Origin of the sequence: Paenibacillus sp. GYB004, assembly GCF_036577605.1 — a bacterium.
Taxonomy (GTDB): Bacteria; Bacillota; Bacilli; order Paenibacillales; family NBRC-103111; genus Paenibacillus_AB; species Paenibacillus_AB oceani.
On record NZ_JARBDB010000012.1, the window covers coordinates 115344 to 173014 of the forward strand.

The 57671-nt window shown below is 54.8% G+C and carries 43 protein-coding genes, 1 tRNA gene and 1 pseudogene (1 of these 45 only partly in view); 12 read left to right on the plus strand and 33 right to left on the minus strand.

Features of this window, described 5'->3' with window-relative positions; genetic code table 11:
* Window positions 1-116 precede the first annotated feature (116 nt).
* Window positions 117-284 (minus strand): hypothetical protein, encoded by a 168-nt coding sequence (locus PV433_RS08295; RefSeq protein ID WP_332071710.1) that lies wholly within the window; start codon window positions 282-284, stop codon window positions 117-119.
* Window positions 285-389: 105 nt separating this feature from the next.
* On the opposite strand from PV433_RS08295, the gene PV433_RS08300 reads away from it, so the two are divergent.
* The 3 genes from PV433_RS08300 to PV433_RS08310 are packed head-to-tail and all read left to right on the plus strand — an operon-like array spanning window position 390 to window position 4336.
* The gene (locus tag PV433_RS08300) at window positions 390-2714 is read left to right on the plus strand and encodes an ATP-binding protein (RefSeq protein ID WP_332071711.1); all 2325 of its coding nucleotides are present in this window, start codon (window positions 390-392) and stop codon (window positions 2712-2714) included.
* Window positions 2711-3373, plus strand: a complete 663-nt coding sequence (locus PV433_RS08305) for a response regulator transcription factor (protein WP_332071712.1) — start codon at window positions 2711-2713, stop codon at window positions 3371-3373. The genes PV433_RS08300 and PV433_RS08305 overlap by 4 nt, the downstream gene beginning before the upstream one ends.
* A gap of 3 nt (window positions 3374-3376) precedes the next feature.
* Window positions 3377-4336: a polyprenyl synthetase family protein gene (locus PV433_RS08310; protein ID WP_332071713.1), complete on the plus strand. Its 960-nt coding sequence runs from the start codon at window positions 3377-3379 to the stop codon at window positions 4334-4336.
* A 181-nt stretch (window positions 4337-4517) separates the two neighbouring features.
* On the opposite strand, the gene PV433_RS08315 is transcribed toward PV433_RS08310, so the two are convergent.
* The 12 genes from PV433_RS08315 to PV433_RS08370 form a co-directional block, all read right to left on the minus strand.
* Entirely contained in the window at window positions 4518-10187 is a 5670-nt protein-coding gene (locus tag PV433_RS08315; RefSeq protein ID WP_332071714.1) for a PKD domain-containing protein, read from the minus strand.
* An 881-nt stretch (window positions 10188-11068) separates the two neighbouring features.
* The gene (locus tag PV433_RS08320; RefSeq protein WP_332071715.1) at window positions 11069-12382 is read right to left on the minus strand and encodes an S-layer homology domain-containing protein; all 1314 of its coding nucleotides are present in this window, start codon (window positions 12380-12382) and stop codon (window positions 11069-11071) included.
* Between the two features lie 217 nt (window positions 12383-12599).
* Window positions 12600-13181, minus strand: coding sequence for a DUF975 family protein (locus PV433_RS08325; protein WP_190928953.1), 582 nt, complete (start codon window positions 13179-13181; stop codon window positions 12600-12602).
* Window positions 13182-13380: 199 nt separating this feature from the next.
* Window positions 13381-14088 (minus strand): PIG-L deacetylase family protein, encoded by a 708-nt coding sequence (locus PV433_RS08330; RefSeq protein WP_190928952.1) that lies wholly within the window; start codon window positions 14086-14088, stop codon window positions 13381-13383.
* A 57-nt stretch (window positions 14089-14145) separates the two neighbouring features.
* A complete protein-coding gene (locus PV433_RS08335) occupies window positions 14146-15099 on the minus strand; it encodes a GNAT family N-acetyltransferase (protein ID WP_332071716.1) in 954 nt (317 codons plus the stop codon).
* Window positions 15100-15119: 20 nt separating this feature from the next.
* Window positions 15120-16301: an exo-beta-N-acetylmuramidase NamZ family protein gene (locus tag PV433_RS08340; RefSeq protein ID WP_332071717.1), complete on the minus strand. Its 1182-nt coding sequence runs from the start codon at window positions 16299-16301 to the stop codon at window positions 15120-15122.
* 366 nt (window positions 16302-16667) lie between these two features.
* Window positions 16668-19661 carry a DUF4855 domain-containing protein gene (locus tag PV433_RS08345; RefSeq protein ID WP_332071718.1) on the minus strand — a complete coding sequence of 998 codons (2994 nt, stop codon included), beginning with the start codon at window positions 19659-19661 and terminating at the stop codon, window positions 16668-16670.
* A 581-nt stretch (window positions 19662-20242) separates the two neighbouring features.
* Complete coding sequence (locus tag PV433_RS08350; RefSeq protein ID WP_332071719.1) at window positions 20243-22540, minus strand: glycoside hydrolase family 95 protein; 2298 nt, start codon at window positions 22538-22540, stop codon at window positions 20243-20245.
* A 211-nt stretch (window positions 22541-22751) separates the two neighbouring features.
* Window positions 22752-23837: a sialidase family protein gene (locus PV433_RS08355; RefSeq protein WP_332071720.1), complete on the minus strand. Its 1086-nt coding sequence runs from the start codon at window positions 23835-23837 to the stop codon at window positions 22752-22754.
* Between the two features lie 13 nt (window positions 23838-23850).
* Window positions 23851-24750, minus strand: coding sequence for an N-acetylneuraminate lyase (locus tag PV433_RS08360; RefSeq protein WP_332071721.1), 900 nt, complete (start codon window positions 24748-24750; stop codon window positions 23851-23853).
* 52 nt (window positions 24751-24802) lie between these two features.
* Entirely contained in the window at window positions 24803-25555 is a 753-nt protein-coding gene (locus PV433_RS08365; protein WP_332071722.1) for an RraA family protein, read from the minus strand.
* A gap of 37 nt (window positions 25556-25592) precedes the next feature.
* Window positions 25593-26894 (minus strand): ABC transporter substrate-binding protein, encoded by a 1302-nt coding sequence (locus PV433_RS08370; protein WP_332071723.1) that lies wholly within the window; start codon window positions 26892-26894, stop codon window positions 25593-25595.
* A gap of 200 nt (window positions 26895-27094) precedes the next feature.
* Between PV433_RS08370 and PV433_RS08375 the strand changes: the two genes are divergently transcribed.
* Complete coding sequence (locus PV433_RS08375) at window positions 27095-27982, plus strand: AraC family transcriptional regulator (RefSeq protein ID WP_332071724.1); 888 nt, start codon at window positions 27095-27097, stop codon at window positions 27980-27982.
* 68 nt (window positions 27983-28050) lie between these two features.
* Here PV433_RS08375 and PV433_RS08380 read toward each other — a convergent pair whose 3' ends face one another.
* The 6 genes from PV433_RS08380 to PV433_RS08405 all read right to left on the minus strand — a co-directional run bounded on the left by PV433_RS08380 (window position 28051) and on the right by PV433_RS08405 (window position 35585).
* Entirely contained in the window at window positions 28051-29382 is a 1332-nt protein-coding gene (locus PV433_RS08380) for a glycoside hydrolase family 88 protein (RefSeq protein ID WP_332071725.1), read from the minus strand.
* Between the two features lie 17 nt (window positions 29383-29399).
* Window positions 29400-29534: a hypothetical protein gene (locus tag PV433_RS08385; RefSeq protein ID WP_332071726.1), complete on the minus strand. Its 135-nt coding sequence runs from the start codon at window positions 29532-29534 to the stop codon at window positions 29400-29402.
* Window positions 29535-29593: 59 nt separating this feature from the next.
* Window positions 29594-30931, minus strand: coding sequence for an ABC transporter substrate-binding protein (locus PV433_RS08390; protein ID WP_332071727.1), 1338 nt, complete (start codon window positions 30929-30931; stop codon window positions 29594-29596).
* 62 nt (window positions 30932-30993) lie between these two features.
* On the minus strand, window positions 30994-33285 hold the full coding sequence (locus tag PV433_RS08395) for a DUF4838 domain-containing protein (RefSeq protein WP_332071728.1): 2292 nt from the start codon (window positions 33283-33285) through the stop codon (window positions 30994-30996).
* Between the two features lie 202 nt (window positions 33286-33487).
* Window positions 33488-34360, minus strand: a complete 873-nt coding sequence (locus tag PV433_RS08400; protein ID WP_332071729.1) for a sugar phosphate isomerase/epimerase family protein — start codon at window positions 34358-34360, stop codon at window positions 33488-33490.
* A 25-nt stretch (window positions 34361-34385) separates the two neighbouring features.
* A complete protein-coding gene (locus tag PV433_RS08405; RefSeq protein ID WP_332071730.1) occupies window positions 34386-35585 on the minus strand; it encodes a Gfo/Idh/MocA family protein in 1200 nt (399 codons plus the stop codon).
* 381 nt (window positions 35586-35966) lie between these two features.
* Between PV433_RS08405 and PV433_RS08410 the strand changes: the two genes are divergently transcribed.
* Window positions 35967-36668, plus strand: a complete 702-nt coding sequence (locus PV433_RS08410; RefSeq protein WP_190928936.1) for an AraC family transcriptional regulator — start codon at window positions 35967-35969, stop codon at window positions 36666-36668.
* A gap of 143 nt (window positions 36669-36811) precedes the next feature.
* Here the strand turns inward: PV433_RS08410 and PV433_RS08415 are convergent, their stop codons facing one another.
* Both PV433_RS08415 and PV433_RS08420 read right to left on the minus strand, forming a co-directional pair.
* The gene (locus PV433_RS08415; RefSeq protein WP_190928935.1) at window positions 36812-37066 is read right to left on the minus strand and encodes a hypothetical protein; all 255 of its coding nucleotides are present in this window, start codon (window positions 37064-37066) and stop codon (window positions 36812-36814) included.
* Between the two features lie 27 nt (window positions 37067-37093).
* The gene (locus tag PV433_RS08420; RefSeq protein WP_332071731.1) at window positions 37094-38284 is read right to left on the minus strand and encodes an NAD(P)/FAD-dependent oxidoreductase; all 1191 of its coding nucleotides are present in this window, start codon (window positions 38282-38284) and stop codon (window positions 37094-37096) included.
* Window positions 38285-38726: 442 nt separating this feature from the next.
* Here PV433_RS08420 and PV433_RS08425 point away from each other — a divergent pair, with 442 nt between their 5' ends.
* Both PV433_RS08425 and PV433_RS08430 read left to right on the plus strand, forming a co-directional pair.
* Window positions 38727-39662, plus strand: a complete 936-nt coding sequence (locus PV433_RS08425; protein ID WP_442951492.1) for an NAD(P)/FAD-dependent oxidoreductase — start codon at window positions 38727-38729, stop codon at window positions 39660-39662.
* A 186-nt stretch (window positions 39663-39848) separates the two neighbouring features.
* Window positions 39849-40100 carry a hypothetical protein gene (locus PV433_RS08430; RefSeq protein WP_332071733.1) on the plus strand — a complete coding sequence of 84 codons (252 nt, stop codon included), beginning with the start codon at window positions 39849-39851 and terminating at the stop codon, window positions 40098-40100.
* Between the two features lie 27 nt (window positions 40101-40127).
* Here the strand turns inward: PV433_RS08430 and PV433_RS08435 are convergent, their stop codons facing one another.
* From PV433_RS08435 to PV433_RS08475, 9 genes are all read right to left on the minus strand, one after another.
* The gene (locus PV433_RS08435; protein ID WP_332071734.1) at window positions 40128-41732 is read right to left on the minus strand and encodes a response regulator transcription factor; all 1605 of its coding nucleotides are present in this window, start codon (window positions 41730-41732) and stop codon (window positions 40128-40130) included.
* Between the two features lie 6 nt (window positions 41733-41738).
* The gene (locus tag PV433_RS08440) at window positions 41739-43538 is read right to left on the minus strand and encodes a cache domain-containing sensor histidine kinase (RefSeq protein ID WP_332071735.1); all 1800 of its coding nucleotides are present in this window, start codon (window positions 43536-43538) and stop codon (window positions 41739-41741) included.
* On the minus strand, window positions 43535-44932 hold the full coding sequence (locus PV433_RS08445; RefSeq protein ID WP_332071736.1) for an extracellular solute-binding protein: 1398 nt from the start codon (window positions 44930-44932) through the stop codon (window positions 43535-43537). Before PV433_RS08445 ends, PV433_RS08440 begins: the two co-directional genes overlap by 4 nt.
* A 134-nt stretch (window positions 44933-45066) precedes the next feature.
* Window positions 45067-45894, minus strand: coding sequence for a carbohydrate ABC transporter permease (locus tag PV433_RS08450; protein WP_332071737.1), 828 nt, complete (start codon window positions 45892-45894; stop codon window positions 45067-45069).
* Window positions 45891-46778: a carbohydrate ABC transporter permease gene (locus PV433_RS08455; RefSeq protein ID WP_332071738.1), complete on the minus strand. Its 888-nt coding sequence runs from the start codon at window positions 46776-46778 to the stop codon at window positions 45891-45893. Before PV433_RS08455 ends, PV433_RS08450 begins: the two co-directional genes overlap by 4 nt.
* Before the next feature lie 124 nt (window positions 46779-46902).
* Entirely contained in the window at window positions 46903-48249 is a 1347-nt protein-coding gene (locus PV433_RS08460; protein ID WP_332071739.1) for an extracellular solute-binding protein, read from the minus strand.
* Window positions 48250-49186: 937 nt separating this feature from the next.
* Window positions 49187-50080: a phosphotransferase gene (locus PV433_RS08465; RefSeq protein WP_332071740.1), complete on the minus strand. Its 894-nt coding sequence runs from the start codon at window positions 50078-50080 to the stop codon at window positions 49187-49189.
* Entirely contained in the window at window positions 50068-50322 is a 255-nt protein-coding gene (locus PV433_RS08470) for a hypothetical protein (RefSeq protein ID WP_332071741.1), read from the minus strand. Before PV433_RS08470 ends, PV433_RS08465 begins: the two co-directional genes overlap by 13 nt.
* A 243-nt stretch (window positions 50323-50565) precedes the next feature.
* Window positions 50566-51765 (minus strand): Gfo/Idh/MocA family protein, encoded by a 1200-nt coding sequence (locus PV433_RS08475; RefSeq protein ID WP_332071742.1) that lies wholly within the window; start codon window positions 51763-51765, stop codon window positions 50566-50568.
* Between the two features lie 252 nt (window positions 51766-52017).
* On the opposite strand from PV433_RS08475, the gene PV433_RS08480 reads away from it, so the two are divergent.
* On the plus strand, window positions 52018-52911 hold the full coding sequence (locus tag PV433_RS08480) for an AraC family transcriptional regulator (RefSeq protein ID WP_332071743.1): 894 nt from the start codon (window positions 52018-52020) through the stop codon (window positions 52909-52911).
* 48 nt (window positions 52912-52959) lie between these two features.
* On the opposite strand, the gene PV433_RS08485 is transcribed toward PV433_RS08480, so the two are convergent.
* The 3 genes from PV433_RS08485 to PV433_RS08495 all read right to left on the minus strand — a co-directional run bounded on the left by PV433_RS08485 (window position 52960) and on the right by PV433_RS08495 (window position 54195).
* Window positions 52960-53112, minus strand: a complete 153-nt coding sequence (locus PV433_RS08485; RefSeq protein ID WP_190932464.1) for a sporulation histidine kinase inhibitor Sda — start codon at window positions 53110-53112, stop codon at window positions 52960-52962.
* A 488-nt stretch (window positions 53113-53600) separates the two neighbouring features.
* Window positions 53601-53795 (minus strand): hypothetical protein, encoded by a 195-nt coding sequence (locus PV433_RS08490; protein ID WP_190932466.1) that lies wholly within the window; start codon window positions 53793-53795, stop codon window positions 53601-53603.
* A 297-nt stretch (window positions 53796-54092) separates the two neighbouring features.
* A tRNA-Pro gene (locus PV433_RS08495) sits at window positions 54093-54195 on the minus strand.
* Here PV433_RS08495 and PV433_RS08500 point away from each other — a divergent pair.
* The 4 genes and pseudogenes from PV433_RS08500 to PV433_RS08515 form a co-directional block, all read left to right on the plus strand.
* A pseudogene (locus tag PV433_RS08500) lies at window positions 54161-54877 on the plus strand (alpha/beta hydrolase); the annotation flags it as partial. The gene PV433_RS08495 and the pseudogene PV433_RS08500 sit on opposite strands and share 35 nt — an antisense overlap.
* Window positions 54878-55033: 156 nt before the next feature.
* The gene (locus tag PV433_RS08505) at window positions 55034-57187 is read left to right on the plus strand and encodes a YhgE/Pip domain-containing protein (RefSeq protein WP_332071744.1); all 2154 of its coding nucleotides are present in this window, start codon (window positions 55034-55036) and stop codon (window positions 57185-57187) included.
* Between the two features lie 69 nt (window positions 57188-57256).
* Window positions 57257-57445 carry a hypothetical protein gene (locus PV433_RS08510; protein WP_332071767.1) on the plus strand — a complete coding sequence of 63 codons (189 nt, stop codon included), beginning with the start codon at window positions 57257-57259 and terminating at the stop codon, window positions 57443-57445.
* 55 nt (window positions 57446-57500) lie between these two features.
* Window positions 57501-57671, plus strand: partial view of a hypothetical protein gene (locus PV433_RS08515; protein WP_332071745.1) — the 5' portion only. Its footprint extends 138 nt past the window's final position; only the first 171 of its 309 coding nucleotides appear in the window; the start codon lies at window positions 57501-57503; its stop codon lies beyond the right edge, outside the window.

Sequence of the window (57671 nt, forward strand, 5' to 3'; positions counted from 1 at the left end):
TTTCATAGAGAAGCGAAATCGATAGAGCGCGGCACTGACAAAATATGTGCAAAAAAAGAGAGACTGTATATGAAAATATACAACCTCTCTTATTTTTGTTAAAATAATAGCACCTCTTAGGACCACCACAATTGTTGGACTTTGGCCTTGAGTCCTTCTTTACCCAGCACAGTACGGACAGCTGCATTCTCGGACGGCGACAACATTTTGTTTTCGGTAACGCTTTCTTTTTTCGAGTTTCTAACAGTCAGTTGCAGTTGCGGGGACCAAGTTAAAGTTTGCATACTTAGGAATTCCTCCTTATTTTTATAATCCGTTACTAATCCAATAGTACCAGAAAATTATGGAAGTTCAAATACCAAATTGTAGGTGATTATATGATTTTTTTTTTGAGGGGTCGAAAACTGCCGATTATCATCCTCGCTCTCATCGGCATTCAAATCTGGTTTGCCTACCTGACCTTCCGCTACCCGTATATAGGGATTAATTTGGCTAAAAATCCTGGCAGTGAATGGGTGGTAGAAAGTCTCGATCCGGAAAGCGTATCCCAGCATCTGGACATCCGAATCGGAGATACGATCGTTTCGGTAGACGGAGTTCCTCCCTCCGAACATCCTCCTATCAAAAAGTGGGGCTCGATTGAACAGGTCGATGAAATTATAATCGAACGGAACCATCAACAGCTCACCGTTACTACGGAAGGCGTCTCGAACTCGCTTTCCTATTCGCTGCTGCCCTTCATAGCCGAAATCGTCTGCTTTACCATTGCGCTGTTCATTAATTCCCGGATCAAATTTTCCAAATCCGCTACTCTTCTTGCTCTTGTTTTCGTCTGTATCGGGATCACTTTTATGAGTCTTGGGGCCTCTATACGCGGAGACGCGCTTGGCAAAAACTTAATCAATACGTTTCTCGTATTATTACCGATCGTTTTCTTGCATTTCTTAATCGAGTTTTTTAAAGAAAAAGGCAATCAGGATTTGCCGCGAGGATACTTGAAATATTTATACATATCGGTTGCCGTCAATTTTCTGTTCCGGTGCACCTTTTTTTTCGAAAGCTTCGCAGCGTTTTATATGACACGCATCACGTCCATGATCAATATTATTATGTTTATCCTTTCGATTTCGTTAAGTTTCGCCGTGCTAGCCGGGTTATATATCAAAAATTATAAGAGCAATTCCTATTTATCCACCATTATAAAAGTAGTCTGGGTTGCACTGATCATCTCTTTCATTCCGATCGTCACTTTATCCTTTCTCCCGCTTGTGTTGTATAACGTAGAGTGGGTCAGCTCGCTGTATATGGGATGGTTTGTGCTTTTTTTCCCGCTTTCGTTCGCCTATCTGTTGTTAACCAAGCAATTATACGACATCGATATCGTGCTTCGCCGGCTTTTGTTCACCGTTATTGTCGCGCTGCTGCCGAGCGGAGCTATCGTACTGGTCAACGCCTTGATTTTCCAAGACTATATTAACCTTAAATATTTTTTCTTCTCCTTTATCGTTGTCTTGGTTATATTAACTTTCGTTTTATATTCCGTCGAGAACATGTACACGCGCCTGGAGCGGGTGATGTTTCCGCGTAAACATTACTTGCAGGAAGCGCTCAAAAAAATATCGAAAGACCTGACGTCCATATCCAGCTTCCGCGATCTGAAGGATCTCTTTCTGAGCGATATCGTGAATACGCTGCAGGTGTACGGAGGCGCCATCGTGTTCCGGCATCGCGACAGTATCGAAATGATCCGCGAAGGAGACATCAATCAGGAGGAAGTCGAGAAAGTAGTAGCCAGCGAACCGTCATCGGAACACCCGAACCTGATGAAATTCGAAATCAACCGGCACGAGGAATATACGAGTTACCTGATCATGACCCAGAAAAAGTCGAATACCAAGCTCGGTCTGGAGGAAGTGCAATGGCTGGGTCTCATTATCTCGTATTTGGCCGTCAGTCTGGAGAACATCTACTTGATCCGCAAGCTGACCGTGAAGCTGAACCGGCTCGCCTCCCAGCTGCCGAACGAACAAGAGGCGTACGACTTCAACTGGTTCCGCAAACTGACCTTCGAGCTGCAGGAACAGGAGCGGGTGCGAATTGCCTCCGATCTGCACGATACGACAATGCAGGACTTGTTCTTCTTGAAGCGCAAGCTGACGGCGCTTGGGGAACGGCCGGGACTTCCGGCCGACGCCAAGGAGACGATTAACGGTCTCGTCGATTATATCGAAATCATCAATGTGAACCTGCGTCAAAGCTGCTTCGATCTTAACCCGTACCTGCTGCAGGAAATCGGGCTCGTCCGGACGATCGAAAAAATTATCGAACGGGAATCGTTCAGCAGCCCGTTCCAGATCCGCTTCGACGCCTCCGGCGCGCTTGCGGTCGAACGACGCGATCTGGAAACGAAACGCCATATTTTCCGAATCGTGCAGGAATTAATCAATAACGCGAAGAAGCATTCAGAAGCTTCCTTTATCTCGCTTCGGCTCACCACGATAAGCGGACAAGTCGTTCTGCATTACCAGGATGACGGCGTCGGCTTCGACCCGGAAGAGATGACGGCGCCGGATATCGGCACGTCCGGAGTCGGGATCGAACAGCTTCGCAGCCGCGTTCTTCATCTGAACGGCCAGCTGGAGCTGGACGCTCATCAAGGGGAAGGAGTCAGTATCCGTATTTCGTTTCCGATGAAAGGGGGAAAGACTGCATGAAACGAACCGTCAGGACGATAGTCGTAGACGATCATCCCGTTGTAGCCCGGGCGACGAAACTGATTTTGGAGCAGGTGGAAGGCATCACCGTCGTAGGAGTTGCGTCGAACGGACAACAATGTCTGGAGCTGGTCGAGGAGCATCAGCCGGAGCTGCTGTTTCTCGATTACCATATGCCGGACCAGTACGGCAGTCTGGTCGCCGAGAAAGTGAAGCGGCGCTACCCGCAAACGCACATCGTCATTTTTACCGGGATCGATGTTGCCGACTTGTACAACCACTTGCTCGAGATCGGGGTCAGCGGCATCATTTCGAAAGAGTCCGGGGAGACGACGATCCAGAACCTCGTCCGCTGCATTCTCGACAACCATACGATGATCCCGCTCCCGCTGTATCAGCAGATGCGGGTAACGAACCGGGTGCCCCGCCCCGCCGAGACGGAAACGGTCGTCTTGTCCGCCGACGAGCTGCAAATTATGTCGTTGCTGGTCAAAGGCGTTACCCATGAACAGATCGCCGATCAGATCCATGTCAGCAAACGGTCGGTAGACAATTATCTCAAAAAAATATACGACAAGTTCGGCGTCTCCACCCGCATTCAGGCGATCGAGAAATTTGTGCGGAGTCCGATGTACGCCGATCTTCCGGAGGAGCCCTAACCGATGCAGGCTGCCCTGTTGAACGAAATCGAGCAAACGATCGACCGGCTCGTACCGGTAGCGGATTTCAACGCCTTGCTGAAATCGTTCGCCTCCGACAAGGCGGGGGAAACGTCGCGCTGGGGACAATCGACACGGCTTGCCCACTTCATGTATGGCGGACGTTCGCCCCATATCGACCGACTGGCGGCTTTGACGGAACTGCTCGTGCTCGCGCTGGATATCGCCGACGATTTGCAGGACCGCGACAATATGGACAGAAGCTGGATGAAATGCCCGCCCGAGCTGGCGCTGAATGCAGTGATGGGTCTGCTGATGGGAGCGATCGCCGAGTTGGGCCGATTGCAGGCGGAGTATCCGGAGGAGCGGTTTCCCGAGCCCGGTGAGATTAGCCAAATCGTCATGCATGCGATAAACGGACAGTATCGCGACTTAACGAACGATATGCAAACCGAACAGGATTACATCTCCGTCGTGCAGCACAAATCGTGTATGCTGCTGAAGCTCGCCTATTACATGGGTTACGGGGCAACGCCCGCGGGCGACGACGTCGCCGAGCAGATGGAGCTGCTGGCCGGTTACGTCGGGGTTGTGTATCAGCTGTCCAATGATTTGCGGGATGTCTTGCGTTACGATCTGAAAAACGACCTGCTGCACCGAAAAAAGACGCTGCCGATCTTGTACTTGCTCGGGGACGATACGGAAGGCAGGTTCGCCCCGATCCAGGACTATTACTCGGGCGCGATGACCCGGGAGCAGTTTTTGCAGCATAAGGGAGCATGCATGGCGTATATTGCCGAATCGGGATGCGCCGAGTATACCGAGGTAATCCAGTCGCTGTTTATGCAAAAGGCCGCAGAAACGTTGGACGGGCTGCCCGCTCTGTCGCCGTGGAAGGAGCAGTTCCGGGAACTGACATTGGGTCCCGCCGGGCAATCACCTATGGACCGTACGGAGCTATGAGCGTAACAGGAGCAGGGATGGCTGGGGAAGTAGGCAGTCCCTCGTAAAGAAACGCCCCCCCGGTTCGAAGCCTCCCTGCTTCTGGTCCGGCGAACTATCATCTGTTAACTAAAAGACTGACAAACGGCCTGAACTCGCGAAGCATTCGCGGGATCAGGCCGTTTGGTGTTATCGTTTGGTATTATTGTCTCCGGTGGACCTGGACCGCTTCCTGGATATTGCCGATGATTCGGAGCGGGATGTCCTCCGTTTTGACGACGCCGTTCTGGTAACGAATTCGGAAATGGACGATCTGTTCAGCTTCGGGGAAGCCTTGCGTCACCGACATCCATCTCTCATCGAAAAGCCGTCCGGAGAATCGCGTGCTTGACCCGTCCTCCACAATAAGTACTTCGCTGACAAAAAGGCGGCCGCCGTCCTTCCCCACCGTATCGATCCAGGCAACCGCTTCGGCCACGGGCGCCGGGGAGCTTTCAGTCTGAACGACGAACACTTCGCCGGAATAAAAGTCTTTGGGAGCGGCTGTCGTATTGTGGCCTTTCACTTCATGAATGTCGCGCCACTGCGGCGTATGGCTGACATCGGACAAGATCGTCAGCGGCGCGGCAACCGGCGTTTTGGTTGTGCTGACAGTCTCATAACCGTCGCTAACGGTCAGTGTGACGGTGTAAACACCCGGTACCGAGAAGATGAACAAGGCGTCCGTCGAGATCAGTACGAACCTGTCTCCGACCGGCGTTTCAATATCCCAGCGGGAAGTCAGTACATCGCCATCGGGATCGGAAGACAGATTTTTCAAATAAACGGTATCCCCTTCCCATATCGGCTTCGGGCTCCAGTCAAAATCCGGGACCGGTGCCCGATTCACATACAGCCAAGTATCCGCGGACCATCCGGACCAGACGTAGCCGTCATGAACCCTGACACGTACGCGAAGCTTCTGTCCGGCCGGCAGATCGCTGCCAGCGGTCCATGTTCCCGCCGATAGAGTGGAACCTTGCCAGTGCTGTCCCGAAGTCAGGAGGCGTGTATCGTTAGCCTCGTTCCATACTTCCAGCTCGAAATAGTGGAACGTGGTGCCCGGATCAGGGTCCGTCTGGGACCACTGGAACACCGGCCGTATCGTGCTCACGACCGTCGGCTGAGCTTGCGATCCGGACGGATGCGTCATCGCAGCCTCAGGCGGCCGATTTGTTACAAGCCATCCAATGTTCGACCAGTCCGACCAATCGTTGCCGTCGCTCACCCTTACCTGAACCTGGTACTTCTGTCCCATCGCCAGGCTCGTATCCATCGTCCACTGTGCCGTATTGGAGGTTGTCCCTTGCGGCTTGATGCCGGTATCGCGGATCACGTTCCCCCACTCGTCCCGGACAATCAAGTGGAACGCGGCGAACGTCGTATCCGGATCGATGTCGTACTGGTTCCAGGTCAGAGTCGGCAGAAGCGTATTCACGTAAGATGGACTTGCTTGGCTGCCGCTTGGGAACGTAAGCAACACGGTCGGCGGGGTGTTCGGCACCGGCTGCGATACGTTGATCATTTGCTCGGCCCAGTCGCTCCATGCCCCGTATTCGTCCTTGACGGCTAGCCGTACGGTGTATGTTCCTTTCTTCTGCGGCCTTGTCAGCTTCCCGAACTGGGTAATGCCGTCCGGGTCGGTGTAGCTGTATCGTCGCTCGATCACGCCTCGGGTGGCCGCATAGTCGATCCCGGTCGCTTCTATCGAATAGTGCCACGGCGCCAGCCAGCGGTCCGGGTCATAGCTCGTATCGGTCCACGCTATCGTGTAATCCGGGTTTTGCGCGACGGTGAAGACGGCGATCGGTCGTCGGTGGATGATGACGTATTCCGTCTGTAGATCGGAATATTTGCGATAGCTGCCGAACGTCCCGTTCGGATACTCGTATCCGGCAGGTGACGGATCGTCGGGAACCTGATAGGAAACTTTGTACCGACCGACTTTATCCATGATCAGATGCGGCGATGTTACCATTTGACCGTGAAACGCGGATAGCCCGGAGTAGCCGTCGCCGACATCCAAAAACTTGTTCGGCTCCACATGATCAAACGTCCACCGGCTCCAGTCGGTTATGGCCGGATCGTTCTCCAGGTCGGAATAGCTGATCACATATTCCACCGGAGTCCCTACAATGGCCGTGTTCTTCGTGCTGCCTTCGTTGCCGATGTACTTCGTGTAATGGAAGCCTTTGATCAAAACATGCGTTACTTCCGAATACGGCCCCATCATCCCGGAGGAAAACGTCGAATCCGTAACATCCAGGAGAGGCACGCCGCCAACATACCCTTTTAGACGGTCCCCGCTGAGTTTCAGCTTCACATCGTAATAGTTACCTTTACTAATCGGATAAGAGACTTCCTGCAGCGTCGTTTTCACGCCGTCTACAATTTTAACGATTTTGGATTTCTCGTCCGTTACCTCCAGTCTGTACATGTTCCGGTGATCGACCATCCGGGCCGCTACTCCGAAGGAAACCGTATTTGCAAAGTTCTCGTGATTGAGTTTAAAGCCTGCTGCTACTTCGCCATTATCCAGCGTTTCATTCGGATTGCTCAACTGGCCGAAATTGTACAAATCTGCTATATGTGGATCGACATCTGTTTTAACCACCCAGGCCCAGAAGGTCGAACCGGAATCATACCGGAATTCGATTACGACCGTTCCGTCTTCCATAACCAGTGGGGCGCGATCTGTGAATCCATATATAATGCTTGGTTTCGTGTATTCCGTAAGCTTGTTTCCGTTCAGATCGTACACTTGAAGGCCGATATGGTTGGTAAATAAAATCTTGCCGTCCGCCGTTACGGTTGCTGGTAGCATGAGGCCGCCATATATGAAATAGGCATCTTCATTGTAATAGCGCGACTCTCCGGCCAACACCGAGACGGTAGAAAAGGTGTTCAGATCTAAAATGTTCATGTAATTGTAGTAGTTGACAACATCGTCATCTGAGCTTTTAATTGTGGTGCTCCAATAAATAATTTTGTCATGTACGGTTACAAATTGACTGGCCGAGCCGTAACCGGCCTGCGGGAACTCGTAGAGTAAAGCTCCTGTGTTATTATCAAATACTTTGGAGTATTCGCCTCCGTAGGTGCCTGGAACCGTTATGATTGCTTTATTGTTATCGGCAGTCACATACTCGACCGCTCCGTTCTGAATTTGCGCATCATGCCGATACAGCCGTCTTATTTTCGGTATGGTCCAGAGCAGATTGCCGTTCTGGTCTTTCTTTTGTAAATCGCAAGCGTAGGGAAACTGCCAATTCGTGTTATTGTCATTGTCTAAATAACAAGCATACACATACGGATTTCCCTTGTAGTCTGTGCCGTAACTACGGCTATTGGCATAAGACTTCACACGCTGAACGACTTGGTCCGTCACGATCGGCAGCCCTTCCATTCGTGATACAGGGCCAATCTCATACATCGGCTTGGCTGCCGGATAGGTCCAAATATTTGTTGGCGGGTCCGGTGGCAGCACTTTATCGTAATTCGGCGTGTTAAACGATACGAAATATTCTCTAAAGTACAGCGGTGTCGGTATTGCCGGTGTCCCTCCTCCTTGTGCCCGGAAGGCTGCGTTCTCGACGTCCGAAATGTTAAATACATAGGTGTGATAATAGTAGCCGTACGTATTACAGGTACATCGATTGTTGGAACGGAACATCACCCGGCCAGTTTCAAAATTGGGGGTCACGACGTAGCTGTTGGGCCATATACTTTCCGAACTATGATTTTGCATGGCCTGTGTTCTGGAGATGGTCGATGCCGTGCTGTTCAGGTTCAGCCAGCCGTTCGCATTGGAACCGGTAAATACATACGGCTTCAACATGGAGCCAAGGCCCCAACAGTTCCCGTAAAGGGAATCTCCGCAACCCCAGGTCAGTACTTTGCTTGTGACATTGCTATTGGTTGGAGCTAACCCTTGCGAAATCGGTGTGCCCGGCACTTCCAGCGCGTTCTCGCTGCTGTTGATATTGTATTCCTTCGGTTTTGCGGCTATCGAGATCGAAGAGGCGGTCCAATTCGGATCGTTTAGAAGCGTCTCCGGACTAAACGCTTTGGATTCAACCTGCGGCGGTTGGAAGTCCGATCCTTTGACATAGAACGGCGCTTCAGGCGCTTCATTGATCACTTCAAAGTAAAAGTCTTTCGTCGCCGACTTTTTGTACCCTACTGACTCTTGGGCAAATATCCGGATCGCATACTTCCCGACCTTCGTCGGTGTGAAGCTAAACTTTCGACCGGTATCCAGCTCGACCGGCTCGATCGCCTCGTCGCTAAAAGAACCGTCATTGTTGCTGTCGTACATCAAACTCACTTTGGAGATGAACATCGGATCGTCATCCGGGCTGTACGACTTCTCTCTAAAATGGAGAGCGACATTTCGAATGCCGATGCCGGGGTTATCCAAGTCCGGAAAAGGCGGCAAGTCGGGTCTGACATAAATCGTCTTCGACGCTTGATGCTCCGGCAAGTTTTTGAGCCCCGCGCTATTGAAGACGTCCAGGTATACCGTGTAATAGCCGGATTCCGGATACATCGTACGCTTGTCTCCACCCCAAATACAGCTTGTTATCTCACCAAATGGCGTATAACTGTTCGCGCAGCTGAACGGGACCGGAATCGGACGGCCTTCGACGGCGTTATCCCCTCCTGTAATGACCGGGATCGGTTCCGGAGGAACGACATTCAGTGTAGTCGTTTTGCATCCGGCGTCCGCGCCGCGAACGTCCTGAGCGCAAACGTTGATGGAGTGGGACCCGAGTACGTCCGCTTTCAGCATCCGGAAATGCTCGTCGTACGACCAAAACCCCCGATCTTCGTACAGCTGTTTCAGCCAAGCGCTGGTCGTGTTTTTGAAATCGAAGTAGTAGATAATGCCGTCGCCTTCCGGATCGTAAGGAGTAGGCGGATCGTCCATCGGATTATGGATGATGCCGAGATCGACATAACTGCCGACTACAACCTGGCTGATCGAAGGAAAAGCAAAGCTGTTGCCGCCTGCAAACCAGCCTGGGAAGAACACCGGTGGACTGTTCCCGGAAGGTACGACGATTTCGAACGTCTTGGTCACAACCTTGGTCGAGCCGCAAGATGACGTTATCTTCATCGTAACATTTACGATTCCACCCCCGATGCCAGCCGGGTATGGCGGTCCGCTGATCCCCCCCGAATAAATGTTAGACCCTGCATCTTCCGTATGGACCTTGCTCCCTTGAGTCGAGGTCCAAAGCAATTGAGCCAGCGTACACACGTTTCCGTCTTTCTTCCCTTTCACCGATACGTCCAGCGGCCGGTATACTTGGCTTTTTCCGTACTCGACCGGAGACGGGTATACAAACATAAAGTCGCCTGTAATCACTTCCGGACCATCATTGGGCTCCGGATCGGGACCGGGGTCACTGCAGGACACCTTCCCCTCGAAGGAGAACGTCTTGGAGTTGTTCCCGGTATTTATCTCCCCGGGCAGCGTATCGACTGTTACGGTGAACGTTTTCGATCCGGCTGCTGTGAACTTGTACAGAAATTCGTCCTTCTTGACTTCCCCGTTCGCGATGCCGCTAAACGGAATCGTCTTGATGACGGTGCCGTCCACGCTTACCTTAGCATTAAACGACCCGGAGTAAGGCGCTCCATGGTTCGTCAAACTGACGTAAAAGCTCATATTGACGCCGACCAAGATACAGCTCTGTGCAGCAGTAACCTTAATATCCGCAATATCCGGCTCCGGGAGGACGTTGTCCTCGTAGGTGACGGTGATGTAGGTTGGATGCTGATATGTTCGGCCCTCCAGGTCGAAGGTAAAGGCTGTAAAGTAGGCCATCATCCTGGCTCCAAGGGCGCCAGGGTTTTTGATGGCGCTGCTGGGTGGCGGTGTTCCATCGTTAGGATAATCTAAGAATGACTGTGAATATTGGATATAGAAGCTATTTACACTGCTTGGGTCCTTTTGGACTAGCCTCGCGTTACTGACCGGGTTAGCAGTAGTTTCATCTTCAGATATCCCTGTAGTACCTTCTGGACCTTCAATTCCAACATTCCTGGTCACCTTCGGATTATTAAAACTAGTTACCGTTAAGTAATTATCATCGTAATATTTCCCAGAGCTATCATAAAAAGCTTGTGTACGATTGGCGGGAAATTCCAAATCCTCTGTACAAGAAGGAAACTCGTACATCGGTACCCCGCCGTAAGTTACTTGCTGTCCTCCTTCGCAATACACCTGCTCAATATTGCCGTACATATCTTCTTTGTTCGCATACCATCCTTTTTTGGAATTCGTGTAGCTGTACCGGTACCAAGCAAAAAAGGTATGCGTCTCAGAATTTTGAATAGATTCAACTTTAATCTCTCGGCCTGTCGTACTGATGCTACCTGACCAACTTGCTTGTCCGATGGCCTGCGGTATAGGTTTGGTCGATCCGTCTCCATCTACGAATAACGCATTTTTAATTTTCTTCCCTTGTCTGAATTCGATTTGAGTTATTGGATTAAGTGTTCGTTCTTTTGAATACCCTTCCCAGTGAGCTGTACCGTTATAGTTTAGAATGGCTACTTCTGTTGTATCCCCTGCCGCTTGTACTTGTCTGGGTAATGAGCGCAATTCCGGAATAATGAGGTCAAGCGGTAGAAGGCTACCAATCATGAGAATCAGACATAGATAGACGATCCGTTTATTTAAAGATGAGGGCATTTAAACCCCTCCTATTCGATTACGGCTGGTGTAATAACTCGAAATACATCTTTGAAATTTGCTCCAGCCGAAGGGTGAGAAGTAACTCTCAACCGTAGAGTAATCCCCCCATCTGTTTGTAATCCGTGTTTTGGCAAAATTACGGCACCAATTGAACTCTGCCTATCATTTGTATGATGGACGCTAGCAAACGAGTTTAATATACCTTTACGAAAACTGTTTCCGTCTGGACTTAAAATGCCGTATAACGAGAAATCCAGTCCTTTGGTACTTTTTCGATAGAACGTTTCCGATTCATCATTATTAAACTCAGTATGCGACTCGACTACGAAAAGATAGCTTTCCGGATAATCAGCAACATTGTAATAATCCCTACCACTAGCCCGCCAAACCAACTCATTCAAGTCCCCCAAGATCCCCCGATTTGGATCGTTCGGATCTTCCAGGTCTACTGCAACCACACGAGTTACAACGCCTTTATACAGCCCATCACTCGTTTCAATCGTCAAATTGTCCATGTTCCATGGGAAGAAGATTTGTCCGCCAAAAAACTCCGGCATAACCGTAAAAATATTCGTCTTCTTCAGCGCCAGCTCCGCATTCCCCAGCGCATACTTATCCACTTCCAGCGTACCGCCGCTGTTCACGGTCAAAATCCGCTCGATGATCGTGACCGACTGCGCCCGTGTCGTGGTGTTGTCCGGAGCCAGGTCCCCCGCGTCCAAACCTTGAATGAGCCCCTTCTTCGTTGCGTTGTACATAACTGAGCGATCGTCGATCCGGACTTCCGGTTTTTGCAGGGTCGGGTCAGTAGCGCGAACGGCGATCCGGGCCATTTCCAGCCGGGTCATAGAGGTATTCATGTCGCCTTCCTTGAAATCTTCCTTGCGCTGAATGCCGATCTCCTGCGCCTTCTGCACATACGAATCGTACCAATTGGCCGGCTCTCCCGCCGATACGGTCAATTCCTTCTCCGTACCGGCCTGCTTCACATCAGCTGCCGGCTTGGCCGCTGCCGCCGTATCCGGTCCCATCGCCGTAAGCACCATCTTAATAAATTCTGCGCGCGATACTTCTTTCTCCGCACGGAACGTCGCATCCTCGTATCCATCCACATACCCTTTCTTGACCGCCTTCTGGATACTCGTCTCGCCCCAATGCCCGCTAATGTCTATCAGCACGACGTTTTTGGCAGCACCAGAAGACGCCGCCGCAGCAGGCTCGGCCTTCAAGCCCGTATGGGCACTTGCACTCGTGGTCGTCGAATCGCAGGCCGTAACAATTAACAACAAAGCGCTCAAAGTTATCCAATGTTTATTCATCATCAATCTCCCCTTTATCGGCAGCATAGGTCCAAAGTCATCCATCAGCAGTAGTATCACATAAAATATTTATTCTCGTCCACATATTTCCACAATAAAAAACCGCCACTACGCGCATCTCTTCAGATGTGCATAATGGCGGTGCTTCCGCTCATTTCAATCGATTCCTTCCTGAAAATACCATAGATTCAGCAATGTGTCAAGACAGACCGAGCTTCCGCTAGCTGGACCGGCTCTTCAAATCCTCGTAAAAAGCCGCCTGACTCGCCAGCATATAAGGAACCAGCCACAACGAGCCGATGCCGAATGTAATGGCGCTCAGAAGCGCCCAGCCAATAAAGGACACATACAGAACGAACAATCGCCACTTATGCCCGTACATCATTTCTTTGCTTCGCTCAATCGCGTCCTGCGGACCGATCGTCGCATCGTCCTGCATGATGAAATAAGCCTGCGAATAACGGAGAGCAGCGATAATGCCCGGCACGACCAGCAGAAGCGACCACAAAATAATCAATACATACATCAGCAAATAAAGAGCCATGGTCGGCGCATACCGGCTGAAGCCGTCGAACAACGAGCCGATTAGCGGACGTTCTCCCCTATGCAGCCTGAGGAAGAAAACGTACATCGCAAAAGTTAACGGACCGCCCAGCAGCAGAACCCCGATCCATCCGATCCCCGGAATCGAACCGACGAGCCCGAGAATGAGCGAGTAAATCAAGGTCAGACCAACCGCATTCCACCAATAACCGGTCAAGCTTCTTCTTCCCGCCGCACGCAACTCTGAACTTGTGGGCATGACACCATACCTCCATGTTCGATCGAATTCGCACCGCACGTCCTCGGACCCCTCGCATTTTACGGCACAAAGTAACATATGATCGACAGGAGCGAAACTTTCGTTTTTTTTCGCCGATACGCAAAAGAAGCCCCCGACACCGTCACCGACAGTGCCAAGGGCTCCCGTTATCCCGATACCTCAGTCAATCTCCGTCTGTTCAAAACCACTGGAGCCGCTGGTTCAAGGCGCCCCGCGGCACCATAAACCCTTGCGCCCTTTTGAAATAAACCGGCGCTCCGCGAACGACCGTCAGCGATTTATAATAATCGATATACGGGAAGCCGTAAGTCTCTCCCCTCGCAAAAGCGTACACACTGAGCGCTTTAATCCACGTCTCGAACGCATCCTCCGGAATGTCCACGAACACCTCGGGCACGAACTCGTGCATATCTTCCCAGTTTTCCGAGAAATACAGCTTGCCGGCATAGTGGGAAGGCAGATCGCGCTCGATCGTTTTCAAGGCGGCATAAAAATGCGCGTCCTCGACGATTTTGTGCGTATTGGCATGATCTTTATGGATGCTGTTTTTCCAGTGAGTAATAATGATGTCCGGCTTCACCTCGCGGATGATGTCCGCAACCTCGTATTTGATCTCGTCGTTGACCGGAATTTCCGCATCTTTGTATTGCAGGAAACGGACGTCCGCGCCGAGAATTTCGGCCGATTTGTACGCTTCCTCGATTTTCTGCTTCGCATATTCGTCGGGCGTCAACCGCGGATGCCCTTTCTCCCCGGGAGTCAGATGCAGAAACGTCGCTTTATGGCCTTCCTGCGTGTATTTCGCAATCGTCGCTCCGGCTGTTAGTTCCTGGTCGCCGGCATGGGCGCTGATCGCCAGAATATGTTTTTTACCTTCTCCAGCCATGGTTGATCTCTCCTTTATGTCTGCATAACGCCAAGCCAAGTCCGTTCGCTCATCGATCTACAATATTTTCTTGCACACATGAAACCGCCGCGTAATCTCGAAGCCGAGCTTCATATACAGCTGGCCGGCCGCCGTCGCCTCCCCGGTCCATAAAAACCAGGCGCCGTGCAGCCCTTGTGCGCGCATGTTGGCAAGGCAGTCGTGCAGCAGTATTTTGCCGAGCCCTTTGCCCTGCTGTGACGGATCGACGCCGAACGGACCAAATCTTTCGCGGACGCCCTCGTAGCCGCCGTGCATACAAAACCCGACCAGCTTTCCCTCATGCCGGACGACATGGATCGCGGTCATCGGCAGTCCCCGCAGCAGCCCTTCACGGATCGCCCGGCCCCAATCGGGGTTAAACACATCCGCAGCCAGCTTGATCACTTCGATCAGATCCCGGTCCTGGGCCAAACCAAACTCGTAGCCCTCCCGTTCTCTTTCGCGCTTGAGCGCCTTCACCTCTTGCGGATACGCATAACGGACGAGCGAATAATCCATCGCAACCGGCGAGTACAAGCGGGCAAAGCCTTGTGCCGTCAAAAACGCATACCCTTCCGGATAGCTCTCTTCATCGACGCCCGGTACGAAATAGTTCGGAGCATACGACGAGAAAAACACCTGCTTGCAGCCCCGCGCCGCCAAAAATTCGAATGCATCCTGCATGAGCCGGGTTCCGACGCCTTGACGGCGCATCTCGGGGGCTACGAAGAAAAACGTGATCCATCCGTTGTCCGGCTCCAGTTCCGTTCCGATCATCGGCAGCAATCTGCGCAAGCTGTACACTGCCCCTACAAGCTGCTTTCCTTCAAACGCCAGGCGCAGTCCTTCCGGGTCAAAGTTGCCGTCGAGCAGCACCATATTGCGGAACCTCAGCGGCGTTACCGGATCGTGGCGCAAACATTCGTTCCATAGCTTGACGATAGCCGCTTCGTCGCCGGACTCGTAATAACGGTAGACGATTGACGTCATCTCAGATTCTCCTTTGCCAATTACTCGTAGATCAAATAAGCTTCCCGGGTTTTCGACCATTCGGCGGCTTCCCGGTCCCAGTCGTCCGCGATCCGTTCGGCGGACGATTCGTGCAGTGTCAGCCTTACCCGGTCGCTGCCGGTTAACAAGTCGATGAAAGGCTTGGAGCCTTCCTTATAGGGCGGCAGCCATTCGAAATGGTCCGCATGCAGGTCCTGTACCTGCTTCAGCAAATACAACCCGGTCCGTACAGCCCGGTACTCCGCCCGATCGGTCACATACACTTGAACGCCGCCGCACAACTCTCCCTTATGTTTCGAGAACATGGGGGTAAAATATACCGGATGGAACACAACGCCGGGCAATCCGTGCCGGTTCATCGCTTCGGCCGTCGCTTTGCCGTCCAGCCAGGGGGCGCCGATCATTTCGAACGGTTTCGTCGTTCCCCGCCCCTCCGAGAGATTCGTTCCCTCGAACAGACAAGTGCCCGAGTAGACGCGCACGGTATCCATCGTCGGCATGTTCGGAGAAGGCATTATCCACGGCTGCCCCGTCTCCGGGAATTCCATATCCCGGGTCCAACCTTCGAGCGGAACAACAGTCAACCGGCATTTCGGCTCCGATTGGTCGTTCACGAGCTTGGCGAATTCCCCGATCGTCATGCCGGTCCGGAACGGAACCTGCCAGACGCCAACCATCGACTGATAGCCGTCTCGCAGGACGCCTCCCTCTACCGTCCGTCCGCCAAGCGGATTCGGCCGGTCCAATACGATCAGTTCCTTGCCCGCCTTGGCACAAGCCTGCATTGTATACACCAGCGTCGTTAAGTACGTATAAAATCTTACGCCCAAATCTTGAATATCAAATACGACGGCGTCCAAAGATTCGAGCATCTCCGCAGTCGGAGCCCGGTGTGTGCCGTAGAGGCTGAATACCGTAATGCCAAGACCCGGGTCCGGCTCGTCTTCGAAATAAACCCCGGCCTGCCGCTCTCCCCGAATGCCGTGCTCGCACGCGAACAAGGCGGTCAACTGGGCCGAGGATACACCGGCGCATACGTCGATCGTAGAACGAAAATGTGTAGTGATTCCTGTCGGATTCGTTAACAGTCCGATTCGTTTTCCGCCCAGATAAGCTTCCGCCGAATCTTGCAGCCGATCGGCTCCGGTTATCACGGAAGGATGCCGCGTGAGACGTTCCAATTGAACGACCTCCATTCGTTATCTTCTTGGTATCGCTTACATCGTTTCTGTTTTCCGAAAAATTCCGCTTCCTAGTTTGTGCAATTCCTAACGCTCGTAAACCTTATTTCAACCACAGCCCCATTATAACACTCTGAAATAATATTTCAATATTAAAATTATATCATGAAAATTTGTTTTATAATCCAAATGCAGGCAGCGACGTTCGACGATCCTTTCCCAGCCCAAGGATAAACGCTTATCGACGTCTTGACGCTGGCGTTTACCAAGATTTAGAGCCGCTCCCACGATACACGTTCCGATAAATCAAAAAAACCGCAGCGCTTCGAGCTGCTACGGCTCGAGGCGCTGCGGTTTCGTTACTCTTTAACGCTGCTTCACCAAATTGTAGATCGCCTGTGCGGCTTCCGCCCGGGTTACAGCCGACTTCGCTGCAAACCGCTCGTCACCCGTGCCCTGCATCAAGCCGGCTGCCGAGGCGGCATATACGTCTGCGCGCGCCCATTCGGAAATATCCGACTCATCCGAATACCGCTCGGCTGCCGTGCCGGCCGGCCGTGTGCCCGACGCGTACGCGTACGCCCGCACCATCAGCGCCGCCATCTCCTCTCTGGAGATCGTAGCTTGCGGCTTGAACGCGTCAGCCGATCGGCCCTGAATCAATCCGGCGTCGGAGGCCGCCGCAATCGCGTCGTAATGCCAGTCGGACCGCGTTACATCCGCGAACGCGAACGCCGGAGCGGCTCCGGAAGCGTCCTTCGTAAGTCCGAGCATCCGCACGAGCAGCGTCGCAAACTCGGCGCGCGTCACGCTGCGGGACGGTTCGAAGGCGTGAGCCGACACCCCTTCGACCAGATGTTTCGCTGACAAGCTCCGGATCGCTTCATACGCCCAATCCGCTTTGCCGACATCGTCAAACGTCTTGTCATATTCAAGGACGGCATACGTGCTGAAGTGATTCAGCGCGGCGGTCATGACACCTTTGCTCGCATCGGCCTTGCCGCCGACATAGTCCCATTCCTTCGTGCTTTCATTGTATACATACAAACCGATCAGGTTTTCGTTTACCGATCCTTTGCGGTAGGGCACTTCGACGTTAACCGGTTCACTGAACCGGTCCAGCTTAACCGACGTTTTGCCGCCAGCCGGTACGATCGTGATTGCGAATTCGTGCAGGTCGCCCGCCGCAGTGACAGCCAGCCCTTCGCTTCCTCCAGCCGGCTTTTTGTCACCGGCTTGGTCAGCAGCAACCGGACGCACCGTAACGATCACTTCCGCTCCCGCACCGTTACCGTCCGCTGCGAGCTCCGTAATCTGCTTCAGGACCGCAGCCGGCACTTGTACCGAAGCGGCTCCGAAATGCAACACCAGCTGATCGTCCCCCAGCTTCGCAAGTCCGTCAGCCGGCAGGACTGCCTCGCGGACGCCGGCCGGCAGTTGAACCGTCACTTGTCCGTCCCGGCTGCCGCCAAGCTGCTCCCGGCCAATCGTCTGCCGTTCCGCATCCGGAGTCGAAGGCCGAACCGTTACCGGTCCAGGTCCGTAACCGGCTCCGGGGCCTCCGCTAACCGGTCCGCTGCCCGGCGTGTCGTCCGTGCCATCATCCGGGTTGTTGCCCGGGTTTTCGATAACGGGCGGAACATACTTGTCCGGATACGTGCCTTTTACGAAATTATACGTGTCCTCATAAATTTTCCGGTCTCTTGCAACCGTACTCTTATAGGCAAGCTGGAACGTATCGGTCGCCCAATACCAGGCGAGCGCCGACTCTTTCATATATTTGGCTGTGACGCCCTGATCCAGATAATCGTAAAACTTCGTCCGCAGCGCCTCGTCTCTGAAAATGTTATGATGCACTTCCATCTCCACGCCTAGTCCGAACCGTTTCGCCAGATCAGCCGTATCCGTCGGTCTTGTTTTCGGGCTGGTGTAGAAGGCGTAGTTCGGCTGGATAAAAGCGAAGTCGAAGCCAAGTTCCTTCCAGCGGAACGCTCCCGCCGCCTGATAAAATGGAATCCAATGGATCTTTTTGCCCTTCGCATGCATGTAAGCCGTCGATTGCTTCACCAGCTCTTCTTCCCGGTTGCTCGCATAATTATGTACCGCCTCGTCGTACCAGTAAAAGCCCTCAAGCGACAAATGCTTGAAGCCGGCGGCTTCCCATTTCTGCATCAACAGATCGACATACCATTTCACAGCCGTCATCCGGTTGTCCAGCGCTTGATCGTCTCCAACGGCGTTATGGTCGAAATTGAGCGTTTTGCCGTTGACGACCCCGAAATTGGTTTGGATCGGAAGCGCCTTCGGAATGGAGATATATACTTTGTACTTGTAGTCCGGCTGATTCAGCTTCGTCTTGACGTCGGCAACCGCTTGCTCCAAAGCGGCAAGCTGAACGTCCGGCTTGAACAGCAGGTCGGCGTACTCCTGCCAGTCCTCCTTATTCGAGGCGTAGGCGGCGGAAGTCACCGTACTCGCACTGATATAAGAGCGGTTTTTGGAGCTGGTCGCATAGTTCATGAACAGGATCGTGTCGTAAAACCAATCCTGAATCACCCCGTCGCCGTCAATGTATGCGACAACCGGCAGCATATCCTGATACGTTCTCGGCAAATACACGGTGCCGTTCGTATGCCAGCCCCCGTACAGTAAATATTCGTGCTTCAATCCTCCTACCTGAGCCGAGCCGGGAGCCGGAAACTTGTGCTCCTCGTTAGGCAGATACGGGCTGAAGTCCGCTCCGGCCGGAACAACGGCGTCTGCAGCTACCTGCGTCAGACCAAGCGCCTCAATCTCATCGAGGAAAATAAAGACGTCAACCTCGAAGCTGATTTTGATTTTCGAAGCTTTGACGTTCAGTCCTCCGAGCGTATACACATACTGCTTCGCGTCGAGCTTCACCGCCGCGCTGTTCGGAATTTTCCCGAGAAAATGCCACGACTGCCCGTCATCGTTCGATACCGATACGGCTAGATAGTCGGGCTTGTAAATCCCGGCGGAAGGGTCGTCAAGCGCCCGCACGTTCACTTCCCGAAGCGTGGACGGCTGACCGAGATCGATGACCAGGCTTCTGCCGATGTTGCGGAAAAAGCTGACATATCGGGTCGAGCCCTCTTTGCCCCAATCCCCGGTGCCCAGCAAGCTGTCCGTCAAAAACTTCACCTTCGCCTGCTCGCTGGTCCGAACGGCCGCATCCCCGGATTCGACCGACAATACCGGCTGCTTGTTGTACACCAGGTTGGTTACGGTATCCCCGGAAGACCCTCCCGGATCTCCGGCCGCATAGGCCGGTCCGAACGGCAGCAGCGCCACCACTATGGCGAATACGAGCAATCCGGTCAATTTGGATTTCCAACGCATAAAACAAACCTCCTTCTCGATAGTTCCATGCCTTGCACATCGGAAACTGCCGATGCAGCTTTCTTGATACTTGCCACATGACTCTCGGCTGGCCGCGTTTACATCACTCCTTGTCGGAAAAGGTTTAAAAGCCGGAACGTTCCGCGACCGCTTACATTTAATGCGCATTCGCCGCCGGCTTTTCTCGCCTGGTAGAACGCCTGTAACGAATTAATGCGCTTTCAACCAAACGAGCCAAACGCCCAGCAACGCGACTTATGTTACCGACACGGCTATTTAAACGCAATTATCACTTCAATCGCATGGAAAGATAAAACATTTCCCGCAAAAGAAAAAAGCCCCGCTGGGCTTTAAATCTTGGAAAACGTTACATTGGCGCTTCTTTTTGGGTGATACATACACGATTGCTGGCTCTCCTAAAAGCAATAAGAGTTTTTGCGAGTCTGTCGATTCATTGTGTGTTAGCAGGCCGTTCCAACTGAAAAATTACCTTCTTCTGCTCAAACAGGTTGTCCGGAATCCCTTGATTGAATAAGGATGGTAAGGTAGGGGATTCCAGACAAAACTCTCCAGAAGTTGAATTACTCGCCACAGCTCAACGTGTAGCTATGCCCCGCCTTCGTCGCAAAGCGGACGAGCGTCGCGCCTTCCGCCAGCACGCCGCTCGGCTGCGCCGCGTCCATCGCAACCAACCGGGTATCGCTACGGACAACGCACACGCCTCCGCTTTTCGAACGGATGACGGCCCGGGTCAACTTGCCCCCGCTCCACTCGATATCGACCTCGAAGCCGCCTCTTGCCCGCAGTCCGCGGACACGCCCGCCAGGCCATGCCGCAGGCAGCGCCGGCAGCAGCCGAAGCTCTCCGCCGTGCGACTGCAGCAGCATCTCGGCAACGGCAGACGTTCCGCCGAAATTCGCATCGATCTGGAACGGCGGGTGATCGCCGAACAAATTCGGATGAACCGAGTGACTGAGCAGAGCCGCATAGTTGTCGTACGCTTGGTCCCCGTCCTCAAGACGAGCCATAAAGTGAATTATCCACGCCCGGCTCCAGCCCGTATGGCCGCCGCCATGCTTCAGCCTCCGGTCCAAGGTCACACGCGCCGCCTCGGCCAGCTCCGGAGTACCCCGTAGCGTAATTTGCTCCCCAGGGTGCAGTGCGAACAGATGCGAGATATGCCGGTGACCGGGCTCGACCTCCTCGTAATCGTCCGCCCATTCCATAATTTGACCGTGACGGCCGATCGCCGGCTCCGGAAGCTTGCCCAGCGCCTCCGCTAGCCGCATTCGGAAGTCTTCGTCAACGCCCAGCCGCACAGATGCTTCTACGCAGCCTGTAAACAAGGCGCGCACAATTTGCGTATCCATCGACGGCCCGACGCACATACATCCGGTGTTGCCGTTCGGCAGCCGGTATTTGTTCTCCGGAGATAAGGATGGAGCGGTTACGAGCCGGCCTTGGTCATCCTCGATCAGAAAGTCCAGGAAAAACAACGCAGCGTCCTTCATAACCGGGTATGCCCGCTCCACAAGGAACGACTCGGACAAGCCGAACCGGTAATGCTCCCAAGCGTGCAGCGCTAGCCAGGCACCGCCCGTCGGCCAGTACACGGCCGGAATGTACGTGCCTTGAATGGCCGTATCCGCCCACAGGTCGGTGGCGTGATGAGCGACGAAGCCTTCGGCTCCATATACGATTTGAGCCGTACGCCGCCCGTTCTCCCGAAGCCGGTCCAGCAGATCGAACAACGGCTCATGGCATTCGGCCAGTCCGGTGACCTCCGCCGGCCAGTAATTCATCTGCAGATTAATATTGATATGATAGTCGGCCTCCCAAGGCGGCGTATGGCTCTCGTTCCATATCCCTTGCAGGTTGGCGGGCAGAGAGCCCGGTCTGGAGCTGGCTATGAGCAGGTAACGTCCGTACTGAAAAAATAACGATTCCAACCCGATATCCCTTCCGCCTTCCCGCACGCGGCGAAGCCGTTCGTCTGTCGGTAGGTCCGCCGTCTCCTCCGACTGCGCGTCGTCCAGCTCAAGCGCCACTCTGCCAAACAGCGAACGGTGATCGTCCTGGTGATCGCGGAGCAGCGCGTCATAGCCTTTCCGTGCCGCGGCCTCCACCTGCTCAAGGCACACCCCGCGCGGATCGCCGCACCGGAACGTCGTCTGGGCCGCCAGCAGCAAAGTAACGGAATCCGCCCCTTCCACCGACACAACGCTGCTGATCGTACGGACACTCCCCCCTTCGGCAACCGCTTTCAACACGACGGAGTAGACAACACCGTCCGGACCGCATTGTCCGCCCATCGCAATCGTATCCGTCCCGATGAGAGAGATCTCCCCGTCGAACGGCCGCCTGTTCAGGCCCGCTGTAAAGGTAAGTGCCCCTGGTGCACCGGCAGTGAGCCGAATTACGATAACCTGGTCTACGGCACTTGAGAATTGAACTCTACGGAATTCCGTCGCCCCGCTTGCAAACTCGACAACCGCCGTACCGCTGGCCAGATCCAGCTCCCGCTTGTAGTCCTGAACGTCCTTCTCCACCCCTTCGAAAAACAGGGACAAATCGCCAAGCGTCTGGTACGGGGCAAAATGATGCGGCATCGAACTCATCGTAATTCTGGCGAGACGCTCCGCCTCCTTTGGTTTGCCTTCGAACAACAGGCGGCGAATGTCCCCAAGATGACGGATCGCCTCCGGATTGTCCCGCTGCTTCGGACCTCCGTACCAGACGGAATCCTCATTAAGCTGAATCCGCTCCTCGGCCGCCCGGCCGAATATCATGCCTCCCAGCCTGCCGTTGCCGATCGGCAGCCCCTCGACCCAGCTTCTGGCCGGCTTCATATAAGTTAGCTTTTCGTTCATTTGACTCATTGAAATCCTCCTTTGAGGTTACCGGTAACCTCAATGTAAACGGCCTTCCTCATTCTGTCAATGACCTTATGGTTCGTTTGCGTTTTATTTCTATTTTGCTGCCTGCAGCAATCAGCAACATACAGACAGAGAAAACCGCCCGGCGCTGATTTTTTCAGTACGAGCGGTTCTAGTTTTTTCACCCTTTTTATTATTTCGCAGGCCTAACATGTTACCCGCCAAACCATTCCCGGTCGATCAAAGCGAGGCACAAGTCCATCCCTTTCCGCTGAAAAGGGAGCGCCGGATCACGCTGGATCAATTGCGGGTCCTCCACCTTTGCGTAGGTGAGCAGCGCATCCCCCTTCTCGGTCATCATGCAGTTTACGTTCATATACTCGTACGGTCCGGTCTCAATATCCCCGACCTTGCTCCATGTCGCTCCGCCATCGCGGGACAAGGCGGCGGTCAGAGGCGTGCGCAGTCCGTAGTGATGTCTGGTCGGATCGTACTTGCTGGCATTGTAAAACAGCACCAGATCGCCCGTGCCGGGAATTCGCCGCAGACACGTACACGATTCCGGAGCGTGCAAGCCGGAAGTTTGCGGCATCGACCAAGTCTCTCCGTAATCCTCGGAGCGCGACAGGAACACCGCACCCAGCTGCGTACGGATCGACATGAGCAAATTCCCGCCGTTCCGTTCGGCCACAGACGCCTCCATAGCGCCTCTCATCGGCAAATCCAGAACCGTGCTCGCCCGCCGCCAGCTCACCCCGTCATCGTCGCTTAAGAAGCAGCTGATCGTATTGTGCTGGCCTCCTTGATGCCCCGTACCGAAATGATACGGCAGCAGCAGACGGCCATTGCTTAATACGTTCATATGGTTGGCTCCGCCCTGCAGCCATTGTCCCGCGCTCCGCTCCCATATGGCTCCGGCTTCCTGCCAAGTCTCTCCTTCGTCCGTGGACCGGAACAGGATCATACTCGAGCTGCTCGCGCCGTGATGCCCGCGCAGACAGTGCAGCAGCAAGTCGCCGGAAGGCAGCCGTGACAAGCCCGGAGCTTGCACATTATGATCGCCCGGCGACACATCGACGAGCATTCGTTCCCCGTCCCAGGTGATCCCGCCGTCAGCCGAAGTTTTGGAGTAGATGCGGCACAATCCGAAGTCGCTGCCTCCCCCCGGCCCCTCCTCGTATTTATGCCATACGAGCATTAAGCGCCCGTCCTTTAGCGCCACGATACTCGCCGTATCGTTACGCGGATTGCCGGCACCGGATTCGGCAACTACTACATATTGAATCCCTGTATTCGACACAATCTTCAGCTCCTTAATCCTTCACTCCCAAAAAATCGAACTGCTGCGCAAACAGGCGGATCTGCTGCCGTTCTTCCTCCGTCAATTGCTGAATCGGCTTTCTCGGCCGCCCTGTGTCGATGCCTTGCAGCCGCAAAATTTCCCGCTCGAAGGCGATAAAATCGTATTTCAACAGCTCGGCGATCACCCGGTTCGCTTTCGCCTGCAGCCGGAGCGCCTCGGCCATGTCCCCCGCCTTGAACTTCGAGTACAGCTGCGTGAACAATCTCGGCATGATGTTATACGTGCTTCCGATCGCGCCGCAGCAGCCGACCGCGAGCCCGGCCAGCAGACATTCGTCCGGACCGTTGAAGACGCGGAAGTCCGGCCCGCACGCTTCGATCAACTGCTGAAGCTCGAACGTATCTTTGGACGTAAACTTCACTCCCGCGATAGGGTCCACCTGGGACAACTCCTCGTAAAACCGTACCGTCGATTGAACGCCCGTCATCGCGGGGAAATGGTACAGGATCAGCGGAAGGTCCGACGCCTGCGCAATATCGAGATAATGGCCGCGAACCTGCTCCGCACCGTGCTTGTAGTAAAAAGGGGCAACCGACGACACCGCATCGGCTCCGGCCCGCGCCGCATGTTGGGCCAGCTTGACGCTGGTAGCCGTATCCATCGCGCCGACATGGGCGATGACCGGTACGGTTCCGCGGACTTCGTCTATAATCATTTCCAATAGCAGCTCACGTTCTCCGGCGGATAAAAGAAACCCTTCTCCCGTACTTCCGCCTACATAAAAGCCGTCGACCCGATTCCCCAGCAAATGCCGGACAAGCTTGCGGGTCGCCCGCTCGCTTATATTTCCCGATTCGTCATAGGGCGTAAGGATTGCCGGAATAATACCTTGAAATCGTTCTAAAGCCAACATGCTCTCCCCTATCTATCCCGTCTCTGCGTTTTTTAAATGCTTAATCGTCTTACCATTCTCCGGATTTCCTGTAAGCCTGCTTGGTTCGAAGACCGAACTCGCCGCCCGCGGCATCGATTGCCTGGAGCAGCTCCCCGGCAGACTTGCCAGGCGCGCTTCTGGCCGCGGGGATCAGCGTATCGCACTCATTATCGTCCATGAAGCGGACGGCCTCCAACAGCCGGCGCTCATCTTCTTGCGGAATGACGATGAAACCGTGCTTGTCCGCATGAATGAGCTGGCCCGGCCTAACCGTACAACCAAATACTTCAACTTCGCAGCCCCAGCGGACCGGCGTACTATAGGCGTGGCCGACACACAATCTGCGGGCGATCGCCTTGAAGCCGGCGTTCGTCATTTCATCGAGATCGCGGATCGCGCCGTCGGTAATCGTACCGATGCATCCTAAGGCGCGGTGAATATTGCTGTTCACCTCTCCCCAGAACGCTCCGATCACCCGGGGTGCATCCAAGTCCTGAACGACAACGATTTTAGGGCCGGGGCGGCTTGCCACGTAGTCGCGGTATTCGCTCCACGCCTTCGGGTTGCTTCGCGGATGCGCCGGGTTCCCGGGCTCGATCTGCACCGTTACGGCATAACCGGTCATCGGTCCCATCTGCGGCATATAATCGCGCGTTTCCTCCTGATTGAACCCCGTCGTAATGTCATGCTCCGTGATCGCTTCCCAGCCATTGTAGATGGTCGGCGTATTCCATCTTTTCAACTTCAACAATTCGCCGTAGCTTGGACGCTGCAGGTTCATCCTTCAAATCCCCACTTTCGCTTCTTGCCGCGGATGCTTACTGTTTCTTTTTAGCCTCCACAGCCTGGTTCAGCTTTTCGTCAGCCGTACGTAGAGCCGTTGCCACATCGATCTCGCCCAATATCACCTTCGACAGTTCTCCGGCCGCGAAATGGAATTCATTAATGCCGATCAGCTCCGGATTGATCTTAGGGGCAGACGCAGACTTATTGTAGAAATAAGCGAAGTTGTTTTTGTCTTTTAATTTCGGATTGTTTTGCATGTACGCTTTTTGAATCTCTTTATTTTGCATAGCCGTTGCCCGTCCATCCTTGGACGCGTTCATTTGAAACTCGTCGGAGGTGATGACGGTGATCGCTTTAAACACATCTTCCTTATGCTTGCTCGTACTCGTGGGCAACAAATACCTTCCCGCCGTCTTCGTGCCCATACCCGGAGCCTCCGGATAAGTCGGAAGCGCCACGTAATCGAAGTTGATCGCTTTATCCGCGGCCGCAGCCGCTCCACCGCCTACCGTCATCGCTATGGTTCCGGTAAGGAAATCGCGTTCTTGAATCTGATCCGAGAGCGTATCCTTCGTGACGTGGTTGCCCGGAATTTCATAAAACCGTTTCACGTTATTAAACACCATTTTCCAGGAATCCGTGTTGATGACCGCCTTATCGTTGCCATCCAATGCCAGCAAGGAGAGCTGATTATTGATCACGAAAATATTCGACCAGTTGGCGCTTAGTCCCCTGATCTGCACGCCGTCCTCGACCCGGGTAAGCCTTTTGGCGAGCTCGTAAGTCTCGTCCCAGGTCATGCCGTCCTTCGGATACGGAACTCCGAATTTATCGAAAATGTCTTTGTTGTAATAAAGCACGTAACCCAAGGAGGCATTTTGGTAAGGAATTCCGAAAACCATCTGATCCGCCGTCATATCTCGCATGGCCTGCACCGCATTCGGTTCCAGCCTGTTCAGATCGAAATTATACTTCTTAATCCATTCGTCCAGATTTTGACCGAGCTTCAGATCCAGAAACATCGGCAAATTAACTCTGGCGGTCATATACACGTCGGGGATCGTCCCGGCGGCAATCAGATCTTTCAATTCCGTACCTTTCCCCGGCACAATGTATTTCGTAGAAATGTGCGGATATTTCTCGCGAATCGGCTTGCCGAATTGCTCCTGGAACTCTTCTTCCGTGATCGGGATACCGGTAAATACAAGCTCTACCGGTTTATCGCCGGGTCCCGCCGTCTGCTGCCCCTGCTCCCCGCTTGTTCCGCCAGCTCCGCAGCCGGAGACCGATGCTGCGGCCAGAACGACAGCGGCGGCTAATAAGCTTTTTTTCATAGTAAAACCCCCTGTGTTATGATAGATAGCAGCTCCTGTTAAAGCGCTTTCCCACTTGCTATTTTCAGAATAACTTGATTAACTTTGGAATACGTCCTATATTTTTTCGATTCCTCTCATTATTTTCACTGTACGTTTTGTAAACCGGATTTCTTATTCTACCCGAAGCTAGACTGATTACGCAGCAAAGGGGGCCCCCCATGCCGTCCGTATTCCCGCCGGTGCTAACCGATTATCCGAACAAAGACGGGTTTCCGTTTTACATTATCCAAAAAATAAATAATAACATCCCCCCTCACCGGCACGACTTCCTGGAGCTCTGCCTCGTTGTCGAAGGAAGAGGAACCGAGATTGTAAACGGAGTGTCGCATACGCTGGAACCAGGGACGATGACCTTTCTTCTCCCCTACCAAATCCACGAGATTCATGCAGACGCAGGCCTGGATCTGCTGCTCTACGTATGCAACTTCGACATGGGGCTGCTGCTGAACGCACCCGATCGCGAGCTCGGCCACTGCTTGCTGCATGACGATGAGACGAAGCTCGCGCCTTTCGTTCAGATCAGCCGCGAGCAGTACCGGGATATGCTCGCCTTGTTCGACCGAATGCAGCTGGAGTATAGCCGGAACGAGCGATGGAAACGGCTGATGCTCACCTCGATGCTGTTCGAGGCGCTGGCCGGATTCGACCGGATTCGTTGTCAGGCGGAACCATCCATAGAGGCGGCAATAACTCGCAGATCGGCTCATTCGACGATATGGGAAATCATTCACTACATCCATCAGCACTACCAGGAGCCGTTAACGCTCGCCGAGCTGTCGAAGCTGTTTCATTTCAGCATGCCGAATCTTAGCAAACTGCTAAAGCGTCATCTCGGGACGAGCTTCATCGACTTCATCCACGAGCTGAGGGTACGCCAGGCATGCAGCTTGCTCCAGTCGAGCCGGATGTCGATAACCGACATCGCAATGGAGGTCGGATTCCGTTCGTTCGCCAGCTTCTCGCGCGTGTTCAACGATCTGAAGGGCGTCTCCCCATCGGTATACCGGAGAACATGGAGCGAGCGCTCAACGGACGCCGAATCTTGAACGGACAACAAAAAAACGAACTGCTTCCCGCCAGCAGTTCGTTTTTTATTATTCGGGAAAGGTTAACGTTATGCAATCCCACGCTCGGGTTCGGAGTAAACCGCCGCATACAGCTGTGCCATCAACCCCATCCCCATCTGCGACAAAACCCGGTATCCCCCTCGCTGCAGCTGGAGCCCCCCGCAATTATGCTGGCAGACGCCCTGCAATACCCCGTCCGGCGTCAAATACGTCTCCAGCGCCTGCATCGCTTCCCGGGCTGCGTCAAGCGTTGCGTGCGGCAGCAAACCGGCTCGCGCCCCGAGCGCCAAAGCGGCGGCAATCCCTGCCGAGCCGGAAGTCTCGATGCCCGTCTCCGGCTCCCCGAGAAAGCAAGACCACAGCCCTCCCGGCTCCCGCCGTGATAAAGCAATTTCAGACATACGCCTGAATTCCGCCGACACCTCTTCCATACCGGCCAGCTTGGCATAACGCCGCGAACCTTGAAACTCCATAAAGGTCCGGACGAATCCGAGCATGTACCAGGTGTAGGAGCGCGCCCAGTTCCGCATAATCCGCTTTTGCCCGCTACCGGAGACGATGCCGTACAAGTCGCGGCCGTCCGTAAGCGCCTTCCGGCGAAGCAAAAGCTGCCGTAGAGCCGTCTGCGCAAGCTGATCGTTCCCGAGTCTCGACGCAATGACCGCCATCGGATACCCCATCGTATAGGCGCCTTCCGCCGTAAGGGAAGTCTCCGCGGAGAGGATTCCTTTCTCTTCGACAAGATGGGAGTTCCAGTACGAAACCAGCTGCCCTACAAGCGGATGATCCGGTGTCAGCTTCGCGATAACGGCGATCGGCAGGGTGCTTTCGATTCCGGAGAAACGCCCGTCTGACGGCAGTCCGTGCAGATCCTCGTAAATCAGTTGGCCGTTATCGTTCACATATTGACCCATATGACCGGCGATCGCTTGCTCGGCCCGATTCGTTTCCCCCACCCAGCGCATATCGTACAAGCCGTCGAGTACGCAACCTTCCAGCCAGCCAAAAGGCTGCAAACTGTCCAGAGACATCATCCGTTGCCGGAACTGCCGGATACGCTGACCTTCCTCAGCCAGCATCAGATGAGGAGTGAAAAACTTTCGGCGATCGTCGGCACTCAAGCCGTCAAACACCCATAAAGTCGAATCGGTCTCGATGATCCGCAGTCCGATGCCTTGCCGCAGCGCTGCTTGAACCTGCGTACGAGTTAACGGCAATTCAAAAGGCTGAAATACGTAGGCGTAGCGAATGTCATAAGATCCCAGCCGTTCTCCGGAATCGAGCAAGTACGCTTCAACAAACAACACTTCTCTCATTTCCACAGCGATTGTAATGCGCAGCCTTGCAGCCAGGTGCGGGGTGTCCAGAAACCGCTGCATGACCGGGCCATCCCACGTTATTTCAATTCGTGGCCTGCACCTCCAATCGGTACAGCCGACCAGCCTGCGGGAACCCTTTTTCGTTCCGGCAGGCTGCGAGCCGGAGCGGCCCCTACCTTCGCCGCCTCATAGATAACGGTGGTGTCGCTCATCTTTTGATGCTCCTCCATCCTGCAAAACCGAAAATCATGCCGCTCCGCGAAGAGGGCCGTCACTTGCTTTTACTCATTTCGGCGGCAATTTTCTGATCCGCGCGTTCATCCGCTTCACGAAGTACAGTGTTAATGTCTTTCCCGTTCCACTGCAAGTCGTTGAAAGCTGTCTGAACTTCCGCCAGCGCTATTGCCTGGAAGCGGGTCAAGTTCGCGATCGGCGCCGGTTTCGCCGTAAACAAAGCTTTCACGTTTTTATCGTTCAGAAAGGGAAGCTCTTTGCCGAATTCATTCACAGTGTCCGCGTTTTGCAGCGCCGGTACATATCCTTTACGGGCCAGATGCTTCTGGAATTCCGGCGAAGTCACATAGGCCGCAACCTGAAACGCCGCATCCTTATGCTTGCTGTTGGATGTCACATAGAAATAGCCGGGCGCATTCTGAGGTCCTGTATTTGCCGCCTCCTTGTAAGTAGGGTAGGTGGTCAAATCCCAGTCAAGCGCCTTGTCCTTGTCGGCGAAATATCGCGTACCCAAAGCATTGGGCCCAAGCAGCATCGCCAGCCGCTGTTCGCCGAACAGCTTCAATTGAGCGGAATAAGTCAGCGTGGTTTTGTCGTATTCGTTGTTCGGTACTTGAAATAAGCCGGTCAAAGACTGAAAGATCAGCTTGAATTTCTCTGACGACATCGTCGCTTTATTGGTCGCCGGATCGATAAACGACGGGGCAAGCGGGTCCAAGGACATCACAAAGCCGAGTGAAGTGCCGAAACCATAATAATGGACGCCGTCCACCACACGGCTCATCCTGCGGGTCAAGTCGTATAATTCCTCCATCGTCATGCCGTCCTTCGGATACGGAAGGCCGAACTGATTGAAGAGTCCTTTGTTATAGATCAGCGCAACCGAATCGATCGAAACCGGAAGTCCGTACATCCCCCCACTCGCCAGTTGGCGCTGCGCATCTACAGAAGTTTTCTCTAGCGGAGACAAATCATATTTGTGCTCTTTCATCAGACCAGTCAGATCGTATTGAAGCCCGTTTTGAAGCAGATTTGTAGGGGTATTTGCGAATGAGTCGTAATAAATATCCAGTTGCTGTCCTGTTTCCAAAATCGCTTTAAGCGTGATATCCGGCGCGATGAATTCAGGTGTCACATGCGGAAACTTCTCCTTGATTTTATCACCGAATACAGCCATAAACCCTTCCTTCGAAGTGATCGACCCTACATTCATTTTGAATGAAAGAGTGACCGGTTCATGGGAAACAGCCGGCTCTCCCCCCTTGCCTGGCTGTTCGTTTCCCGCCTTCCCGCCGCTGCCTCCCGAGCAACCGACCAGACCCGCCTGCACCAACATGCATAGCGACAGCAGAACTGCGCCTTTTCTTATTTTCATTGTGCTTCCCCCTTTGATACTATGAAAGCGCCTGCAAATTTACCTGCGGCTGCCTCCGTCGTTTATTGCCTGACCGCGATGATCCGGTCCACGTACAGATTGGCGATGGCGCTGGAGTTCGGCGGAGCCAGCCAGAAATAACGGTTGGGCTGGTTCGGATTGTACTCGTATACCCACGGAAATTCCACGAAGCTGTACGCACCGTCGGCTACATGCGCATAATCCATCGACGTCCGGCCTCCACCCGAAGGAGAATTGAAGCCGTAGTTAAATGCGATCGTTCCGGGCGAGCCGGTACCCGGATCTACACGGACGTTCGCGTACAATTTCCACTGGCCTTCGCGGGGCAGGACCGTATCGTGCAATTGAATGGCCCACTGATTCGTGCTCCCCTTCACCTTGGCCGCTGCTTGATCGGAAGCGGCCGCATCGCTTACGAGCGTTGTCCCTGCAGGTTCGTATAGCCAGAACATATGATCCTGGAAGTCTATCCAATCCGAATCGGGCAACCCGCTAACAAAGTCCGGGATCGTCGGAAGCGTGCGGCGTATATCGATCAGGCGGTACAACGATTCCATCGTACCCTTGCTCTTGTAATTGATAATATCGGCCGTGTACGTTTTAAACCGGGCATACCGGTTATCGTAATCGGGGTCCCATTGGATATTCCGTTTGCGCGCTTCGCTCATATAGTCAACGTATCGCATCAGGATCGTATAGTCCACCTCAATGCGCGTCCGCTGCACATGATTCAACGATACCGGATCGTTCGTCGCCGCCACAGCCTGGTCAAATAATCCGTCGATTTGACGCATCAGATCAAACGAAAGAAAAGGAGACGTGATGGGTGTGGAGATCGTAAGCGTAGAGTCGCTTTGCTCGAACGCCTCGTGCAGCAGCGTAATGTACTGGCTGATGTACGGCGCGGCGTCTCCATAATACCCGTTAACAAATTCGTCGATCAGCTCGCGGTAATCCTGATCCGGATTCCAGAGCAGCCGGGCGCCGACCCATGCGCGCAGATCGGTAAGTCCCGTACTGATCGGTGCGGTATTGCCGACAATATGCTCTCCGAAGTAACCTTTGACCGCAGGGAGGGTCGCCAAATACTGGATCGTTTCGCTCATCGCATATAGACTCGGATAAGGCATCAGATAGCCGCCGCCCGAAAAGTCCATGATATAGTCCCAAAACAAAATATGGTCCGACATTTGCGCCCATTGTTCGATATTCGCTTTGGAAAAGCTGTTTTTGGGGTCATTCAGCGCCCGGCCGTGATCTTTATAGATCGGGGCGAACGTAATGACTACATTATCCGGCAAAGTCATACCGGTCGGGGCCTCTTCCGTAAACATGTAAGCAAGCGTACCGGTCCGCGCATCCGGAATTTCCGTCTTCACCCGGGTCGCAATATCGCCGACCATATCCATAACTGGCGCGGCAAGCGAGCCTCCATGCTGGTTGGCGAACGCCAGAGAGTCCGGGTCCGGATTCCAGGTCGTATCCTCTTGGCTGAAGCCGTAGGAAGCGTCTTTTCCCTCATTGACCCTTTGGGTAATGAGCTGGACCAGATTGCCGGCCGCGATACTGCGAACGCTTTCATTCATCGCCAGCAGTTGGTTTCCGTGGTGATATTGAGTTTGCGGCACGATCTTTTTGAAGTTGTGCACGTCATAAGGCCAATAGGAGGACCAGCTGTCCAGCCAAGGTTCCGACTGAGGAACATGGATAGACCGGTCGCGATACTTCCCGTTCAGTAAATTATGGGCGCGGTATTGCTCGTTATTGCCGTCATTGACGTACATTTCGCGGTATTCAAAGCGCGGCACCTGCACGTCGTTCGTGACACGGAGACGCAAGTTCGGGTTGGTCGGCACGAACGTATAGGAAGGCGAATACCATTTGACCCCGACATAATAATCCAGAAAATAGTTGACTCCATACATCGTTCCGCGCGGATCGCTGCCCGCGATGATGATGTACCGCTGCGCGGCGCGGATGACAAAGCCGTCCACCCCAAGCGAATCTCCCGCCAGTTCCGGAATGAGATTCTCGGTCAACGCGTTTCTCCCGACGACAAATAGCGGACCGGCCGGCGGAGTCGTACCTTCGGACAGCTGAAAAGGCGCTCCGGTGACCTGGGTCAAGTAATTTACCAGCTCTTGAGCGGCATGGCGCTCGATCGCATCGGCATTGGAGCTGACGAAGACGCCGTATTTCCCTTTACCGTTGCTCGCCAGCATCATCTGGTTCCCCTGTCCGTTCATAGAGTCGGGTGCCGCGAACGTGAAGCTTTGCATCGTTACCACCACTAGAATAAGAGACAGCAACACTGCCGCCGATGTTCTAACCATCCGTATTCCTCCCGTTGTTCATAGTGAGACCCGCTTTCCTTCACAATCGCGATAGACTTATCCCGCTGCGCTCATGCCCTATGAGCCATCACCTCCATTCCGGCTCCGATTCCATTGTTCCATTAAGGGCCCAGTTGCAGCTCGAGAAAGGGACACTGCCAATCGGGAGAGAATTCACTAGGTGCGGCTAAGGCCGGTACTTCTATACTTCGTCCCACACCCGTTTGGCGTATTCGAATCCTTGCCTTGTGGCGCTTCGGCATTCCTCTACGCCTTCGAACTCGATCGACATGCAGCCGTCGTATCCGGACTGCTTGATCAACCTCAGCACTTCGCGCAAGTTGATGTCGCCTTGGCCCACAATCGCACCGCGAAGCCAATTGCCTCCCGCCGTTTGAAACCAGCCGGGGCAAACCGGGCCGGGGCTTCGGTCCGGCGTTCGGATATAGAAATCTTTCAGATGAACCATGGACGCAAGGGCTATATTATGTCTGACGCCGGTAAGCGGCAACTCGTCGACACATAGAAAATTGCCAATGTCGAGCGTAGTCCGGTAATTGTCGCGATTTACCTCATGGATCAAACTTTGCACCCTTTCGCTGGCCTGAACGTAATAGCCGTGGTTCTCTACGCTGGTCGTAATTCCGTACGGAGCGGCGTAGTCGGCAATCGTGCGGCATGCTTCCGCCAGCTTCGGAAGATCGCGGTTGAAGTTGCGGACGGAAATGTCGCCGAGAGGACGCGAAGCCACGTCATGACGCATCCGTTTCGCGCCAAGCCGCCGGGTAATCTCAACATGGCGTTTCACCCTGTCGATCGTCCGCTCATATTCCTGCTCATCGGCCGAAATGAAATTCGCCCGGACGCAGTAGTTCGACACCTCGATCCCGGCCTGCCCCGCCTTGTCCCGAATCCGGTCTGCAAGCTCCGGCTGCTCCAGCAGATCGAATCCGACCGGAACGATCTCGACATGCTCCCCTCCAACTTCCGCAATCCACTCGATGGCATCCGTCACAGTCATTTCTCCGGATACGATCGCACCTTTCAAACTATTCAAACTGATCCCCAATTTCATAAGCTTGCTTCCCTCCTTTGTCTTCCTACTGCAACCGCTTGTTTTTGGCAAAATCGGGGAAATAGACCGGGCTTCCTCCTTGTGATGCAGATTGCGCCGAAAGCGGCATGATGGAGCTGACGGCAACGGAATCGTACACATCGAAGTCGGGCCGACGCTTCTCCACAACGGCGGTTGCGAATTCTTTCATGACAAAATAGTCGCCGAATCGGGCGGCCTGCACAGCCTGCTCCCGGTCGGTCTCGTTACTCCACCAAGGGTGTTCGAAAGTCCCGGCGTATTCGGACAGCTTGGACCAGGATACATTGCCTAGGTACGATTTTCCGGGTGTGCTGCCATCGAGCCAGATCAGGGGCTCCTCCACGGTGTCGCGGCCGGATACAAAAGCTCCCTTCGTTCCTTGCAGCTCGTAGGACAAGTAGTTGAAAGGCCGCGGGGACGAAAAATCGTTGCGCAAATAAATAACGGCTCCTTGTTTGGTACGTATAAGCGACAAGCAGGAATCGCCTTGCTGCCAATACTCCATTCGGGCGCCGGGGTGATCCGGACCGAACACTTCCTTGAAATAGTCGCTTTGCGCCGCCGGCTTCGACACGATGGTCGTCATATAATCAAAGGAATCCCCCCTATTGATGCCAAGCCACTGCGATACCGGTCCGAGCGAATGGGTCGGGTAATTGTTGCCGTTGAACTTGCGCATCATCTCCCCCCTCCACTTCAATTCCCCCCGGTCATCGTGAGTGGCTGTCCGGACATCATGGATGTAACCGCACTCCGCATGGGTCAACTCCCCGAAGGCTCCGGATTCGGCCATCGTCCGCACCATCATGTTCGTCCGGGTGTAGCAGAAGTTTTCGGCTAACATGTAGACGGCCCCCGTCCGCTCGACCGTCTGGACCAGCTCCCAGCATTCTTCTATCGTTTGCGCGGATGCAACTTCACATAGTACATTCTTGCCGGCATTCATCGCTTGAATCGACTGGCTGGCATGAACCTCCATCGGCGTGGCCAGCAGCACTGCATCGATCGCGTCGTCGTCCAGCAGGTGCTCGAAGCTTGTGAACGTGCGGATATCCGGATACTGCCGCTTCCATTTGGCAAACACCTCTTCATTCAGATCGCATATGGCGCTCACTTCGACAAGTTCGGGTAAAAAATCGCAGCATTTGTGGTAGGCAAAACCGCGGTTTCCGCCTACGACAGCCAATCGCACTCGCTTGGTCATCCCGATCGCTCCTTTAACTCGATTCTTACTATGAATTATAAGAATTCAAGCCGGAGTCGGAATGGAAAACAGTCAGGCCAATCTGTAAAAAACTCAGATCCGACTTTCTGCCCCCATCGTCCCTATACGCTGCCGGAACAAGTGGGTTATAATCAGACACAGATCGCTCACGCCCGCTGTAACCCAAATCGATCAAGGGGGGAACGGTTTATGCAAAGCGCGCAAAGACAAAAGGGGAACTTTTCCAGCTATCTTGCCAATATACAGACCGCTATTCTCAGATCTTCTTATCGGATGTTAGGTGCAGAGTGGAGTCATTCCAATTTGACATACGATTTCAACCTGTTGTATTACATGGTTTCCGGGAGATGCAACATATGGGTGAACGGATCGGTCATCACGCCCACTTCCGGACAGCTCGTTCTGCTGCCGGCAGGTGCTACGATTTCCGCTTCATCGTATAACGGGGAAGTATTCGGAAAGTATTATTGCCACTTTACATCCACGATCGGCGAAACCCGCCTGTTCGATTTGCTGGAGCTGTCGCTATTGATCGATGTGGAGGATAAACCGCTCATGGGGGAGCTGTTCCGGGAGCTGAACGAATCGCATAACGGCAATGGCATGACCTCTCTTCTGCGCGCCAAAGCGACGTTATTGCAACTGATTTGTTATTGTATAGAGAAAAGTCCGAAGCTGATCATTAACGATTCCGGTCATCTGGACGTGCAGCGGATTACCCGCGTGCTGGAATATATCAACTTGCATCTGGCGCAAAAATTGTCCGTTGACGAGCTTGCGAAGCTGGCCCATTTTCATCCCCGTTATTTCATAACGGTATTCAAATCGATGACCGGTTTTTCCCCCATGCAATATATCGCCAAACTTCGCTACGACCGCGCTTGCACGCTGCTGCGGACAACCAATCTGAATATGAACGAGATTGCCGACCGGGTCGGGGTATTGCCGGATTATTTCACGAAATTTTTCAAGCATCATGGCGGCGTTTCCCCGTCTGCGTACCGGATCGACTTCGCCACAGCGTTCCGTGAAACCGACTGGCAGGAGTATCGCCGACCGTAGTGCCGGGAGCGGGGCCGGGCTGCCGGGTTTATGTCCGCGGGATGCTGATGGGCATTTGCAACGCAAATAACCTTCATCAGAGATGAAGGTTACCCGTACGTATGGAAGCCTGTTGAAGATTCAACAGGCTGGGCTGAGTAGTCTCAATCGTCGTCCTCGTCATCGCCTTCGGCGAGCCGGCGCAAATATTCTTCGTCTGCCCGGTCGCGGGCGCGGCCTTTTTCCTTAAGCCGTTCGATGGCTGGCATGATGAGCAAGTCGACTTCTTTTTGCACGGTGTAGGCGAGATCGTACCGGTTTTGCGACTCGAGATACGATCCGACTTCCATCAGCGCGTTATACCGGTCCAATTCCTCACGGGTGAGCAACCCCCGTACCTGAACGCTGCAATGTCTCACGGGCCAACGCCTCCCGGTTCCTAACGATTAGAACTTTCCTTTGCGCAGTACGAGCGAGATGCCTCCGATAATGTACAGATACCGCATGTCGATCAGCTTCTTCATCATCGCGGCGGTGCCGCCCTTCATCTTCTTGCCGAAGACGATCCCGATCGCTTCGCCTTTGCCGAGCGAAGCGACGACGCCTTTGTTGTCGAACTTGAACTCGCGCAGCGGCTGGTTGCGAATCGAAGCGACCAGATTGTAAGCGCACGTCACGCCTTGCTGCATCGCGATCTGGGCCGTAGGTGGGTAAGGCCTGCCCTGTTCGTTCAGGATCAGGGAGCAATCCCCGATAATATATACATTCTCATACTGTTCCGTCCGCAAATACGAATCGACCTTCACACGGCCGCGCATCGCCTCGAAGCCGGCCTGCTCGACGAGCTTGTTGCCGCGGATGCCGCCCGTCCAGACGACGGTGGACGATTTGATCGTCTCTCCGCTGGCCAGCATGACACCCTCGGGCGTACATTCCTTGATCGCCGTAGCGATTTTGAACGTGACGCCTTTGTCCGCCAGCACCTGCATCGCGTATTCGACCAGCTCCGGATCGAAGCCCGGGAGAGCGGTCGGAGCCGCTTCGATATTGTAGATTTTGACGAGCGACGGATCGACGTCGAATTCCTTGCACAGCTTCGGAATCCGGTCGGCCAGCTCGCCGATGAATTCGATGCCCGTAAACCCGGCTCCGCCGACGACGAACGTCAAATAATCTTTGCGTTCCGGCTCGCGCTTGAACTTGGCGAACTGGTATTCGATATGCTCCCGGATCAGCCGGACACTGTTGATGCTGCGAATATTAAAAGCAAACTCCTGAAGTCCCGGGATTCCGAACGTTTCCGATTCTCCGCCCAAGCCGATGACGAGATAGTCGTAGGACAGCGTGCCGTCTTCGAGAATGACCTTTTTCTCCTGGGGCTTAATTTGAACGACGGTCGACTTGACGAAATCAATCTTGAACTCATCGATCAGCTTCGATATGCTGACGCGGGCATTTTCCGGATTGTCCGTGCCTGCCGCAGGCATATGAAGATGAGTTGTGATATAATGATAATCGTGCTTGTTGACCAGCGTGACATTCGCCTCGTTATAATTGAGCTCTTTCTGCAGCCTAAGAGCGGTCAGCACCCCGCCATAGCCTGCACCCAATATGACGATTCTTGGAACTGTACTCATCTCGTATCCCTTCCATATCCGGTTTGTTGGCTGTCCGATAGCTGTGAAAAATTACACAAGCGTTGTCAGACAAAGCTCAGTTCAAGCTTTCCAGACACCGACTGTTCATGCAACCTCACGCACACCGTCAAGCTCTCTCTATATGACCCAAATTGCCGCAGCGGCAAGGCCGCTCGTACAATATTCGACAATACTTGATGAATATTTGTTACCTGCAATCATATATCTTCCTATTGAAAATATCAAGCGACAAACTGTCTAAATTTTGTCGTTATTTGTGACAAAATCGCTTCCCTTCTGCACATTCCTTTGTTTATAATAAGTGGTGTGAGAAAATGTAACAAGGCTGTACAAAATGCTATGGAGGTGTCTTTTCGTGTCAGCGAATGTACAAAATCAAGGCGTGACGGATATTATCGTCATCGGCGGCGGGCCTGCCGGGATGTTTGCAGCATTTTACGCAGGAATGCGCCAAGCTTCCGTAAAAATCATCGAGAGTATGCCGCAGCTAGGCGGACAGCTTGCAGCGCTTTATCCTGAAAAATATATTTATGATGTTGCGGGATTTCCAAAGGTGACTGCACAGGAGCTTGTGAACCGGTTGAACGAACAAATGAGCCATTTTCCGGTTGATGTCCGGCTGGAAGAGAAGGTTCTGAAAGTGACGAAGAAGGACGAGCGTCTGTTCGAGGTCGAGACCGATCAGGGCGTTCACCAATCCAAGGCGATCATCGTCACGGCCGGCGTCGGCGCTTTCGAGCCGCGGAAGCTGGATTTGCCGGAAGCGGCCAAATTCGAGAAGAAAAATCTGCATTACTTCGTAAGCGATCTGAACAAATTCGCCGGACAAAAGGTGCTGATCAGCGGCGGCGGCGACTCTGCGGTAGACTGGGCGCTGATGCTTGAGCCGATCGCCGAGAAAGTAACGCTGATCCACCGCCGCGACAAGTTCCGCGCTCACGAGCATAGTGTCGAGCTGCTCAAGCAGTCGAAGGTTGAGGTGGTTACGCCGGTTGAGATCGAAAGCTTGAACGGAACCGACAAGATCGAATCGGTTACGGTCAAGGAAGTAAAATCCGGAGCGGTCAGCGTCATCCCGGTCGATGCGGTTATCGTCAACTTCGGCTTCGTCTCCTCGCTCGGACCGATTGCCGAATGGGGCTTCGAGATCGAGAACGGCTCGATTATTGTCGACTCCCGTATGGAGACGTCGATTCCCGGCATCTTCGCCGCAGGCGACATTACCACTTATCCGGGCAAGCTGAAACTGATTGCAGTCGGATTCGGAGAAGCGCCTACCGCGATCAACAACGCCAAGGTATACATCGATCCGGACGCGAAACTTTCCCCAGGCCACAGCAGCAACATGAAGTTTTAATCGAGTACGGCTTAGAAGCGCTCCGCGGCCATCCGCGCGGGCGCTTTTTTGGTGCGTATCGGCTTCGATCCGCATAGGTTTCGCCGCGTAGAGGGAAACCTATGCATACGCAGCCTAACATTCCAAACCTATTAAACGCTGCACTAGTCCTCAGCAGACTGATCCAACCGAAAGGAGAATGGACGGATGTCCTCGGTATGCCCTTATTGCAACGGAATGACCGCTCTCAACCTGCCGTGTCCGGAATGCGGAAACCGTTTGTTCGACGGCGGCCGCCTCGACGACTATCTTGGCCCGTACTCGCCTTACCGCGCCATCGACGACCTGAAGCTTACGAACGGATACCCCGATCTGGCCCGGCGGCTGTGCGTGCACCAAACCTATTGCGAGAGCTGCGGCTACAGGCAGGAGGTGCAGGCGGAAGAATGGCTGACATAAGCTTTGAATCCATCCATTCATCGGCCGTCAGCCATCCGCTCCGCCTGCCGCATGGCGCTCCCGGAATTCCGTCGGCGTCATTCCCTCGTATTTATGGAACACCTTCGTAAAGTAGCGGCGTTCCGCATACCCGACCTTATTCCCGATCGACGTAACACTTTTGCCGGTCATGACGAGCAGCGACTTGGCCTGCTCCATCCGCTGCCGGGTCAAATATTCGACGAACGTCTCCCCGAACTGCTGCTTGAACAGCAGACTGAAATAGCTGCAGCTGATGCCGAGATAATCGGCGACCTCTTCGATTCCGAGATCGCGGGACATGTGCCGCTGAATGTAATCTTTGGCCGATACCATCAGCACTTCGCCCGTTTTCTTCGCCAGTCCGGCGTTCATGCAGGCGCCCGTCAGCCCGTCGATCGTATCGAGCAGCTCCTTGACGCAGACGCTTTTCTCCAGCTTCGCCCATACCGCTTCTTCCTGTTCACCCTCAAGCAGCCCGACCTCCCGCATCTCCCGCATCAGATGAAGGACGACGAAGTGCAGCATCTGCTCGCCGCGCAGCACCGAAAATGCGAGGATCGCCTTCACCCCGGCATGCAGCCCCTGAGTCGCCTGTTCGATCTTCGCCCGATCCTTCGTCTTCAGACCCGCAACCAACTCGTCGAGTACGCTCCAGAGCGGCTCGTTCGTCTCGCCTCCGTCTTCGGCTCCGTCCACGAACACCACATGCTGTTTCCCCGGCGACAGTTGAAGGGACCGCTGTACGCATTTATAAGCTTCCGCCAAACGCTCCATCGATACCGGCGACGCGAAGATGCCGATGCTGACCGTCAGCTTGGCGTACTGTTCGACAGCCGCCTGCAGCGAGTGCGACCAGACACGGATCTGTTCCGTTCCGGGAATCGCGCGGTCCGGACGATGCTCGAGGAGCAGACACCATTCGCCTTCGCGGGTTTGCAGCACCGCGTAAGCCTGTTCATCAGGAAGCAGCGCCTCCTGCAGCACATTGCGGACCGCGAAATTCCACAGCTTCCGCTCCCGCTCGCTCCACGGCCGGGCGATTTGCGAATAGCCGTCCAGATCGGCGACGAGCAGCGTATAAGCGGGTTGGTCCGGCAGCTCGCCATCCTCGGAAAGCAGATGCAGCATGCTTACCGACGTATAGTCGAGCAGAACGTCATGCAGCATTTTCTCATAAGCGAGGCTGGACAGCCGCTTCCGCGTCTTCTCTTCCTTCAGCCGTTCCATCCGCTTCTCCCGGATTTGCAGGGCGAGCCTCTCCACGATCTGCCGGAGCTCCTCGTAATCGATCGGCTTCAGAATGAAGTCTTTGGCGCCGTATTTGACCGCCGAACGGGCGTAGTCGAACTCCTGAAAACCGGTCAGCATCACGACCTCGCCCTCGTACTTTTGCTCCTGCAGCCATTTCAGCAGCGCAATCCCGTCCATAACCGGCATCCGGATATCGGACAGGATAAGGTCGGGAGCACACTCCCCGACCAGTTCCATCGCCTTCACCCCGTTCGTCGCCATCCCGACGACGCCGATGTTCAGCTCCTCCCAAGGAATAACCGTTTGCAGGTTGCGCATAATGTTGATTTCGTCGTCGACGAGCAGCGCCTTTAGTTGCATCGCTTGTCACCCCGCCTCGTATTTCGGTATCGTCAAGCGAATGATCGTGCCCTTCCCTTCCTCGCTGCAAATGAACAAGCCGTACCGGCTGCCGTAATGAATCCGGGTCCGGTCCGCCACGTTCGGCAGGCCGAGGCCGACCCGCTCTTCGTCCGGTTTGACAGACCCGGCTGCGCTCCCCGTGCCGGGTACCGGCTCCGGCGTCTTATAGCGGAAACGCGACAGCGTGCCGTCCGCCATCCCCGCCCCGTTATCTTCCACGAACCAAACGATGCTGTCTCCCTGTTCCTCAGCCCGGACCCGGATCAGGCCGCCCTGCTCCATCCGGTCGAAGCCGTGCTGGATGCTGTTCTCCACCAGCGGCTGCAGCGTCAGCTTCAGGATGGAATAGGACGCCAGCTCGGCAGGCACGTCGATCTCGTAGTCGAACAGCTTCTCGAACCGGTAGCTCTGGATCTGCAAATAGTTGCGCAAATGGTCCAGCTCCATCGAGATCGGAATTTCCTCCCGCTGGCTGAAGCTGATGCGGAGAATCGTACCGAGCCGCTGCACGAGCTGGCTCACTTTGCGTCCTTCGTTCTGGGCCGCGAGCGCATTGATCGATTCCAGCGTGTTGAACAGAAAATGCGGCTTGATCTGCGCCTGCAGCACCATCAGCTCGGCCTTCGTCTTGCGCCGCTGCTCCAGCTTGACCTCCTCAAGCAGCGCTCCGATCCGCGATACGAGGGAATTGAAGCCGCGCGCCAGCACGGCCGTCTCGTCCGTCGCCCTCGTCTGTACGCGAATGTCGAGATCGCCGATCTCGGCCCGCTTCATCGAGCTGACGACGCGGAGAATAAAACGGATGTTCCGGTGAACGAACAGCAGGTTGAAGAGCAGCGCGCACAGCAGGCAAAACGCCGTAATCGCGGCGATCCATTTCAGCAGCAGCACCGTCGTCCCGGACAGCGCCGCCCAAGGCGTCACCGATACGAGCGTCCAGTTCATCGAGCCGAGATCGCGCAGCTCCAGATGATGGACCGACACGACGCTTTCGACGCCGCCGAACGTCATCTTCCCGCTGTCGTATCCCGCCGACAAGTCGAACTTCCCGTCCGTCTGCTCGAAGATGACGCTGCCGTCCAGCAGCTTCATATTGTCCACCATCACGACGCCGCTGCCGTCCACGATCATAAACCGGATCTCCTTGCGGGGCCCCGTCCCGAAGAAGTTGAAAATTTTGTCCAGCTCCTGAAACTGCAACTGCTGCACGAGAATGCCCTTGTTGTCGATCGTATATTTATCATTGACGATCCGGATCTGCGTGAACAGCCGCCCGTCTCCCGTCAGCTCCGGCAGCTCGTGCGGGCCGATCCATTTGGACAAGCCGTTCAGCCGCTTCACTTCCTCATAGACGGGATGCCGAATCAGCTCCTCGAACGAAATGAGCTTGTGGCCGATTTTGCCGTCGCCGAATCCTTGCCCGCGCAAATTGTACAGCACGGCGGAATATACCGGCGGATACGACAAAAACGTCCGCTGCAGCAGCCTGTTGTACTCGGCCAGCTCGATCCAGTCGACGGTCTCCTTCTCCTTGAGCGCCGCCTGAACGTCCTGCTGTAGCATATGCGCTTCGGAGAAATAGTTCGCTTCCTTGAGCATGTACGTAATGTTGCGTCCGACCGCCTTCAGCGTAAATTCCGACTGCTCCGCGAAATTTTCCTCAATAATATGCTGGGAGACGGTATACGTGATGACGCCGAGAACGAATAACGGAACGACGATAAAAGCTAAAAACGCTGTAAATACTTTTTTGCGGAGATTCATCCGATCACCCTGCTTCCGCCTGACGAACCCGGGGATGTCTCCATACGTGCGGACGGTCCTGTGCCGCCGCCGTACCGGTCCTGAACCGGTTTATGCAGCTCCCGGTTGGCGTTGTCCTGTGCCTGCTGCACACGCTCCAGCAGCTGGACCGCCGTCGTTTTGCCGCCGATCAGCTCCTGCATCCCCGTTTCGAGCACTTCCCGCACCTTCGCCTGCACGATCGAGTCGAACGCCGGAAACGTCCGTGTGTCAGCCGCCTTCAGCAGCTCGCCGACGATCGGACGGACGCCGGACAGATCGGCCAGCTTCATCGCCGGCAGGATGCCGACCTCGGCAAGCTGCCGCTTCTGCATCTCCTCGCTGAACATGATCCGGATAAACACTTTTACGGCCTCCAGCTCCTTGGTGTTCAGATGGGCGGAGAAGCCGTACCCGTTCGAGTAGCTGGCGTTGATCGTCCCGTCCCCGGGCCCTCCCATGCTCGGAAAGTTAAAAAAGCCGACATCGTCCTCGACGACCGACCTTCCCGGAGCCGCGAGCCCCGAATTCGCCCAGCTGCCGTCGAACACCATCGCCGCCTCGCCCTGACGAAACGCGGTCTGCTGATCCGCATACTTCAAGCCCAGACTGTGCTCGGGAAAATATCCTTTCTGAACGAGCATCTCATATCGCTTGAACGCTTCGGCTACGTCCGGATCGTTCCATTTTCTCGTGCCGTCCACGAAGCCCGGCACCGAACCGGTTCCCGCCATACGCACCCACATCGTATTCATCATCATATTGATCACCCAGGCGTCGGCAGAGGCTAGGGCGAATGGAGTGATGCCTTGGGCATGCGCTTTTTCCGCAACGGCCAGCAGCTCCTCCCATGTCGCCGGCACCCGGGCGCCGAGCTCGCGGAACAGCCGCTTGTTATAGAAAACTCCTTCGACGAAGCCGGCCGTGGGCAACCCGTAAATTTTACCATTCACCGTAAATTCATCGAGATTGAAAAACTGCTCCTTCAAGCCAAGCTCGCCTAAGATCGGCGTCAGGTCGAGCAGCCGGTTCGCCTTCACGTATTTGTGCGTATCGGCCCCTCCGAACAGATCGAATATTTTCGGAGGCGCGCCCGCCGCCATCTCGGCGGGCAGCTTCTCGAAGCGGTGCACCTTGTCCTCCAGCCCTTCCATCTCCACCTTTAAGCCGGGAACGGCCGCTTCCATCCGGGAAGCGACGTCCTCCAGCATCTTCAGCCTCGGCCGTGCATCGTCGCGTACCTGCACATGACGCAGCGAGATCGTGAACGGCTGCGCTTGCTCTCCGGACTTCCTCCCGCCTTCGAAGCTGCAAGCGCTGCCAACAACCGCAAGACCGAGTATGCAGGACAGCAGGACGGACGCTTTCCGGTTCATACGATCGATCCCCCCTGCTGCTTCTTTTCCTTTTATCATAGCCGATTCACCGCTCGTTGTCAGTCCGCCCCTCCTGGCGGTCAGCGAACCCGAAAGAGCCGGTGAACGGGTAAACAGACAGCCTCCCGGCGCCTCTACCCTTTGACGCTGCCGGCCGTCACGCCCTCGATAATTTTACGCTGCAAAGCGGCATAGACGATCATTACCGGAATGCAGCTGATCATCACCGATGCGCACAGCGCCCCGTAGTTCATATTGAATTTGTCCATGAATTGCACAACCGCCACGGGAAGCGTCCGGAGGCTTTGGCTGGACAAAAACAAGTTGGCCATAATGTATTCGTTCCAATGGTTCATGAAATTGAGAATAAACACCGTTACGAGCGTAGGCGTCGTCAGCGGCAATACGATCCGGCCCAGCAAGCCGTACACGGTCAGCCCGTCCACGATGCCCGCCTCCTCCAGCTCCTTCGGCACCGATTTCAGAAACGCCGCGATGATGAATACGGACAGCGGAATCCCGAACGCCGTATAAGGAACGAGCAGCGCGAACGGCGTATTGTACAGCCCCATGTCTTTAATCATAATATACAGCGGGATCAGCAGAGATACCGGCGGAATGAGCAGGGACAGCAGCAGGGCGCCGTACACGAGCTTGCTGACGTTCGGGAATTTCATCCGGGTGACTGCGTAAGCGATCCCTGTCGCGAGCAAGATGCCGATGATCGTAGACAGTCCGCTGACGTACAAGCTGTTCAGAAAATAAGTGCCGATATGCGAGCTCGAAAAGGCGTTAACGTAGTTATCCCACTGGAAGGTCTCGGGCAAGCTCCAAGGTCGGAGTACAATTTCGGAGTTGCCTTTGAACGACGAGTTAAATACGAACAGCAGCGGATACAGCACGACAGCGACGTACACGAGCAGCACGAGATGCGAGATCCATTTGGTCCGCTGCAGCGTCATCCGTATTCGACCTCCTCGCTCCTTCTCGTGATCAGGTGAAAAATAAGCGTCAGTACGCAGGTGAAGAGGAATATGAGGATCGAGATCGCGTTCGCATAGCCAAACTGCGACATCGAGTACGCCTGTTTGTACATATAAGTGCCCATAACCTCCGAGCTGCCGAACGGTCCGCCCGACGTCATGATCATTACGATATCCATCGCCTTCATCGCCCCCGTAATCGACAACAGCATAATGACGAGGATGACCGGACGGATGAGCGGAATCGTCAAGTAACAGGCTTTGCGCCAGCCGACGGCGCCATCGATCTCTCCGGCCTCCTGCATCTCTTTCGGAATGGCGAAGATGGCCGCGAGCACAAGCACGATATAAAAACCGGTCCACTGCCAAGCGTTCGTCACGAGAATGGCAAGGAACGCGAAATTTTCTTCCCCGAGCCAGCCGAGCGCCCACGACTCGAGTCCGACCGTGCGCAGCACCTGGTTGATGAGTCCGGCATCCGGATGGTAAATAAACTTCCATATGACCCCTACGATAGCCGTGGAGAGCACGCTGGGCATAAACACCGTCGTTTTGTAAAAATCGAGAAACCGCCTCACGCCGCTGACGACAATCGACAAACCTACGATAACCGGAATTTGGATGAAAACGGAAAAAAATACGAAGATGATGTTGTTCTTTAGTGCGATCAGAAACTTTTCGTCCCGGAACGCCTTTATAAAATTGTCCAAACCGTTAAACGTCGCTTCGTTGATGCCATTCCAGCTCGTCGCCGAATATTTCAGCGAGCTGAACATCGGGACGACATAAAACGTCATGTACAGCGCCAGCGCCGGGATGACAAACAACGCGTAAGCGAGCGGGTTGCGCAGCACTTTGTTCATGGCGGCCTCCTCCATCCGGCATAGGCCGGCGAGCCGGAAGCCACCGCAATCCTGTGGCGCCCGGCTTGGCCGCTGCCTGTTTATTTTCGTTAGATGTAACGCAGCATCTCCGCTTCTGGCGGATTTATTTCGCTTTGTTCGCCTCGTCCTGCGCCTTCTGCATCGCCTCGGCCGCTTTGGCCGGCGTTACTTTGCCGCCGAGCAGCTCCTCCATCGTCGTCTCCAGCGTCTTCTTGACCGTCGCCTGCACAAGCGAGTCGAATGCCGGGAACGCGCCTTTTTTGGCGGCGACCTGCGTTTTCACCACATCGGCTACAAGCCCTTTCGTATCTCCGATATCCGCCAGCTTCATCGCCGGGATGCGGCCGGAGTTTTTCAGCTCGCGCAGCTGGTTCGCTTCGTTGAAGTAGTTTTTGATGAACGCCTTGACCGCCTTCAGTTCGTTTTCGTTCAGTTTGCTGGAGAAGCCGTAGCCGTTGGAGAAGCCGCCGTTGATCGTATCGTCGCCGGGGCCGCCCATGCTCGGAAAGTTAAAGAAGCTGACATTGTCCTTGATCGTCGACTTGTCGCCGGTAATGCCAGCGATTGCCCAACTGCCGTCGAACAGCATCGCCGCTTGGCCGGTGTAGAACTTCGCCTGGCCGTCCGGATAACGCATCGCGATTACGTTTTTATCGATATAACCGTTTTGCTTCATCTCCTCGAGCTTCTTAAACGCTTCGACGACCGGAGCGTCCGTCCATTTCGACGTGCCCTTGGCGAAATTTTCCTGAATTTGCGTGCCGCCCAGCCGGACGAACAGCGTGTTCACCACCATGTTGATGACCCAGCCGTCGCCGCCACCGCCGCCCATCGCGATCGGCGTATATCCTTTCGCCTTCAGCGCCTCGTTGACCTTGATGAATTCATCCCACGTTTTCGGAACTTTCACGCCGGCATCCGCGAACATTTTCGTATTATAGAAGAAGCCTTCGACGAAGCCTGCATCCGGCAAGCCGTAAATTTTGCCGTCCACCGTAAATTCGCTCAGGTTCATAAACTTGTCTTTCAGCCCAAGCTCGGCGAGAATCGGGGTCAGATCGAGCAGCCGTCCGGCCTTGGCGTAGTTTCTCGTGTCGTCGCCGCCGAACAGGTTGAAGATCGGGGGCGGATTGCCCGCGGCCATCTCCGCCTTCAGCTTCTGGTCACGGTTGACGACGTCGTCCACTCCGTCCAGCTCGAACTTCAAGCCGGGTACCTGGGACTCGGTCGTTTTGACGACGTCCTGCAGCAGCGCCAGCGTGTTTTTGGACGTTTCCCGGACGTTGATATGACGGAGCGTCATTTTAAATTCTTTCGGCTTCTCCGTCTCGGCCGGTTTGGCTCCCGTCGCCGGAGCATTCGGATCGGCTCCTCCGCTGCCGCAAGCCGCAGCTGTCGCTGCCATCGAGAGCGCCATCAGGGCGGTTAAGACGGTTTTCGTTTTCTTCATTAGAAGAGACCTCCTCATTCGAACGTCTAATTTGGATTCGCTTACAATTCAAATTATAGGAAGGATACCAAATTTCCAGTAGACGGACATTTCTCGAATCGGGGGATAAAAATCTCTACCGGGATATGCGCGGAGGCCGGTCCGGACTGCCACTTCCGGGCTCTGCGGTGAGGGGGCAGAGCTGTGATAGGGAGCCGGGCGGTACAGTTTTCCTATGCCGCCACGGGAGCACGGGCAGGAGTAACAGTAAAGGTGCAGTCTTAGGTACAAGCGCGGTGGGGGCAGCAACAAGAGTGTAGGCGTAGGCGCAAGTGCGGCAGGAGTAACAGCGAATGCACGGACAGGTGCAAAGCAGCGGACAATAGCAGTCTTTTGCAGCTCCTATCCCTCGCGAAATTGGGTCTCAGCCAAAATAAGAGCCTTTAGCGAGACTGTCGATTCAATGTGTAGAAGTGTTAGCAGGCCGTTCCAAGTGAAAAGTTACCTTCTTCTGCTCAGACAGGTTGTCCGGAATCCCTTGATTGAATAAGGATTGTAAGGTAGGGGATTCCAGACAAAACTCGCCAGAAGGTCATCTTTTCCCTTTCCACTTGGTTGTCCACATTGAATCGACAGCCTCTTTAGCAGCCGTTATTTGAAGCCTATCAGCCGGATTTGCAAAATTTGGCGAAAATAAGAGTCCCTATCATATTCCAATCCAGTCCTAATCCAGTCCCAATCCAGTCCGGCACAAGCCCGTCCATGCCCCCTCTAGCTCAGCGGTTGCCTGCAATAGAAAGCTAGCTTGCTCAGTCCCCCTTGCCCGCCACGTCGCGCCGGACCGGCGGCTCCCGGGGCACGCCCCGTCTCCAGCCCCAACAAAAAAAGCCTGCAGGAAGCCCGGTCAAGGCGCTTCTTACAGACTTCCTTACAATCCCCCGACACCGGCGACCCTGGCCTAACCCTGGCCGGATATTGACGCCAGCAGCTCCTCCTTATGCTCCAAAGCATACTGAAGCAGCTTCCACATCGGCAGGACGCCCTCGTCGCCGTAACAGGGCATATACATCAGCTGCATAAAGACTGCTCCATCGAAGACGATTTCCTTTTCCCGCTCGCTTAGCGTCATCTGCGACAAATACCCGGCATAAAACGCCTTGGCGTTCGCCGAATCGAAGCGGATCGAGCCGTCCTCCTGAAAACGGACGAACTGGCAGATCAGCGGATATCCTGCATCGATCAGCGGAGAGCCCGAGCCGGCATCGTCAAAATCAAGAAAAACAATACGTCCGTCATCCGCCCTCATCGCATTGTGAGGCCCGATGTCGGTATGGATGAACGATTGCCGGTACGCTTCGAAATCGGGCAAATCGTCCACGATCCGATCGTATTCCCGCTTGAACGGATAATCGTGAAACCTGTCGTACATGCCGGCAATCCGCTCCTTGGCGTTCAAGCCCGACTCGTGCGGATAGTCGGCGATTGTATGCAGCAGCGCCGAAGCTTGGCCCAGATCGTATTCGTCTTCCGGGGTTTCCCGAAGCGGCTCCCCCTCGACGAACTCCATCAAGTACAGGAAGGTGTCGTCGTGCCGGACATACAGCTCGGCCCCCATCGTCGTGCAGATCGAGGGCGACAGCTTTAGTCCGCGCCCTTGCATATGCAATAAAGCATGCGTATACTGCCGGATGCTTGCCTCCGGGAGCGACGGAGCAAACTGCTTCAGCGCAAACTTCCCTTCGCAGCATTCCACGATGTAGATCGAACGGCTCCCTTTGGATTCGATTTTACCTGCAATCCGAACGTCCCGAAGTCCCCATTGGTCCTGAAGTGTAAGCTTTACCGCTTCCATCCCTTCTCCTCCTTCTCTGGCCGTATCCAAATTGCTCTGGCTGCCGCAAACGTATCATATTCTTCTTCGTCGGATAACGTCCTTCTTCCTTCATAGGAGAAGCCCGCTTTTTCCAGCACTTTGACCGATTGCCGGTTGAACGTGCTTACAATCGCCGAAATGTCGTGAAGAGATGTATGATTCGCAGTGATTCCGTTACGATCCCGCTTCCGACTATCATCGCACGTCCCCCTGCCCCTCATTGTACCCGATGCTCCCCCTGCCTGGCCCGGAATAAACGGCCTTACCTATTTTCCCCGCTACCGAAGAGGATGCCCGCCCCTTGTCTGTAGGACGTATGAGTCTATTCGAGAAAAAAGGACCTCGGCCTCCATTATGCATCGGAAGCCAGGTCCTATTGGTTCGAAACGGGGATGTCCCCCTGTAAGGCGGCGAATCTTTTGGGACAGTTCCTTCGCTGTCTCACACGATATCTCCCGCTCCATCTACCGGACGGCACCGGCTTTGCGCAGCGCCTGGTTGTAGGGAATGACGACCGGCATGCCGCTCTCGGCCGATTCGGCCGCCGCGATGGCGATCGCCGCGCTGTCCCGCGCGCCCCATATGCCGGGCATCGCCGGGTCTCCTTTTTTCACCAGATCGACGAACGTCTGCACGATGGCGCTGTCGCCACCGCCATGGCCGCCGGAACGGCGCTCGGGGTAATACGTCTGGACCTCCTTCGAATGGCGCTTCATCACCGTTATTTTAAAATCCTGCTCGTTGTTGTAGAACCCGGTAATCTTGCCCTTGGTGCCGGTGAACATGAACTCCCTCGTATATTCGGGTGTAAAGTGACATTCCATATACGAGATTCTGGCACCGTTATCGTAATCGATCAGCACCAGTCCGTTGTCATGCGTATCGATCTCCTCCGCGTATACGCACAGGTCATCCTTCAGCTTCACCCCGCCGTAATCCATCTCCAGCCCTTTGCGGTTATCGACGTAATAAGCGCACGTGGCCGTCTCGTCGCAGCTCCGGCACCGTTTGTCGCTCGCGGCGCTGCCCCCGAACACGTCCAGCCCGCTGGAGCAGTACACCTTCACGGGCGAGGCGTCGATCAGCCAGTTGGTCAGATCGAGGGAGTGCGTCCCTTTTTCGAGGATAAGGCTTTTCACATAGTCCTTGCGCCTTCTCGGACCGTGATAATAATAGGTCCCGCCGACCGATACGTTGTCGATGACGGTTCCAATCTTAATCTCGCCGATTTCCCCCGATGAGATGATCCGCTTCATATCTTCCATCAGCGAGCAGTAACGAAGCTCCAGACCGACCATAAAGACGCGTCCCGAGGCATATCCGGCCTCCGCCATCCGGTCGCAATCTTCGATCGACTGCGCCATCGGCTTCTCGAGATAGACGTGCTTGCCCGCCCGAAGCGCAGCGAGCGTATGCTCGGCATGGGCGTGGTCGTTGCTGCAGATGATGACGGCATCCAGACCCGGCAGTTGCAAAAACCGCTCCAGCGAAGTCGTCGCCGGAATGTCGCCCAGCTTCTCCCGGGCGAAGCCAAGACTGTCCTCGCTAATATCGCATAATCCGACGATCTCGCAGTCCGGGTGGTTGCCGAAATAGCTGCCGCCGAAATAAACCCCGCGTTTTCCCGTTCCCAGAATGCCTACCCCGATTTTATCGTTTTTCATTATATCCGCCGCTGTGATGCGGCTTCCCTCCCTTGCCTTGTACAGGTCTGCCTACGGCCGGCACCGTGGTTCCCCTATCGGAGATCCTTCCTGCGCCCGCGCTATTATCGTACTAAGGATCGGCCCGGACGTTCTATATAAGCTGATGCTGTTTATTGATGCTATCGTGCTTTGTTGCCGCTTCGTCAGCCACTCATGATATACTGGTATAGTAATCGATAACTGTGCGGACGAAAGGAAGGAATGATCCGGATGATTTCCATGGAGCTGAAGCACGATCCTTCTGTCGGGAAGCGATTTCCGTTTAAAATGAGCAACGTACGGACTCCCAAAGGCCGCTATCTCGTCTCGCCCCATTGGCACGAGCATCTCGAATTTATCCGGATTGTACGTGGACGGGTTCTGGTTACGCTGGACAATCAATCGTTTTACGCCAACGCCAGTGACATTATTTATGTCAACAGCAGGCAGATCCATTCGGTTCAAATAACCGGGGAAGGCGAGAAGCCCTGGATTCAGGGGATGATTTTCGACCGGATGTTCGTGACGAACCTGCTGGAAGGTTTTGAGACGAGACAAATATACAATCTGTTCGTCCGCACGAGCCGGGAGCAAAGCTTCATCGGCCGCTCGCATCCGTTGTCGCGGGAACTTGAGGACTGTATCCGGACAGCGGACACGGAGTATTCGGAGCGGGACATCGGCTATGAGATGGCCATCAAGTCGTGCATTTACCGGATGATTACGGCTATGCTCCGCCATTACAAGCGGCAGTTGCAGCAGCCGGTCGAGGCGGATCTGAACGTGCTCCGCCCTGTGCTCGAATATATCGAAGAGCGGTTCGCCGAGCGGCTCTCGGTTGCAGAGCTTAGCCGGATTGCGAACATGAGCGTTTCCCACTTCAGCCGGACGTTCAAGCAGGTGACCGGCGTCACGTTTACCGATTATTTGACGGCTACGCGGATCAACATTGCCAAACACCTGCTCGTGACCGGTCAATGGACGATAACGGAAATCGCCGAAAAGACCGGGTTTTGCAACATCCACTACTTCGGCAAAGTGTTCAAGGAATCGACCGGCGTAAGTCCGCTGCAATTCAAAAATGAGAAAATCCGCAAAGGCAGGTCCGGGGAGAACGGGCCGTAAACGGCTCGCTCCATCGCCGTCCCCCGCCGGGAGAACAAACAAAAAAGCTCAGTTCGCCTGAGCTTCTTGACCATAAAAATGAATGTTTAGTTTGCGTCTTTTAATTTCTGCGAGTAACAGCGATAAGAAATCCCGGTCGAGCTTCAATTCGGTCGCCTTCAAGTAACAGTCGATCAGCGCTTCGTTGCTTAACGTTTTCATTCACATCACCTTAAATCATTCCTTATTTGTCTATATCGTATCATGGCATATCTTGTTGAACAACCGCCCCCTTGTCCACACGTTTTTGTGGATATCTTGTGGGCACATTGTTGACAACTGTCTAAAGCTGTCTGGCGGTCGAGTCGAATAATGTGAATAAAGTTATACACAGCTTGGCAGTGCCGTCCCCCTATAAAAACATTTTATAGAATTATTTAGTAGATAGATTTACGTGATAGATTTGCACGTCCTTCGCCTTAAGGCCGGGCCGTTTTTCGGACGGTTGCAGCCAAAAACAAAAGCCCCCGACTCCGCTGAAGTCAGCAGGCCGAAGGCTTTTGGCGCGAATTCTCCCATTCCTATTCTGCAAGTCCGGTTGACGCCCGAGGCACGTTGCTTCTCATACTCGGTAACGATGCTTACAGACGCAGAACAAGAAAGCCGCCGCCACCATCCGTCCGCCGGTTCCCCGGAACCGGCGGCGGCCGTCACGTATCCGGCCGGCCCGGATCGGCGACTTCCCAGACGATGCTCAGCTTGCGGTCTGCCCAGGTGCGCACTACCGCTTCCGCGGCCGCCTCCACTTCTTCCTGGGTCAGCTCCTCGAGCCTGATATCCTCGATCTCGACTTCATCTTCCTTTACCAGCTCGCCGCTTACCGACAAATGGATCTTGATTTTCACCCTGGTTCCCCCTCTGCAGAGCATCCGCCTGCCGCTGTCATTTGCATCATTATACCTTTTTCATCCAAAAAAAGACACATTCGGGTTTTCCGATCCGCCTAATTTCCGGTACAATAGAAAACGGAGGGGGATGAATGATGGATACAGACGCGCTCGAACCGTTTCTCGCAGAACAGCGGAGCAGCCGCAACAAGCTTTACTCGCTGCTCGGCAGGCTGCCGGCCCGGGGCCGCCCGATCAGCTCAGAGACCGTCCACACCGAAGACCGGGGATCGTACAAGCTGGAGAAGCTCAGACTGGACCTGAACGGAATCGAACCGGTTCCCGCCTACCTGCTGCTTCCGAAGCAGCCGCGGCACGGGCGGGAGAAATCGCCGCTTATTGTGTACCACCATTCGCACGGCGGATTTTACCAGGTCGGCAAGGAGGAGCTGCTCGCTCCTGCGCCTTACATGCAGCAGCCCGGCTATGGGGAAGCGCTGACGGAGCGGGGGTATGCCGTGCTCGCGATCGACTCCTGGGTATTCGGGGAACGAAGCGGACGTTCCGAATCGACGGTGTTCAAGGAAATGCTCTGGCAAGGCCGCTCGATGCTCGGCATGATGCTGTACGACGCCATCCGCGCCGTTGATTATGCGGTGACCCGTCCGGAGATCGACGCTTCCCGGATCGGGACGTGCGGCATGTCGATGGGCAGTACGATGGCTTGGTGGCTCGGTGCGCTCGACACCCGTATCAAGGCGGTTGCCGACATTTGCTGCCTGACCGACTTTCATGCACTGATGGAAGATCGCGGTCTGGACCGGCACGGCTTATTTTATTACGTGCCCGACCTGCTCACCCATTTTACCGCTTCGCAAATTAACGGACTCATCGCGCCCAGACATCATCTCAGTCTGGCAGGCAATCTCGACCAGCTTACTCCGGCCGCCGGACTCGACCGGATCGACAAGGAGATGCGGACCGTATACGGCTCGATCGGCTCCGCGGACGCCTGGAAGCTGCTCCGTTACGACGTCGGCCACCAGGAGACGCCGGAGATGCGGCAGGAAGTGCTCGACTTTTTTGAACGGGTCTTATGAGCCCCGGAATCATCAGCTATCCAAACAGCTGCGTTTTCGCCACAAGCGGATCGCGGCTTTTTCTTTGTGACGGCGTTTAACGTCCGCAGATCCGGTATGTCTTCCGCCGGGATCACCCATACTATAGTGGAACATATTGGAAGGGCGTGAGAGGACATGCTGCCTATTCTCCGAATTTATACGGCCGATCTTAGCCGCATCGCCCGCAATTGGGCGGCAGCCGTCATCGTGCTCGGACTCGTCTGTCTTCCTTCGCTGTACGCCTGGTTCAACATCGAGGCGTCATGGGACCCGTATGGACAAACGGGAGGACTCGTCGTAGCGGTCACCAATCTCGATCAGGGAGCGGCCATCAGCGGCAAGCCGGTCCGCATCGGCGACGAGATTGTCGAATCGCTAAAGAATAACCCGGCCATCGGGTGGGTGTTCGTTAAGGAGGGCAAAGCCATGCGTGGGGTGCAGCATGGGGATTATTATGCCAGCATCGTCATCCCGGACGATTTCTCCGCGAAGATCGGCACGATCGTAACAGACAATCCGCAGAAGGCCGAGCTTGTCTATTACGTCAACGAGAAGGTTAATGCCGTTTCTCCGAAAATAACGGGCAAAGGGGCAAGCGGCATTATCCAGCAGGTCAACCACCAGTTTATTAAAACGGCGAACGGGACGATCTTCCGGATCATGAACGAAATCGGGATCGAGCTGGAGAGCAGCAGGCCGACGATCGAGACGGTCCGCGACACGTTGTTCAAGCTGGAGGCAATGATTCCGGAGATCGAGAAAGCGGCGGCCGCGATGACCCGGGACGTCCGCAAGGCGGAAGAGATCGCCGCCGGCGTGCAAAGCCGCCTCCCCGTCATCGCACAGCTGGCGCAGGACGGCGTGCTGCTCGCAGACCGGCTGAGCGCCGTCCTGGAGCGGGGCTCGGAAGCGATTCAGGCGGCCGGTCCGGATGTAGGCAACGATCTGCAACTGCTCAAGACGACGGCCGACTCGGCCAAGCTGCTCGTGCAGTCGTTCCGGGACGGAACGGCCTCCGCCGCCCTTCCCGAGCTCGGGCTTGAGCGTTTGTCCCGCCGGCTGGCGGCGGCTGCCGATACGACCGAGGTGCTGCTGTCGCTTTTCAACCGGCTGAACGGCTTCCTCGCCGGCAATCCGCTGGGCGGCGCCGCTGACAAGCTCGGCCAAGCGCAGGAGGCGTTCCGGCGAATGCAGCGCACCACCGACTCGCTGCGCGATGCAATCGCCTCTGGCGCCAAATCGTACGACTCGCTGCTCAGCGAGCTGGAGCAAGGGGCCGGCCAGGCGTCCGAAGCGCTGGACTCGCTGCTGGGCCGTTACGAGACGGAGCTGATGCCGCAGATTGTCCAAGGGCTGACCCGGACGAGGGAATCGGCCCAAACGGCGCTGGACGTGCTGAAGCAAGCGAATGCGGCTTTGCCCGAAGTGTCCCGGCTCGTCAGCGACGCCGCAAGCGTACTAGCCGCCAGCGGCAATGCGCTCCAGACGGTCAGCGACAGCCTCCCGGCAGCCGCCGCCAAAATTCACGGGTTGGCGGACCGGATACGGGCGCTGGAGCAGGAAGGGAATCTGAACGATCTGATCGGTCTGCTCCGGAAGGATGCGGACAAAACAAGCGAGTTTTTCGCCGAGCCTGCCGTGCTGCATGAAAACCGGCTATTCCCGATTCCGAACTACGGCTCGGCGATGTCCCCGTTTTTCACCACCTTGTCGCTGTGGGTCGGAGCTCTGCTGCTCGTGTCGCTGCTGTCGGTCGAGGCGGGGAGCGAATCCGGCGTGCCTCAGGAAGGCTATGTCGTTTATTTCGGACGGTTCCTTACATTCTGGACGCTGGCGGTGCTGCAGTCGCTGCTCGTGACGATCGGAGACTTGGTTTTCCTCGGGACGTATGCGGCGAATCCGGTATGGTTCGTCTTGTTCGGTGCCGTGACCAGCTCGGTATTCATGCTGATCGTCTACACGCTCGTCTCGGTGTTCGGCAATGTCGGCAAGGCGATGGCGATCGTCCTGCTCGTCCTGCAGTTGGCCGGCTCCGGCGGTACGTTTCCCGTACAGGTGACACCGACCTTTATCCAGGCGATCCATCCGTTCCTTCCGTTCACGTATGCGATCAGCCTGATGAGGGAAGCGGTCGGCGGCTTGCTGTGGGACATCGCGATCCGGGATTTGTGCCTGCTCGGCGTTTATGCGGCCTTGTTCCTGATCATCGGAATTACGCTGAAGGACTGGATTAACCGCGTGAGCGCGGGGGTTGTCCGCAAAGCGAAAGAAAGCCGTCTGATCCACTAGGACACCTGTGCCAGGCAGGAAATTTGCCTCCCGGCGGAGAACAATCAAGGCAGGAGGTGTTTCCGAGTGATGGTCGAGAAATATCCGCTCTTGGAGGAGCCGGGGAAATCGATGTTTGTATTTGCCGCCGGAGGCAAATTTTACGGTCATATCATCAAGGACCGTACCGATAAAGGTCCTGCCAAGTTTTTGTTCGAGACGGCCCGTTACGGCAGCGTGGAGGAGCTCAAAGCAGAGTATCCGCCGGCGGAAGGCTGACTGTCTTTCCGCTTGAATACCGCATTTTTACGGAACAGGTAAGGGTGAATCCGGCATGGCATTCGGAATTACGAGGGAGCAGCTTAACGAGTGGAAGGAAACCGTATTGAGGGGCGAGATCGCGTATCTGACCCATTATTGGCTCGATCCGCGCTTCCCGGGCGTGCGTACGGTGACGAAGGTGGGGTGCTCCGATCTGGCGCGCTTAATCGAGTGGTGCGTCTCT

What these genes read in the sequence shown, in the direction of transcription:
- PV433_RS08365 (WP_332071722.1), bottom strand. Translation starts at nt 25,555, where the DNA reads ATGAACCTGCAGCGTCCAAGCTACGGCGAATTGTTGAAGTTGAAAAGA.
- PV433_RS08390 (WP_332071727.1), bottom strand. Translation starts at nt 30,931, where the DNA reads ATGAAAATAAGAAAAGGCGCAGTTCTGCTGTCGCTATGCATGTTGGTG.
- PV433_RS08420 (WP_332071731.1), bottom strand. Translation starts at nt 38,284, where the DNA reads ATGAGTACAGTTCCAAGAATCGTCATATTGGGTGCAGGCTATGGCGGG.
- PV433_RS08445 (WP_332071736.1), bottom strand. Translation starts at nt 44,932, where the DNA reads ATGAACCGGAAAGCGTCCGTCCTGCTGTCCTGCATACTCGGTCTTGCG.
- PV433_RS08435 (WP_332071734.1), bottom strand. Translation starts at nt 41,732, where the DNA reads ATGCAACTAAAGGCGCTGCTCGTCGACGACGAAATCAACATTATGCGC.
- PV433_RS08510 (WP_332071767.1), top strand. Translation starts at nt 57,257, where the DNA reads ATGGTCGAGAAATATCCGCTCTTGGAGGAGCCGGGGAAATCGATGTTT.
- PV433_RS08295 (WP_332071710.1), bottom strand. Translation starts at nt 284, where the DNA reads ATGCAAACTTTAACTTGGTCCCCGCAACTGCAACTGACTGTTAGAAAC.
- PV433_RS08330 (WP_190928952.1), bottom strand. Translation starts at nt 14,088, where the DNA reads ATGGCTGGAGAAGGTAAAAAACATATTCTGGCGATCAGCGCCCATGCC.
- PV433_RS08440 (WP_332071735.1), bottom strand. Translation starts at nt 43,538, where the DNA reads ATGAATCTCCGCAAAAAAGTATTTACAGCGTTTTTAGCTTTTATCGTC.
- PV433_RS08400 (WP_332071729.1), bottom strand. Translation starts at nt 34,360, where the DNA reads ATGAAATTGGGGATCAGTTTGAATAGTTTGAAAGGTGCGATCGTATCC.
- PV433_RS08430 (WP_332071733.1), top strand. Translation starts at nt 39,849, where the DNA reads ATGTCCTCGGTATGCCCTTATTGCAACGGAATGACCGCTCTCAACCTG.
- PV433_RS08310 (WP_332071713.1), top strand. Translation starts at nt 3,377, where the DNA reads ATGCAGGCTGCCCTGTTGAACGAAATCGAGCAAACGATCGACCGGCTC.
- PV433_RS08315 (WP_332071714.1), bottom strand. Translation starts at nt 10,187, where the DNA reads ATGGCCTACTTTACAGCCTTTACCTTCGACCTGGAGGGCCGAACATAT.
- PV433_RS08450 (WP_332071737.1), bottom strand. Translation starts at nt 45,894, where the DNA reads ATGACGCTGCAGCGGACCAAATGGATCTCGCATCTCGTGCTGCTCGTG.
- PV433_RS08370 (WP_332071723.1), bottom strand. Translation starts at nt 26,894, where the DNA reads ATGAAAAAAAGCTTATTAGCCGCCGCTGTCGTTCTGGCCGCAGCATCG.
- PV433_RS08395 (WP_332071728.1), bottom strand. Translation starts at nt 33,285, where the DNA reads ATGGTTAGAACATCGGCGGCAGTGTTGCTGTCTCTTATTCTAGTGGTG.
- PV433_RS08305 (WP_332071712.1), top strand. Translation starts at nt 2,711, where the DNA reads ATGAAACGAACCGTCAGGACGATAGTCGTAGACGATCATCCCGTTGTA.
- PV433_RS08480 (WP_332071743.1), top strand. Translation starts at nt 52,018, where the DNA reads ATGATTTCCATGGAGCTGAAGCACGATCCTTCTGTCGGGAAGCGATTT.
- PV433_RS08425 (WP_442951492.1), top strand. Translation starts at nt 38,727, where the DNA reads ATGTTTGCAGCATTTTACGCAGGAATGCGCCAAGCTTCCGTAAAAATC.
- PV433_RS08350 (WP_332071719.1), bottom strand. Translation starts at nt 22,540, where the DNA reads ATGAGTCAAATGAACGAAAAGCTAACTTATATGAAGCCGGCCAGAAGC.
- PV433_RS08325 (WP_190928953.1), bottom strand. Translation starts at nt 13,181, where the DNA reads ATGCCCACAAGTTCAGAGTTGCGTGCGGCGGGAAGAAGAAGCTTGACC.
- PV433_RS08485 (WP_190932464.1), bottom strand. Translation starts at nt 53,112, where the DNA reads ATGAAAACGTTAAGCAACGAAGCGCTGATCGACTGTTACTTGAAGGCG.
- PV433_RS08475 (WP_332071742.1), bottom strand. Translation starts at nt 51,765, where the DNA reads ATGAAAAACGATAAAATCGGGGTAGGCATTCTGGGAACGGGAAAACGC.
- PV433_RS08505 (WP_332071744.1), top strand. Translation starts at nt 55,034, where the DNA reads ATGCTGCCTATTCTCCGAATTTATACGGCCGATCTTAGCCGCATCGCC.
- PV433_RS08375 (WP_332071724.1), top strand. Translation starts at nt 27,095, where the DNA reads ATGCCGTCCGTATTCCCGCCGGTGCTAACCGATTATCCGAACAAAGAC.
- PV433_RS08465 (WP_332071740.1), bottom strand. Translation starts at nt 50,080, where the DNA reads ATGGAAGCGGTAAAGCTTACACTTCAGGACCAATGGGGACTTCGGGAC.
- PV433_RS08385 (WP_332071726.1), bottom strand. Translation starts at nt 29,534, where the DNA reads ATGAGCGACACCACCGTTATCTATGAGGCGGCGAAGGTAGGGGCCGCT.
- PV433_RS08470 (WP_332071741.1), bottom strand. Translation starts at nt 50,322, where the DNA reads ATGAGGGGCAGGGGGACGTGCGATGATAGTCGGAAGCGGGATCGTAAC.
- PV433_RS08405 (WP_332071730.1), bottom strand. Translation starts at nt 35,585, where the DNA reads ATGACCAAGCGAGTGCGATTGGCTGTCGTAGGCGGAAACCGCGGTTTT.
- PV433_RS08380 (WP_332071725.1), bottom strand. Translation starts at nt 29,382, where the DNA reads ATGCAGCGGTTTCTGGACACCCCGCACCTGGCTGCAAGGCTGCGCATT.
- PV433_RS08460 (WP_332071739.1), bottom strand. Translation starts at nt 48,249, where the DNA reads ATGAAGAAAACGAAAACCGTCTTAACCGCCCTGATGGCGCTCTCGATG.
- PV433_RS08320 (WP_332071715.1), bottom strand. Translation starts at nt 12,382, where the DNA reads ATGATGAATAAACATTGGATAACTTTGAGCGCTTTGTTGTTAATTGTT.
- PV433_RS08345 (WP_332071718.1), bottom strand. Translation starts at nt 19,661, where the DNA reads ATGCGTTGGAAATCCAAATTGACCGGATTGCTCGTATTCGCCATAGTG.
- PV433_RS08455 (WP_332071738.1), bottom strand. Translation starts at nt 46,778, where the DNA reads ATGAACAAAGTGCTGCGCAACCCGCTCGCTTACGCGTTGTTTGTCATC.
- PV433_RS08335 (WP_332071716.1), bottom strand. Translation starts at nt 15,099, where the DNA reads ATGACGTCAATCGTCTACCGTTATTACGAGTCCGGCGACGAAGCGGCT.